The 55,588-nt window shown below is 70.8% G+C and carries 58 protein-coding genes and 2 pseudogenes (2 of these 60 cut by a window edge); 24 read left to right on the forward strand and 36 right to left on the reverse strand.

Annotated elements, in window-relative coordinates; translation table 11 throughout:
- A protein-coding gene (locus AB2U05_RS08775; RefSeq protein ID WP_369182946.1) for a quinone oxidoreductase crosses the window boundary here: on the forward strand, positions 1–850 show its 3' portion. The gene continues 161 nt to the left of window position 1, outside the view; only the last 850 of its 1,011 coding nucleotides appear in the window; its start codon lies off the left edge, out of view; its stop codon occupies positions 848–850.
- A 130-nt stretch (positions 851–980) separates the two neighbouring features.
- Here AB2U05_RS08775 and AB2U05_RS08780 read toward each other — a convergent pair whose 3' ends face one another.
- The 9 genes from AB2U05_RS08780 to AB2U05_RS08820 all read right to left on the reverse strand — a co-directional run bounded on the left by AB2U05_RS08780 (position 981) and on the right by AB2U05_RS08820 (position 8,567).
- Entirely contained in the window at positions 981–1,640 is a 660-nt protein-coding gene (locus AB2U05_RS08780; RefSeq protein WP_369182947.1) for a Uma2 family endonuclease, read from the reverse strand.
- A gap of 124 nt (positions 1,641–1,764) precedes the next feature.
- A complete protein-coding gene (locus tag AB2U05_RS08785; RefSeq protein WP_279616855.1) occupies positions 1,765–2,157 on the reverse strand; it encodes a metal-sulfur cluster assembly factor in 393 nt (130 codons plus the stop codon).
- A 22-nt stretch (positions 2,158–2,179) separates the two neighbouring features.
- Positions 2,180–2,632: a Fe-S cluster assembly sulfur transfer protein SufU gene (sufU, locus tag AB2U05_RS08790; protein WP_045702886.1), complete on the reverse strand. Its 453-nt coding sequence runs from the start codon at positions 2,630–2,632 to the stop codon at positions 2,180–2,182.
- Positions 2,633–2,651: 19 nt separating this feature from the next.
- The gene (locus tag AB2U05_RS08795) at positions 2,652–3,920 is read right to left on the reverse strand and encodes a cysteine desulfurase (RefSeq protein WP_045702888.1); all 1,269 of its coding nucleotides are present in this window, start codon (positions 3,918–3,920) and stop codon (positions 2,652–2,654) included.
- Positions 3,917–4,681, reverse strand: coding sequence for a Fe-S cluster assembly ATPase SufC (gene sufC / locus AB2U05_RS08800; protein ID WP_045702891.1), 765 nt, complete (start codon positions 4,679–4,681; stop codon positions 3,917–3,919). The genes AB2U05_RS08795 and sufC overlap by 4 nt, the downstream gene beginning before the upstream one ends.
- Positions 4,682–4,687: 6 nt before the next feature.
- Entirely contained in the window at positions 4,688–5,005 is a 318-nt protein-coding gene (locus tag AB2U05_RS08805) for a non-heme iron oxygenase ferredoxin subunit (RefSeq protein ID WP_045702893.1), read from the reverse strand.
- 3 nt (positions 5,006–5,008) lie between these two features.
- Positions 5,009–6,241, reverse strand: a complete 1,233-nt coding sequence (gene sufD / locus AB2U05_RS08810) for a Fe-S cluster assembly protein SufD (protein WP_045702895.1) — start codon at positions 6,239–6,241, stop codon at positions 5,009–5,011.
- 58 nt (positions 6,242–6,299) lie between these two features.
- On the reverse strand, positions 6,300–7,715 hold the full coding sequence (gene sufB, locus AB2U05_RS08815) for a Fe-S cluster assembly protein SufB (protein ID WP_045702897.1): 1,416 nt from the start codon (positions 7,713–7,715) through the stop codon (positions 6,300–6,302).
- A gap of 9 nt (positions 7,716–7,724) precedes the next feature.
- Positions 7,725–8,567, reverse strand: a complete 843-nt coding sequence (locus tag AB2U05_RS08820; RefSeq protein WP_369182948.1) for a helix-turn-helix transcriptional regulator — start codon at positions 8,565–8,567, stop codon at positions 7,725–7,727.
- 164 nt (positions 8,568–8,731) lie between these two features.
- Here AB2U05_RS08820 and AB2U05_RS08825 point away from each other — a divergent pair, with 164 nt between their 5' ends.
- Together AB2U05_RS08825 and AB2U05_RS08830 are read left to right on the forward strand one after the other, a co-directional pair.
- Positions 8,732–9,658 (forward strand): ABC transporter ATP-binding protein, encoded by a 927-nt coding sequence (locus tag AB2U05_RS08825; RefSeq protein WP_045702899.1) that lies wholly within the window; start codon positions 8,732–8,734, stop codon positions 9,656–9,658.
- A gap of 50 nt (positions 9,659–9,708) precedes the next feature.
- Positions 9,709–10,428, forward strand: coding sequence for an ABC transporter permease (locus AB2U05_RS08830; RefSeq protein ID WP_045711336.1), 720 nt, complete (start codon positions 9,709–9,711; stop codon positions 10,426–10,428).
- A 72-nt stretch (positions 10,429–10,500) separates the two neighbouring features.
- On the opposite strand, the gene AB2U05_RS08835 is transcribed toward AB2U05_RS08830, so the two are convergent.
- A complete protein-coding gene (locus AB2U05_RS08835) occupies positions 10,501–11,178 on the reverse strand; it encodes an LAETG motif-containing sortase-dependent surface protein (protein ID WP_045711333.1) in 678 nt (225 codons plus the stop codon).
- Between the two features lie 306 nt (positions 11,179–11,484).
- Positions 11,485–12,771 carry a choice-of-anchor A family protein gene (locus AB2U05_RS08840; RefSeq protein WP_369182949.1) on the reverse strand — a complete coding sequence of 429 codons (1,287 nt, stop codon included), beginning with the start codon at positions 12,769–12,771 and terminating at the stop codon, positions 11,485–11,487.
- A gap of 187 nt (positions 12,772–12,958) precedes the next feature.
- Between AB2U05_RS08840 and AB2U05_RS08845 the strand changes: the two genes are divergently transcribed.
- The gene (locus AB2U05_RS08845) at positions 12,959–13,942 is read left to right on the forward strand and encodes a heme A synthase (RefSeq protein ID WP_369182950.1); all 984 of its coding nucleotides are present in this window, start codon (positions 12,959–12,961) and stop codon (positions 13,940–13,942) included.
- 6 nt (positions 13,943–13,948) lie between these two features.
- Here the strand turns inward: AB2U05_RS08845 and AB2U05_RS08850 are convergent, their stop codons facing one another.
- The 4 genes from AB2U05_RS08850 to AB2U05_RS08865 are packed head-to-tail and all read right to left on the reverse strand — an operon-like array spanning position 13,949 to position 15,660.
- Positions 13,949–14,215, reverse strand: a complete 267-nt coding sequence (locus tag AB2U05_RS08850; protein WP_369182951.1) for a GNAT family N-acetyltransferase — start codon at positions 14,213–14,215, stop codon at positions 13,949–13,951.
- Positions 14,143–14,406 carry a hypothetical protein gene (locus tag AB2U05_RS08855; RefSeq protein ID WP_369186067.1) on the reverse strand — a complete coding sequence of 88 codons (264 nt, stop codon included), beginning with the start codon at positions 14,404–14,406 and terminating at the stop codon, positions 14,143–14,145. The genes AB2U05_RS08850 and AB2U05_RS08855 overlap by 73 nt, the downstream gene beginning before the upstream one ends.
- 29 nt (positions 14,407–14,435) lie before the next feature.
- A complete protein-coding gene (locus AB2U05_RS08860) occupies positions 14,436–14,903 on the reverse strand; it encodes an NUDIX domain-containing protein (protein WP_369182952.1) in 468 nt (155 codons plus the stop codon).
- Positions 14,890–15,660, reverse strand: a complete 771-nt coding sequence (locus tag AB2U05_RS08865; protein ID WP_369182953.1) for an XRE family transcriptional regulator — start codon at positions 15,658–15,660, stop codon at positions 14,890–14,892. Before AB2U05_RS08865 ends, AB2U05_RS08860 begins: the two co-directional genes overlap by 14 nt.
- 157 nt (positions 15,661–15,817) lie before the next feature.
- Between AB2U05_RS08865 and AB2U05_RS08870 the strand changes: the two genes are divergently transcribed.
- The 5 genes and pseudogenes from AB2U05_RS08870 to tgmC all read left to right on the forward strand — a co-directional run bounded on the left by AB2U05_RS08870 (position 15,818) and on the right by tgmC (position 19,260).
- Positions 15,818–16,252 carry an ATP-binding protein gene (locus AB2U05_RS08870; protein ID WP_369182954.1) on the forward strand — a complete coding sequence of 145 codons (435 nt, stop codon included), beginning with the start codon at positions 15,818–15,820 and terminating at the stop codon, positions 16,250–16,252.
- Between the two features lie 14 nt (positions 16,253–16,266).
- Positions 16,267–16,827 carry a hypothetical protein gene (locus AB2U05_RS08875; RefSeq protein ID WP_369182955.1) on the forward strand — a complete coding sequence of 187 codons (561 nt, stop codon included), beginning with the start codon at positions 16,267–16,269 and terminating at the stop codon, positions 16,825–16,827.
- Positions 16,828–16,884: 57 nt separating this feature from the next.
- Positions 16,885–17,157, forward strand: a complete 273-nt coding sequence (tgmA, locus tag AB2U05_RS08880; protein WP_045709450.1) for a putative ATP-grasp-modified RiPP — start codon at positions 16,885–16,887, stop codon at positions 17,155–17,157.
- Positions 17,157–18,121: pseudogene (gene tgmB, locus AB2U05_RS08885) on the forward strand (ATP-grasp ribosomal peptide maturase). Before tgmA ends, tgmB begins: the two are co-directional and overlap by 1 nt.
- Positions 18,118–19,260 carry an ATP-grasp peptide maturase system methyltransferase gene (gene tgmC, locus AB2U05_RS08890; protein WP_369182956.1) on the forward strand — a complete coding sequence of 381 codons (1,143 nt, stop codon included), beginning with the start codon at positions 18,118–18,120 and terminating at the stop codon, positions 19,258–19,260. Before tgmB ends, tgmC begins: the two are co-directional and overlap by 4 nt.
- Before the next feature lie 80 nt (positions 19,261–19,340).
- Here the strand turns inward: tgmC and AB2U05_RS08895 are convergent, their stop codons facing one another.
- Positions 19,341–19,667, reverse strand: coding sequence for a hypothetical protein (locus AB2U05_RS08895; RefSeq protein ID WP_045702792.1), 327 nt, complete (start codon positions 19,665–19,667; stop codon positions 19,341–19,343).
- 72 nt (positions 19,668–19,739) lie between these two features.
- Between AB2U05_RS08895 and AB2U05_RS08900 the strand changes: the two genes are divergently transcribed.
- Positions 19,740–20,381, forward strand: coding sequence for a DUF2461 domain-containing protein (locus AB2U05_RS08900; protein ID WP_369182957.1), 642 nt, complete (start codon positions 19,740–19,742; stop codon positions 20,379–20,381).
- Between the two features lie 81 nt (positions 20,382–20,462).
- Here the strand turns inward: AB2U05_RS08900 and AB2U05_RS08905 are convergent, their stop codons facing one another.
- On the reverse strand, positions 20,463–21,413 hold the full coding sequence (locus tag AB2U05_RS08905; protein WP_045702788.1) for a heme o synthase: 951 nt from the start codon (positions 21,411–21,413) through the stop codon (positions 20,463–20,465).
- 470 nt (positions 21,414–21,883) lie between these two features.
- On the opposite strand from AB2U05_RS08905, the gene tkt reads away from it, so the two are divergent.
- From tkt to pgl, 5 genes are all read left to right on the forward strand, one after another.
- A complete protein-coding gene (gene tkt / locus AB2U05_RS08910; protein ID WP_369182958.1) occupies positions 21,884–23,986 on the forward strand; it encodes a transketolase in 2,103 nt (700 codons plus the stop codon).
- Positions 23,987–24,078: 92 nt separating this feature from the next.
- Positions 24,079–25,221 (forward strand): transaldolase, encoded by a 1,143-nt coding sequence (gene tal / locus AB2U05_RS08915; RefSeq protein ID WP_045702784.1) that lies wholly within the window; start codon positions 24,079–24,081, stop codon positions 25,219–25,221.
- Positions 25,222–25,291: 70 nt separating this feature from the next.
- Positions 25,292–26,839: a glucose-6-phosphate dehydrogenase gene (zwf, locus tag AB2U05_RS08920; RefSeq protein WP_045702782.1), complete on the forward strand. Its 1,548-nt coding sequence runs from the start codon at positions 25,292–25,294 to the stop codon at positions 26,837–26,839.
- Complete coding sequence (gene opcA, locus AB2U05_RS08925) at positions 26,836–27,930, forward strand: glucose-6-phosphate dehydrogenase assembly protein OpcA (protein WP_369182959.1); 1,095 nt, start codon at positions 26,836–26,838, stop codon at positions 27,928–27,930. The genes zwf and opcA overlap by 4 nt, the downstream gene beginning before the upstream one ends.
- Positions 27,927–28,715, forward strand: coding sequence for a 6-phosphogluconolactonase (gene pgl / locus AB2U05_RS08930; RefSeq protein WP_045702778.1), 789 nt, complete (start codon positions 27,927–27,929; stop codon positions 28,713–28,715). Before opcA ends, pgl begins: the two co-directional genes overlap by 4 nt.
- A 107-nt stretch (positions 28,716–28,822) precedes the next feature.
- Here pgl and AB2U05_RS08935 read toward each other — a convergent pair whose 3' ends face one another.
- The 11 genes from AB2U05_RS08935 to uvrA form a co-directional block, all read right to left on the reverse strand.
- Entirely contained in the window at positions 28,823–29,110 is a 288-nt protein-coding gene (locus tag AB2U05_RS08935) for an RNA polymerase-binding protein RbpA (RefSeq protein WP_030308030.1), read from the reverse strand.
- Positions 29,111–29,315: 205 nt separating this feature from the next.
- A complete protein-coding gene (gene secG / locus AB2U05_RS08940; protein WP_045702776.1) occupies positions 29,316–29,552 on the reverse strand; it encodes a preprotein translocase subunit SecG in 237 nt (78 codons plus the stop codon).
- Between the two features lie 87 nt (positions 29,553–29,639).
- Positions 29,640–30,425 (reverse strand): triose-phosphate isomerase, encoded by a 786-nt coding sequence (tpiA, locus tag AB2U05_RS08945; protein WP_045702774.1) that lies wholly within the window; start codon positions 30,423–30,425, stop codon positions 29,640–29,642.
- A 4-nt stretch (positions 30,426–30,429) separates the two neighbouring features.
- Entirely contained in the window at positions 30,430–31,641 is a 1,212-nt protein-coding gene (pgk, locus tag AB2U05_RS08950; protein WP_045702772.1) for a phosphoglycerate kinase, read from the reverse strand.
- 152 nt (positions 31,642–31,793) lie between these two features.
- Positions 31,794–32,798, reverse strand: a complete 1,005-nt coding sequence (gene gap, locus AB2U05_RS08955) for a type I glyceraldehyde-3-phosphate dehydrogenase (RefSeq protein WP_369182960.1) — start codon at positions 32,796–32,798, stop codon at positions 31,794–31,796.
- A gap of 300 nt (positions 32,799–33,098) precedes the next feature.
- Positions 33,099–34,079, reverse strand: a complete 981-nt coding sequence (whiA, locus tag AB2U05_RS08960; protein ID WP_045702768.1) for a DNA-binding protein WhiA — start codon at positions 34,077–34,079, stop codon at positions 33,099–33,101.
- A complete protein-coding gene (gene yvcK, locus AB2U05_RS08965) occupies positions 34,070–35,167 on the reverse strand; it encodes a uridine diphosphate-N-acetylglucosamine-binding protein YvcK (protein WP_063773584.1) in 1,098 nt (365 codons plus the stop codon). Before yvcK ends, whiA begins: the two co-directional genes overlap by 10 nt.
- A gap of 71 nt (positions 35,168–35,238) precedes the next feature.
- Entirely contained in the window at positions 35,239–36,123 is an 885-nt protein-coding gene (rapZ, locus tag AB2U05_RS08970) for an RNase adapter RapZ (protein WP_244179003.1), read from the reverse strand.
- Positions 36,124–36,241: 118 nt separating this feature from the next.
- On the reverse strand, positions 36,242–38,281 hold the full coding sequence (uvrC, locus tag AB2U05_RS08975) for an excinuclease ABC subunit UvrC (protein ID WP_369182961.1): 2,040 nt from the start codon (positions 38,279–38,281) through the stop codon (positions 36,242–36,244).
- A 66-nt stretch (positions 38,282–38,347) separates the two neighbouring features.
- Positions 38,348–38,791 (reverse strand): Rieske (2Fe-2S) protein, encoded by a 444-nt coding sequence (locus AB2U05_RS08980; RefSeq protein ID WP_369182962.1) that lies wholly within the window; start codon positions 38,789–38,791, stop codon positions 38,348–38,350.
- Positions 38,792–38,906: 115 nt separating this feature from the next.
- Positions 38,907–41,819, reverse strand: a complete 2,913-nt coding sequence (gene uvrA, locus AB2U05_RS08985) for an excinuclease ABC subunit UvrA (protein WP_045702761.1) — start codon at positions 41,817–41,819, stop codon at positions 38,907–38,909.
- A 268-nt stretch (positions 41,820–42,087) separates the two neighbouring features.
- On the opposite strand from uvrA, the gene AB2U05_RS08990 reads away from it, so the two are divergent.
- Together AB2U05_RS08990 and AB2U05_RS08995 are read left to right on the forward strand one after the other, a co-directional pair.
- Positions 42,088–42,819, forward strand: coding sequence for a maleylpyruvate isomerase family mycothiol-dependent enzyme (locus tag AB2U05_RS08990; RefSeq protein ID WP_045702760.1), 732 nt, complete (start codon positions 42,088–42,090; stop codon positions 42,817–42,819).
- 48 nt (positions 42,820–42,867) lie between these two features.
- Positions 42,868–43,521 carry an MBL fold metallo-hydrolase gene (locus AB2U05_RS08995; RefSeq protein WP_045702758.1) on the forward strand — a complete coding sequence of 218 codons (654 nt, stop codon included), beginning with the start codon at positions 42,868–42,870 and terminating at the stop codon, positions 43,519–43,521.
- A 50-nt stretch (positions 43,522–43,571) separates the two neighbouring features.
- Here the strand turns inward: AB2U05_RS08995 and AB2U05_RS09000 are convergent, their stop codons facing one another.
- From AB2U05_RS09000 to zapE, 6 genes are all read right to left on the reverse strand, one after another.
- Positions 43,572–43,982, reverse strand: a complete 411-nt coding sequence (locus AB2U05_RS09000; RefSeq protein ID WP_045702756.1) for a type II toxin-antitoxin system VapC family toxin — start codon at positions 43,980–43,982, stop codon at positions 43,572–43,574.
- On the reverse strand, positions 43,979–44,209 hold the full coding sequence (locus AB2U05_RS09005; RefSeq protein ID WP_045702754.1) for an antitoxin: 231 nt from the start codon (positions 44,207–44,209) through the stop codon (positions 43,979–43,981). Before AB2U05_RS09005 ends, AB2U05_RS09000 begins: the two co-directional genes overlap by 4 nt.
- A gap of 90 nt (positions 44,210–44,299) precedes the next feature.
- Positions 44,300–45,280: a TerC family protein gene (locus tag AB2U05_RS09010; protein ID WP_369182963.1), complete on the reverse strand. Its 981-nt coding sequence runs from the start codon at positions 45,278–45,280 to the stop codon at positions 44,300–44,302.
- A 192-nt stretch (positions 45,281–45,472) separates the two neighbouring features.
- Complete coding sequence (locus AB2U05_RS09015) at positions 45,473–46,051, reverse strand: TerD family protein (RefSeq protein WP_045702750.1); 579 nt, start codon at positions 46,049–46,051, stop codon at positions 45,473–45,475.
- Positions 46,052–46,314: 263 nt separating this feature from the next.
- On the reverse strand, positions 46,315–48,405 hold the full coding sequence (uvrB, locus tag AB2U05_RS09020; RefSeq protein ID WP_045702748.1) for an excinuclease ABC subunit UvrB: 2,091 nt from the start codon (positions 48,403–48,405) through the stop codon (positions 46,315–46,317).
- A 36-nt stretch (positions 48,406–48,441) separates the two neighbouring features.
- The gene (gene zapE, locus AB2U05_RS09025) at positions 48,442–49,497 is read right to left on the reverse strand and encodes a cell division protein ZapE (RefSeq protein WP_244179005.1); all 1,056 of its coding nucleotides are present in this window, start codon (positions 49,495–49,497) and stop codon (positions 48,442–48,444) included.
- A gap of 146 nt (positions 49,498–49,643) precedes the next feature.
- Here zapE and AB2U05_RS09030 point away from each other — a divergent pair, with 146 nt between their 5' ends.
- From AB2U05_RS09030 to AB2U05_RS09050, 5 genes are all read left to right on the forward strand, one after another.
- On the forward strand, positions 49,644–50,429 hold the full coding sequence (locus AB2U05_RS09030) for a pyrimidine reductase family protein (protein ID WP_369182964.1): 786 nt from the start codon (positions 49,644–49,646) through the stop codon (positions 50,427–50,429).
- Positions 50,430–50,486: 57 nt separating this feature from the next.
- Positions 50,487–50,948, forward strand: a complete 462-nt coding sequence (locus AB2U05_RS09035) for an indole-3-glycerol phosphate synthase (protein WP_107073142.1) — start codon at positions 50,487–50,489, stop codon at positions 50,946–50,948.
- 128 nt (positions 50,949–51,076) lie between these two features.
- Positions 51,077–52,459, forward strand: a complete 1,383-nt coding sequence (gene murC, locus AB2U05_RS09040) for a UDP-N-acetylmuramate--L-alanine ligase (RefSeq protein ID WP_107073143.1) — start codon at positions 51,077–51,079, stop codon at positions 52,457–52,459.
- Between the two features lie 30 nt (positions 52,460–52,489).
- Positions 52,490–52,894, forward strand: a complete 405-nt coding sequence (msrB, locus tag AB2U05_RS09045) for a peptide-methionine (R)-S-oxide reductase MsrB (protein WP_045702740.1) — start codon at positions 52,490–52,492, stop codon at positions 52,892–52,894.
- Positions 52,895–52,998: 104 nt separating this feature from the next.
- Complete coding sequence (locus AB2U05_RS09050) at positions 52,999–53,631, forward strand: HAD family phosphatase (protein ID WP_045702739.1); 633 nt, start codon at positions 52,999–53,001, stop codon at positions 53,629–53,631.
- Here AB2U05_RS09050 and AB2U05_RS09055 read toward each other — a convergent pair.
- Together AB2U05_RS09055 and AB2U05_RS09060 are read right to left on the reverse strand one after the other, a co-directional pair.
- On the reverse strand, positions 53,608–54,516 hold the full coding sequence (locus AB2U05_RS09055) for a hypothetical protein (protein WP_244179002.1): 909 nt from the start codon (positions 54,514–54,516) through the stop codon (positions 53,608–53,610). The genes AB2U05_RS09050 and AB2U05_RS09055 overlap by 24 nt on opposite strands.
- A gap of 210 nt (positions 54,517–54,726) precedes the next feature.
- A pseudogene (locus tag AB2U05_RS09060) lies at positions 54,727–54,945 on the reverse strand (helix-turn-helix domain-containing protein); the annotation flags it as partial.
- 179 nt (positions 54,946–55,124) lie between these two features.
- Here AB2U05_RS09060 and AB2U05_RS09065 point away from each other — a divergent pair.
- On the forward strand, positions 55,125–55,541 hold the full coding sequence (locus AB2U05_RS09065) for an ATP-binding protein (protein ID WP_045702735.1): 417 nt from the start codon (positions 55,125–55,127) through the stop codon (positions 55,539–55,541).
- 16 nt (positions 55,542–55,557) lie between these two features.
- Positions 55,558–55,588, forward strand: partial view of a hypothetical protein gene (locus AB2U05_RS09070; RefSeq protein ID WP_369182965.1) — the 5' portion only. It continues 530 nt past the right edge of the window; the window shows 31 of its 561 coding nt (coding positions 1–31); it begins with the start codon at positions 55,558–55,560; its stop codon lies off the right edge, out of view.

Raw genomic sequence — 55,588 nt, forward strand, 5'->3', positions numbered from 1 at the left:
GCTGCCCTTCACCCCGGGCTCCGAGGGCGCCGGCACGGTCGTCGAGGTCGGACCCGGCGTCACTGACGTCGCCGTCGGGGACCGGGTCGGTTGGGTCGAGATTCCCGGCAGTTACGCCGAGCAGGCCGTCGTGGACTCCTCCCGGCTGGTGCCGCTGCCCGACGACATCGACTTCGAGACAGCCGCCGCCGTGCTCCTCCAAGGCATGACCGCGCACTATCTCGTCAAGGACGCCTACCCGGTTCAGGGGGGCGACACGGTGCTCGTGCATGCGGCCGCCGGTGGCATGGGGCTGCTGCTGACCCAGCTCATCACCCATCTCGGCGGCAGGGTGATCGGCACGACGTCGACCACGGCGAAGGCCGAACTGGCGAAGCGTGCCGGAGCCGCCGAGGTGATCCTCTCCTCCGCGGTCGACGATCTCGCAGCCGAGGTGAGGCGGCTCAACGGCGGTCAGGGACTGCCGGTTGTCTTCGACGGCGTCGGCGCACACACCTTCGATGCGAGCCTCGCCAGCCTGCGAAGCCGCGGCCATCTCGTGCTCTTCGGCGCGGCAAGCGGTGCCGTGCCGCCGTTCGATCCGATCCGGCTCGCCCACGGCGGTTCGCTGACCCTGATCCGGCCCAGCCTCGGGGACTTCATCGCCGATCGGTCCGAACTGCTCCGACGGGCCGCCGATGTGTTCGAGTGGGTGCGCTCCAAGGCACTTGAGGTCACCGTAACGGGCCGCTACGCGTTGTCCGAGGCCGCCCGGGCCCACAGCGATCTGGAGGCTCGGCGCACCACCGGCAAGCTGCTCGTCGTACCCGATGCGGCCGCTGCTGGACGCCGCGAGGAGACGCGGAGCTGATCGCGGGTGACGAGGTCGGGGATCTTGGAGACCGAGATGTCGAGGGCATGACCGACCGTCATCGCCAAGATCCCCGACAGCGTCCGGCACTCAGCAGGCCAGGATCAGGCAGCGGCGTTCCGGTCTGGAGCTACGCGTTCCAGGGCTTCCAGGCGTCGGTCCCGATCTCCACGTCGAACGGCGTCGGCAGTCGGACGGACTCCCCGAACTTCCACTCGCCCAGTACCTCGTAGGTCGCCTCGCCCTTGTTCGGCTCCCCGAACAAGGTCACGCCGGGCTGCCGTGGATCACGGTCCACGAGCAGGTAGAACGGCACCCCGGTGCGCGCGTACCCGCTCCACTTCGTTGGCTTGACCTGACGGCCGAACATGGGCCGACGATCATGGCGCGCATTGGACGAGGAAGTCACCTCGACCACCAGCTCGAGGTCGTGCGGGTGCAAGCGCAGAACATCGTCCGCACGCTTCTCCGCATCGGTGTCCTTGTGCACCACTACCATGTCGGGGATGTAACCGTCCCCGATCTCGACAAGATCCAGGTTGATGGTCTGAACAACTCGCCACGGAAACCCGTTGTTCAGAAACCAGGAACGCTCGAAGCCCCGCTGGATGTCCGAGAGGATCCCACCATGGGCGTACACGGGTGCCGGTGACACGACGATTTCCCCTCCGATCACCTCGACCCGCGTGCCGTCGTCCGGGAGCCGGAGGTACTCCCCCAGTTCCCCCCGGACCCACATGGCGTACGGCGAGTCAGGCAGAAGCAACTGCGCGAACGCAACTACCGACATGACTTCGCTCCCTCCGAGGTCGCGGCACCAGCCTGGCCGCCCGGTCGCAGATATACCACTGCCGCGCAAACCTTTCCCTCGAAGGGGAGGTTTGCGCGGCAGCAGGTTGACGAACGGGCCGACGTCAGACGTTGAAGCCCAGCGCACGCAGCTGGTCGCGGCCGTCGTCGGTGATCTTGTCGGGGCCCCACGGCGGCATCCAGACCCAGTTGATGCGCAGGTCCTGGACGAGCCCGTCGGTGGCCGTCTTGGCCTGGTCCTCGATGACGTCGGTGAGCGGGCAGGCCGCCGAGGTGAGCGTCATGTCGATGGTGGCCACGTCGGACTCGTCGATGTGGATGCCGTAGATCAGGCCCAGGTTGACGACGTCGATGCCCAGTTCGGGGTCGACGACGTCCATCAGGGCCTCGGTCAGGTCCTCGACGGAGACGGTGCCGGCGGTGGTGCCGACGATGATGCCGTTCGGCTGCTCCGCCACAGCGGAGGCCTCGGCGCCGGTGGTGATGTCGTCGCTCATGGTTCTGTCCTCCTCTGCGGGGTCAGTCGTTGACGGCGGGGTGCTGGGCGAGGGCCTGGGCGGTGGCGTCCTTCCAGGCCATCCAGCTGAGCAGGGCGCACTTGACCCGGGCCGGGTACTTGGAGACGCCGGCGAACGCGATCGCGTCCTCCAGCACCTCCTCGTCGCCCTCGCCCTGGCCCTTGCTCTGCATCAGCTCCAGGAAGGCCTCCTGGACGACCTGCGCCTCGCCCACGGTCTTGCCGACCACCAGGTCGTTCAGCACCGAGGCGCTGGCCTGGCTGATCGAGCAGCCCTGGGACTCGTACGAGACGTCGGCGACCGTGGCGCCGTCGAGCTTCACCCGCAGGGTGATCTCGTCGCCGCACGTCGGGTTGACGTGGTGCACCTCGGCGTCGCCGTCCCGCAGCCCCTTGCCGTGGGGGTGGCGGTAGTGGTCCAGGATGATGTCCTGGTACATCGAGTCGAGCTTCATGTCGTCCTGCCCAGTCCCGTCAGCCGAAGAAGTTCCGGACGTGGTGCAGGCCGTCGATCAGCGCGTCGACCTCGCCCGGCGTCGAGTACAGGTAGAACGACGCCCGCGTGGTCGCCGGAATTCCGTACCGCAGGCACACCGGCCGCGCACAGTGGTGGCCGACGCGCACGGCGATGCCCTGCTCGTCCAGCACCTGGCCCACGTCGTGCGGGTGGATGTCGCCCAGCGTGAAGGAGATCGCCGCAGCGCGGTCGACGGCCGTGCGCGGGCCGATGATCCGCAGGTCGGGGACCTCCAGCAGCCGCTCGACGGCGTACTCGGTAATCGCGTGCTCGTGCGCCGCGATCTTGTCCATGCCGATGCCGGACAGGTAGTCGATGGCCGCGCCGAGCCCGACCGCCTGGGCGATCGGCGGGGTGCCGGCCTCGAACTTGTGCGGCGCCGGGGCGTAGGTGGACGAGCCCATGGTGACGGTCTCGATCATCTCGCCGCCACCGAGGAACGGCGGGAGGTCCTCCAGCAGCTCCTGGCGGCCCCACAGCACGCCGATGCCGGTCGGGGCCAGCATCTTGTGGCCGGTGAAGGCGACGAAGTCGGCCTCCAGCGCCTGCACGTCCAGCACCATGTGCGGCGCGGCCTGCGACGCGTCGATGACGACGAGCGCGCCGACCGACTGGGCCTTGCGCACGATCGTCTCGACCGGGTTGACGGTGCCGAGCAGGTTGGAGACCAGGGTGAAGGAGACCACCTTGGTCTTCTCGGTGATCAGCTCGTCGATGTTCGAGAGGTCCAGCCGGCCCTCGTCGGTGAGCCCGAACCACTTCAGCTTCGCACCGGTGCGCTGCGACAGCAGCTGCCACGGGACGATGTTGGAGTGGTGCTCCATCTCCGTGATGACGATCTCGGAGTCACCGTCGACCCGGTACGGCTCGTCGGCCCAACCGAGCATGTTGGCAACGAGGTTGAGCGACTCCGAGGCGTTCTTGGTGAAGATCACCTCGTTGCGGCTCGGCGCGTTGACGAAGGCGGCGACCTTGTCGCGGGCGCCCTCGTACATCGCCGTGGCCTCCTCGGCGAGCACGTGCACGCCGCGGTGGACGTTGGCGTTGTGCCGCTCGTAGTAGGCGTTCAGCGCCTCCAGCACCTGGCGCGGCTTCTGCGAGGTGGCCGCGTTGTCCAGGTAGACCAGCGGCTTCTCGTCGTGCAGCACGCGCTGCAGGACGGGGAAGTCCTTGCGGATCGCGTCGGTGTCGAGCAGAGCGCTGTGGCCGGTAAACGGATGCGTCACTCGGATGCGCCGCCCTTCACATACGACTCGTAGCCCTCTTCCTCCAGCTTGTCGGCCAGCTCGGCGCCGCCGGACTCGACGATGCGGCCGCCCGCGAAGACGTGGACGTGGTCGGGCTTGATGTACCGCAGGATGCGGGTGTAGTGGGTGACCAGCAGGGTGCCGACCTCGCCGGTCGAGCGGACCCGGTTGATGCCCTCGGAGACGATCCGCAGCGCGTCGACGTCCAGGCCGGAGTCGGTCTCGTCGAGGATCGCGATCTTCGGCTTGAGGAGCTCCAGCTGCAGGATCTCGTGGCGCTTCTTCTCACCGCCGGAGAAGCCCTCGTTGACGTTGCGCTCGGCGAAGGCCGGGTCCATCTGCAGGGCGGCCATCGCCTCCTTGACCTCCTTGACCCACAGCCGCAGCTTCGGGGCCTCGCCGCGGACGGCGGTGGCGGCGGTGCGCAGGAAGTTGCTGACCGAGACGCCGGGCACCTCGACCGGGTACTGCATGGCCAGGAAGACGCCGGCCTTGGCGCGCTCGTCGACGGACATCTCCAGGACGTCCTCGCCGTCCAGCAGCACGGTGCCGCCGGTGACGGTGTACTTCGGGTGACCGGCCAGCGAGTAGGCCAGGGTGGACTTGCCGGAGCCGTTCGGGCCCATGATGGCGTGGGTCTCGCCCTGCTTGACGGTCAGGTCGACGCCCTTCAGGATCTCGCGCGGGCCGTTCTCGGCTTCGACGGAGACGTGCAGGTCGCGGATTTCAAGGGTTGCCATGTGTACTCAGGACTCCTGGTTGACGGAGACGAGCACATCGTCCCCTTCGATCTTTACGGGGTAGACGGCGACCGGCTTGGTGGCGGGCAGGCCGGAGGGCTTGCCGGAGCGCAGGTCGAAGCTGGAGCCGTGCAGCCAGCACTCGATCATGCAGTCCTCGACCTCGCCCTCGGAGAGCGAGACGTTCGCGTGCGAGCAGATGTCGTTGATCGCGAACACCCCCTCGTCGGTGCGGACGAGTGCGACCGGCACGCCGTTCAGCTCGACGCGCTTGGGCACGTCCTCCTGGAGGTCGCCCAGTGCGCAGGCACGGAGGAAGCTCATCGGTCAGACCGCCGCTTCGAGCTCGGCGTCGATCTTGACCATCAGCTGCTCCTGGACCTCGGCCACGCCGATCTGCTGCAGCAGCTCGGCGAAGAAGCCGCGCACCACCAGGCGGCGGGCCTCGTCGGCCGGGATGCCGCGGGCCATCAGGTAGAACAGCTGCTCGTCGTCGAAGCGGCCGGTCGCGGAGGCGTGGCCGGCGCCGACGATCTCGCCGGTCTCGATCTCCAGGTTCGGGATCGAGTCGACCCGGGCACCGTCCGTGAGCACCAGGTTCCGGTTGAGCTCGTAGGTGTCGGTGCCCAGCGCGGCGGCGCGGATCAGCACGTCGCCGACCCAGACGGCGTGCGCGTCCTGGCCCTGCAGCGCGCCCTTGTAGGCGACGTTGGAGCGGCAGTGCGGGGTGTCGTGGTCGATGACCAGACGGTGCTCCAGGTGCTGGCCGGCGTCGGCGAAGTACAGGCCGAACAGCTCGGCCTCGCCGCCGGGGCCCGCGTAGTTGACGCGCGGGTGCAGGCGGACGAGGTCGCCGCCGAAGGTGACGACGACGGACTTGTACGAGGCGTCGCGGCCGACCAGCGCGTTGTGCTGGGCGACGTGCACGGCGTCGCGGTCCCAGTCCTGGACGGAGACGAAGGTGAGCTTCGCGCCGTCGCCGACCAGCAGCTCCACGTTGGCGGCCCGGGTGCCGGCGCCCTCGTGGTTGAGCACCACGACGGCCTCGGCGAACGGCTTGACGTCGATCACCACGTGGGCGAAGCGGACGCCGCCCTCGCCGCGCACGTCGATCTTCACCGGCTCGGTGAGCACCGCGTCCTTGGGGACGGTGACCACGAGCGCCTGGTCGAATGCGCTGAACGCCTGCGCGGCGACCCGGTCGACGGGCGTGCCGGCCTTGCCGAGGCGGGCGTCGTCGCGGCCCACGGTCTCGGCGGTGACGCCGTCCGGCAGGGTGAACTCGACCTTGTCCTCGCCGCGCGGACCGGCGGCGGCGGTGCCGTCGTGCAGCCCGCCGAGGCGGTGCAGCGGCGTGAACCGCCAGTCCTCCTCGCGGCCGGTCGGCACCGGGAAGTCGTTCACGTCGAAGGACGGCTTGACCGCGACGCGCGCGTCGATCGGCTGCTTGACCGTGGTCCGGCCGGTGCCGGGGCCGGCGAGCTGCGCGCCCGCGCCGGCGGTGCCGACCTCGATCGAACCGGCGGTGGTGGAGCCGGAGGTGTTCTGAACGTCAGCCATGGCTGTTCGTAGTGCTCTCTTCCTCAAAAAGTCGGGCGGGGTCGCGTACGGCTGGGCGTCAGCCGACCGCGCCCTCCATCTGCAGCTCGATCAGCCGGTTGAGCTCCAGCGCGTACTCCATCGGCAGCTCCCGCGCGATCGGCTCGACGAAGCCGCGCACGATCATCGCCATGGCCTCGGTCTCGGTCAGACCGCGGCTCATCAGGTAGAACAGCTGGTCCTCGCTGACCTTGGAGACGGTCGCCTCGTGGCCCATGGACACGTCGTCCTCGCGGACGTCCACGTACGGGTAGGTGTCCGAGCGGGAGATGGTGTCGACCAGCAGCGCGTCGCACAGCACGTTGGACTTGGCGCCGTGCGAGCCCTCGCCGATCTCGATCAGGCCGCGGTAGGAGGTGCGGCCGCCGCCGCGCGCCACCGACTTGGAGACGATGTGCGAGGAGGTGTTCGGGGCCATGTGCACCATCTTGGCGCCGGCGTCCTGGTGCTGTCCCTCGCCCGCGAAGGCGATCGACAGGGTCTCGCCCTTGGCGTGCTCGCCCATCAGGTAGACGGCCGGGTACTTCATGGTGACCTTGGAGCCGATGTTGCCGTCGATCCACTCCATGGTCGCGCCCTCGTACGCCACGGCGCGCTTGGTGACCAGGTTGTAGACGTTGTTCGACCAGTTCTGGATGGTCGTGTAGCGGCAGCGGCCGCCCTTCTTGACGATGATCTCCACGACCGCCGAGTGCAGCGAGTCGGAGGAGTAGATCGGCGCGGTGCAGCCCTCGACGTAGTGGACGTAGGCGTCCTCGTCGACGATGATCAGCGTCCGCTCGAACTGGCCCATGTTCTCGGTGTTGATCCGGAAGTAGGCCTGCAGCGGGATGTCGACGTGCACGCCCTTCGGCACGTAGATGAACGATCCGCCGGACCACACCGCGGTGTTCAGCGCGGCGAACTTGTTGTCGCCGGCCGGGATGACGGTGCCGAAGTACTCCTTGAAGATCTCCGGGTGCTCGCGCAGCGCGGTGTCGGTGTCCAGGAAGATGACGCCCTGCTCCTCCAGGTCCTCGCGGATCTGGTGGTAGACGACCTCGGACTCGTACTGGGCGGCGACACCGGCGACCAGGCGCTGCTTCTCCGCCTCCGGGATGCCCAGCTTGTCGTAGGTGGCCTTGATGTCCGCGGGCAGGTCCTCCCAGGACTCGGCCTGCTTCTCGGTCGAGCGGACGAAGTACTTGATGTTGTCGAAGTCGATGCCGGACAGGTCGGAACCCCAGGTCGGCATGGGCTTCTTGCCGAAGAGCTTCAGGCCCTTGAGACGCAGGTTCAGCATCCACTCGGACTCGCTCTTCTTCGCGGAGATGTCGCGCACGACGTCTTCGCTGAGCCCGCGCTTGGCCACGGAGCCGGCGGCGTCCGGGTCGGCCCAGCCGTACTCGTAATTGCCGAGGCCTTCGAGCTCGGGGTGCGAAACGGTGTCAGTCATGCGAGCTTCCTAACGCGCGGACGCTGAATCTTCGGTGGACGTACCGGCAGTCGGCGCTGCATCGGAGCCGCGGCCCGCCGGGGGCTGGACAGGCGACGATGCGGCACCGGGTGCCGGCACATAGGTGGTGCAGACCCCGTCGCCGTGGGCGATGGTGGCCAGCCGTTGCACATGGGTGCCCAGGAGCTGGGAGAAGACCTCGGTCTCCGCCTCGCAGAGCTGCGGGAACTGCTCGGCGATGTGCGCGACCGGGCAGTGGTGCTGGCAGAGCTGGGCGCCCGCCGGGGCCTTGGCCGCGGCCGACGGGACACGCCGCACCGTGGCAGCGTACCCGTCCGCGCTCAGCGCCTGGGCCAGGGCCTCCGGGCGCTCCAGCGCCCCGGCCTGCCGCAGGCTCTCCCGGTACTTCTCGCCCTGCCGGCCGAACCGGGCACGGGCGAAGGCGGCGACGGCCTCCTCGCCCGCCTTGCCGCCGCCCACCGCGTCCGAGATCCAGCGCAGCGCGTCGGCCGCGAGCTGGTCGTACGCCTGGTAGAAGGCGTCCCGGCCGGCGTCGGTGAGCGCGAAGACCTTGGCCGGGCGGCCCCGGCCGCGGCTGCCGTAGACCCGCTGTTCGCGGGCGTCGACCAGGCCGCTGGCGGCCAGCGAGTCGAGGTGGCGGCGGACGGCCGCGGCCGTCAGGCCGAGCCGGTTCGCGAGGTCGGCGGCGGAGGACGGGCCGTGGTCCAGGATCGACCGGGCGACCCGGTCGCGGGTGGCGCGGTGGCCCTCCAGCAGCACCTCGGCCGCCGTCGCGGGCACGTCGCAACCGGGGGCCGACTCGGCCTCCTGCTGCGTGGCGTGCTCGCGCATGTTTTTCACAACACCAGTGTTGCGTAATTACTTCCGGCAGGACAAGCCGTGATCCAGGCCTCACCCGTGTCATCTGTCACGCAGGTAAGGCTTACCTTTCCAGCGGAAACGATCACCAAGGCCGGTGTCCGGCCTGGTCGTTCGGCCCTCTTAGACTCGCCGGTATGCATTCCGAACCCGCGGTCCAGATCGCCGGGCTGGTCAAACGCTACGGTGACAAACCTGCGGTGGACGGCCTAAACCTCACCATCGCGTCCGGCGCGATCACCGCCGTCCTCGGGCCCAACGGCGCCGGCAAGACCACCACCATCGAGACCTGCGAGGGCTACCGCCGCCCCGACGCCGGCACCGTCCGCGTCCTCGGCCTCGACCCGGTCGCCCAGAGCGCCGCCCTGCGGCCGCGGATCGGCGTGATGCTGCAGTCCGGCGGCGTGTACGCGGGCGCGCGCGCCGTCGAGATGCTGCGGCACACCGCCAAGCTGCACGCCCACCCGCTGGACGTCGACACCCTGGTCGAGCGCCTGGGCCTCGGCTCCTGCGGCCGCACCACCTACCGCCGCCTGTCCGGCGGCCAGCAGCAGCGGCTCGCCCTGGCCATGGCCGTGGTCGGCCGCCCCGAGCTGGTCTTCCTGGACGAGCCCACCGCCGGCCTCGACCCGCAGGCCCGCCGCGCCACCTGGGAGCTGGTCCGCGACCTGCGCCGGGACGGCGTCACCGTGGTCGTCACCACCCACCACATGGACGAGGCCGAGCAGCTGGCCGACCACGTCGCCATCGTCGACCGCGGCCGGGTGATCACCACCGGCACCCCCGAGGAGCTGTGCCGCGGCGGCGCCGAGAACGCGCTGCGCTTCGACGGCCCGCCCGGGCTCGACCTCGCCGCGCTGCTCAAGGAGCTGCCCGCCGGCGCCGCCGCCGTCGAGACCGCCCCCGGCAGCTACCGCGTCGAGGCGCCCGTCGACCCGCAGCTGCTGGCCGCCGTCACCGGCTGGTGCGCGGCCAACGGCGTCCTGCCGGAGCGGTTGTCGGTGCAGCGCCGCAGCCTCGAAGACGTCTTCCTCGACCTGACCGGACGGGAGCTCCGCTCGTGACCACGACGACCGACTACTCCCCCAGGCCGGGGGCCGCGCCGGTCGGCCGGATGCTGCTGGCGCAGACCGCGTTCGAGACCCGGATGCTGCTGCGCAACGGTGAGCAGCTGCTGCTCACCGTGGTCATCCCGACCGTGCTGCTGGTGCTGTTCTCCGCCGTCGACATCGTCACGGTGGAGGGCCCGGGCAAGCGGGTCGACTTCCTGGCGCCCGGCCTGCTCGCCCTCGCCGTGATGTCCACCGCCTTCACCGGGCAGGCCATCGCCACCGGCTTCGAGCGCCGCTACGGCGTGCTGAAGCGGCTCGGCGCCAGCCCGCTGCCGCGCTGGACCCTGCTGACCGCCAAGACCGGCTGCGTGCTGGTGACGGAGATCCTGCAGGTCGCCCTGCTGTCGGTGATCGCCCTCGCCCTCGGCTGGTCCCCCCACGGCAACCCGATGGCCGTCGCCGCGCTGCTGGTACTGGGCACCGCCGCCTTCTCCGGCCTGGGCCTGCTGATGGCCGGCACCCTCAAGGCCGAGGCCACGCTGGCCGCCGCCAACCTGGTGTTCATCCTGCTGCTGCTCGCCGGCGGGGTGATCGTGCCGCTGGGCAAGTTCCCGGACGCCGTGCGCGGCGTGCTGGAGCTGCTGCCGATCTCGGCGCTCTCGGACGGCCTGCGCTCGGTGCTGCAGCACGGCGCCGGGGTGCCGTGGTCGGACCTCGGCATCCTGGCCGGCTGGTCGGTGCTCGGGCTGGCCGCGGCGGCCCGGTTCTTCCGCTGGGAGTGAGCCGCTGTTGACGAACGACGCCCCCCGGCCTGCTGAGGCCGGGGGGCGTCGGGCGGTTCAGCGGGCTGTGGGTCAGCCCTCGCTGCCGCTGCGGCGCTTGCGGGCGAGCAGCACGAGCGCGCCGCCGACCAGCAGCACACCACCGCCGGCGGCCGCGATCATCGGGGTGGCGTCGCTGCTACCGGTCTGGGCCAGCGCCGGGGCCGGCGTGGTGGCCGCGGGCGACGGGGTCCTGGTCGGGGTCGCGGTGGCAGGCGGGGTCGTCGGGGCCGCCGTGGTGGGGGTCGGCGTCGGCGTCGACGTCTTGGTGGGCGTCGGCGTCGGGGTGGGGGTCTGGGTGGGGGTCTGCGTCGGGGTCGGGGTGGGCGTCGGCGTGTGGCACGGCGCGATGGTCTTGGTCTCGTCGATGTTCCAGCCCTTCTCGTTCGGGTTCTCCGAGGTGGAGACCACGAGGTGGGCCTGGACCGGGGCGTTGTGGTCCTTCACCGGGAAGGACTTGTGGAACTCCTTGGGGAAGGCCTGGTTGTCCAGGACCTTCTCGCCGTCGATGGTCAGGCTGACGGTGTTCTTCACGTCCGCCTTGTCGCTGTAATTGATCAGGTCGATCACGACCTTGTCGCAGGTCACCGACCAAGTCGGCACGTGCGCCGAGGCGTTGGTGGCCAGCGCCAGGGGCAGAACGATTCCGGCCGTCGCCGTGCCGACGAGAGCCGCCGCGCCGATCCTGAAGTGTCGCTGCTGTCGCGCCATACCTTGTTCCCCTCCGAACGGTCATGCGCAGCAGGCGTGTTGAGTGGTTCGCGGTGGCCCACTACGACTGTCCGGGGGACTCTACCGGCACCTCCGCACCTCGCTACACCCCGCCGCTCGACCGGATATCGTCTGTCGGTCCACTCTCGGATGTGTATGACCAGCCCATCACAGCCGCCACCTCGCAGAACGCGGTTTCGGCAAACTTGAATGAACTTCGTCACCTTCAGGACAGAACGACGCCCTCGGTGATCAGGTTCAATCACCGAGGGCGCCTTGTCGATCAGTCGACGAACTCGCCTCTGGTCAGGCCTTCTTGGCCGCACGACGCCGGCTGGCCACCACCATCGCGCCACCGGCCGCGGCGATCACCGCACCGCCGATCGCCAGCGGCACCACCGGGCCGGAGCCGGTGTGCGCGAGGTTGCCGCCGCCGTTCGCCGAGGCGGAGGGGCTGGCCGAGACCACGGGAGCGGCCGTCGAGGCGGACGGGCTCGGCGACCCGCTCGTACTTGCACTCGCACTCGGCTTGCCGGTCGCGGGGACGCTCGGGGTACCGGACGGGCTGGTCGAGGAACTCGGCGTCGCCGGAACGGTCGGCGTACTGGTCGGCGTGCCGGTCGGGGTCGGCACGACCGTGCCCGGCAGGCAGCCGGTGAACGGGTAGTGGTGCGTCTCCGCGCCGCCCTTGCCGGTCAGCGAGGCGGCGATCACCGAGCCGTTGACCGGGCCGCCGCTGCCGAGGTCGAAGGCGGCGTTCGGGGCGAGCACGGTGCCGGCCCAGGCGGCGGCGCTGTTCTTGACCACCTTGGTCGCGGTCGGGAAGTTCCAGAGCAGCTTGGCGCGGATCGCGCCGCCGGCGGCGCTCTGCAGCTTGTCGTCCAGGAGGAAGGCGGACTTGCCCTCGTCCCAGATGCTGAACCCGGTCGTTCCGGCCGCCGCCATGTCGTACGAGCCGCCGGTCACGTTGATGACGGTCACCGACCCGGCCGGCACCTTGAGGAAGACGTCCTTGGCGCCCTGCAGCTTGGCCGCGTCGACGGTGAAGCTGTTGTACTTCGCGTCGCCGCCGGTGAACGTCAGCTTGGCACCGTCCGCCTGGACGCTGGCACCGGCCGTCGGCGGCACGGCGGCCAGCGCGGTCGAGGCGGCGCGCAACTTGGCGAACTCGGCCTTGAAGTCGATCGGCGAGGCGCCCTGGGCGACGCTGCCCGCGTGGGCCTGGACGACGGCGGCGTCGGCCTTGCTGCCGTAGACGCCGTTGCCCTTCATCACCTGGGTGTTGTTGCCGGTGATCTTGCCGGCGACGACGAGCGCGTTCTTGCCGGGCAGCGCGTCGACCTCGGCGGGGGTCAGCTCCTGGCCGACCGAAAAGCCACCGGTGAAGTCGGCATTGCCGCCCACGGCGACGGCACCCTCGGCGTCCGGCGTGTGGGTGTCATCGCCCTCGATGAATTCACCGTACAGATTGGCGACCCCGAGGCTGCGGCACTCCTGGCCGGGGTCGGCGGCCTGGGCGGCGGGGGCGACCAGGCCGGCCAGGACGAAGGAGCCGCCCACGGCGAGCGCGGCGGCTGAGGTGGATATGCGCATGTGCAGGATCTCCGCTTGCGTGCGGGAGGAGTGGGAGCGGCCCGAAAAAGGTATGGACCAATCTGCACTCTTCCGGTCAAGCGGGCAATTGGTCAAGACCATTGCCCGGCATGTCCGAGAGATCCACTTTGCGGTCCTGTCGCGCTGCCCGCGCCCCAGCCCAAGATCGCCTGTAAGGCCGCCTACGATGGAGCGCGTGCTGAACCCCTTCTCCCTGCTCGCCGAGCGCTGGCAGCCCTCCGCCGCGATGGTCCGGCGCGCCACGTTCGCCGCGCTGGTGATGAGCGTGGTCATCGTCGTCACCGGCGGCGCCGTCCGGCTCACCGCCTCCGGCCTCGGCTGTACGACCTGGCCCCAATGCACCGACGACAGCCTGACGCCGACCGCCGAGATGGGCTTCCACGGCGTCGTCGAGTTCACCAACCGCATGCTCACCTACGTGCTGAGCGCAGCGATCGGCTGGGCGATCCTGGCCGCTCGTTGCCACCGCCCGTGGCGGCGCAGCCTGACGAAGCTCGGCTGGGCGCAGTTCTGGCTGGTGATGAGCAACGCCGTCCTCGGCGGCATCACCGTGCTCACGGGCCTGAACCCGTACACCGTCGCGCTGCACATGATCGCGGCGATGGCCCTGGTCTGGGTGGCGCTGCTGATGTGGGAGCGCAGCAAGGAGGGCGACGGCCCGGCGAAGCTCGCCGTGGCCCGCCCCATCCACCAGCTCTCCTATGTCCTGGTCACCGTGATCGGCCTGCTGGTTGCGGCCGGCACCCTGGTCACCGGCGCCGGCCACCACCCGGGCACCCCCCAGGACAACAAGATCGTCCCCCGCATCCCGATCGACTACGACAGGTTGGCCCAGTTCCACGCCGACTTCGCCATGATCTCGGTCGGCCTGGCCATCGCCGTACTCTTCGTCTTCGCGGCGGTAAAGGCCCCCCAGCCCGCCAAGGCCCGCGCGAAGGAACTGCTCGCCGTCCTGCTGCTCCAGGGCGTCCTCGGCTTCATCCAGTACTTCACGGACGCCCCCGAGCTCATGGTCGGCCTCCACATGCTCCTCGCCGCGATCACCTGGATCGCCGCCCTCCGCATCCCCCTCGCCCTGCGCGCACGCGAGGTGGAGGAGACCCCGGTCGACACCCCGGCCCCCCGTACGCCCGAGACCGCCACGGTCTGAGCGATATCAGTTGAAGGCCCCCATCGCGCGATGGGGGCCTTCGACATCTACCGGAGGTCGCGGACCATGCACCGGTACACCGTCCCAGGACGGCGTCATGTCGCCCACGTCCCGGTATCCCAAGGCCTCGTACATCCTCACGGCCGCCTCGGCTTCCGGGCGAACTGCCAGGGTGATCCGATCGACCTCGGCACCTTCAATCACCGCCGCGTGCAGCCCCCGCCCGAGCCCGCGCCGACGGCACTCCGGTGCGACCGCGAGCTCCCGGACCACGAACGTGCGATGCCCGTTCTCCCTCGTGAAAACCGGAACTTGGCGTAGCCCTCCAGAAAGTCGGCCAGGTCCCGCGGCCCCTCGAAGTAGGGCGGCTCCGCGAACACATGCTCGTAGAGCGGCGCTATCCCGTCCAGCACCCGGGCCGCGTTCACGGCGTCGGCCACGGTCTCGAAGACGGGCTTGTCCACGGCGCTCCTTCTACGTGATCAAAAGGTGGCTAGCGCACCACGGGAATCCTTCCGGAACGCCAATCGGCCAGCCGCTTGCGAATGTTCGACACCATCGGCAGCCCGTCCGTCTCGGCCGGGGTGAACCACGCCACCTCGTGGGACTCGTCGGACACCCGCAGCTCCCCACCGAGCGGGCGTCCGAGGAGGCAGATGGAGAACTCCTGACGGACCTCGCCGTCGTCGTAGGCGAACACGTGGCGAGGGTCGGTGTAGGTGCCGACGATCCCGGTGATCTCGATGTCGATGCCGGTCTCCTCGCGCGTCTCGCGGACACCGCAACCGGCGAGCGATTCACCGATGTCCATCTTGCCGCCGGGCAGGGCCCACATCCCGTTGTCGGTACGCCGCTGGAGGAGCACACGGCCCGCATCGTCGACCACGACGACGGACGCGGCCGGGACCAGCGAGTTCGCCTCGGGAGCATTGGGATCGTCCTCGTAGTCACGCCTGGGCATGGCCCACCACCTCCGCTGCCGGGATCGTCCATACGTCCCGCCCCTTCGCCCACAAGTCCTCGACGTGACCCACGAAGCGATCGAACACACCGTCGTCCTGGGCCCGCCTCAAGTGCATCATCGGAGCGTCATGCCCGACCCTACCCGGGAGCAGCGGCGTGACGATCATGTCGTCGTCGAAGCGGAAGACGCTGAGTGAGACGTGTGCCGTCTCGTATCGTGCCTCGATCGACGTGTCCCGTAGCTTGGCCAGCTCGGAGAGGGTGACCTCGATCCGGGTCGAAAGGCTCAACGGTACGTCCTCCTCCAGCTCCCGCTGACGGGTGACCGGATGCCCGGGCTCACCGAGGATGAAGCGGACCTGGACGCCGGCTGCCGCTTTCTGTCGCAGCAGGCTGCCGAAGTTCGCATGCTCCAGCCATAGGAAGTAGTTGGTGTAGCCAGCGAACGTCAGCTCCCGGGTTGCCCCCTTTATCAGCTGACGCCACAGCGAAGCCGGCGCCGCCGACCGGTACGGGTACATCTGCACCAGCTCCCGATCCGGCCCCGACTTCACCAGTTGCTGCGCAGATGGCCAGAGCACGGTTTCCTCCTCACCGAGGGCCTGGCTAGCAGCCGAGCGGTGTCTCGCATGGGGCTCGCGCGCGGGGTTCGCGAGCCATCGGTCGACGGTCTTGGGATCGACTCCGCACACACGCGCAAGCCTGGACGAGGTCATGTTGGCACGGGCCATTGCGTCACGAAGCGGGCTGTTCACCGACCGACCTTCCACGTTAGGGACGTTTCAAGGTCTAGCAGCCAGACGTCCCAAACGTCCCGAAAACGCGGTATGACGTCTCGTCAGACTGCCCGACGATTCGAGCGTGACAGATGCGGCGGCCTTCCAGCCGCCTCCTCTCCCATTCGAGGACCTCATGCTCAAAACCTGCTGCAGCCCCCGCCCGCACGCGTTCGTCGCGCGGCTCGACTCCTGCATCGAATCGACTCGCCTCGCGCGGCAGTTGCTCCGGGCGTACCTCTGCGCCCTGCCCTCCGGCGAGTGCTACGGCGACGTCGCCGAGCTCCTCCTCGGGGAGCTGTTCGCCAACGCCGTCCAGCACTCCGACGCCCCGGACGACCGCCGCATCGAGATCCGCTTCTCCCTCACCAACGGGCTCCTGCGCATCGAGGTCCACGACGCGGGCGGCGGCCGGCCGTCCCTGCGCTCGGCCTCCCTCTGTGACGAGCGCGGGCGCGGGCTGTTCCTCGTCAACGAGCTCTCTGCGCGCTGGGGTTGCTGCCCGCGCGCGGGCGGGATCGGCAAGTTCGTCTGGGCCCTGATCGCCCCCACCACCGCGCTCGCGGCCTGAGAGAGGAAGCCCCCATGCGACTCGCCCTCACCGCCCGCCACCTGCTCGACACCGGCCACACCCCCGCCCAGGCCTATGCCACCCTCGCCCGCCGCACCCGCGAACCCCTGCGCTCGGCCCGCGCCGTCTGCACCGCCCTCGCCATCCCCGCCGCCGAAACCGACCGCCGCCTCGACGACTGCTACAACGCCCTCCTCGCCAACCCCCGACCCAACTCCGAGGCCGACACCGGCGAACTCCTCGAAGCCCTCGGCGTCTTCGACATCCCCAAGACCCTCACCCCCCACGAACTCGCCGTCGTCGGCCTCTTCCTCACCGCCATCGACGCCCTCGGCGGCATCCGCGCCGGCCACCAGCACGGCCTCACCCGCTGGTTCACCACCGGCAACCTCACCGCCGCCTACCTCTCCCTCGCCGCCGCCACCCCCCGCTCAGCCACCGGCAACCCCACCCGCTACTGGGCCACCCTCATCCAGGCCGGCGAACTCCTCACCACCACCCTCAACCCCGACATCCGCCTCCGCAACGCCCTCACCCGCTGCCGAGACCACCTCACCCGCACCACCACCCCCTGAGCGCAGGAAGTCGGCCCTACCGACTTCCTGCGCACCACCAAACCCCTAGGAGGATCCATGACACACACGCCCGCGCCGTGGGGCACCAGCAGGATGGGGCCCTACGCGGCCACCGTCACGCTCCCGGCGTTCACGCCCGTGATCGACCCCGAGACGCAGATCGCCGTCATCGTGGACGAGCACGGCCGAACGGTCGAACTGGGGAGCCACGGCACCAGCACCAGCGGTGTCACGCCCACCCAGACGACCCCCGGTGACGGGGCCGCGCCGGGCGGGGCCACCGACAGCGACGTCACCGAGTCCTACGACCAGGACCAGAGCTCCGGCTGATGAACAACCGAAGCGGGTCGGTGCTGGTACTGACCAATTCCTCCGACGTGACAGCGGATGCGGTACTGCGAGTACTCGCCGAGCGCCGGGTTCCGGTGGTCCGTCTCGATCCCGGCACCGACCTGCACACCGGCGCCTCGCTGGCCGCCACGTACCGCACGGGCAGCCAGCTGGGCACCCTCCGCACGTCGAGCCGCGAACTCGACCTCACGGACATCCGGTCCGTCTGGGTCCGCAGGCCCTCGCCCTACGAAGGCCGCCCGGCCTCGACGGCCAGGACCGCCGGTTCGCCGCCGCACAGGCGTTCTGGGGAGCGGGCGGCATCCTGGCTTCGCTCCCCGAGGCCCACTACGTGAACCACCCTTGGCACAACCGCGCGGCCGAATACAAGCCGGCTCAACTCGCCGCCGCACAGCGCTGCGGATTCCACGTGCCCCACACGCTGATCACCAACGACGCCCAAGAAGCCCGGGAGTTCACCGCCCACCAAGTCGCCGGCACGGTCTACAAGTCCCTGTGGGACACCCCGTACACGGTCGACGGTCAGGCCCGGGCCGTATGGGTCCGCGAAGTCCGCAGCGGGGAGATCACCGAGGCTGTAGCGGCGTGTCCGCACATGTTCCAAGCCAAGGTCCCCAAGCTCTTCGACACCCGGCTGACCGCAGTCGGAGACCGACTGTTCGCCGCCCGCATCGACAGCCCGGATCTCGACTGGCGACACCGACAGGACCGGATGCGCTGCACCCGGATCGACGTCCCCGAACCAGTCGCCAAAGCCATCACCCGCTACCTCACCACCTTCCAACTAACATTCGGTGCCTTCGATTTCGCTGTCACCGCAGACGCCACGTGGTACTTCCTGGAGTGCAACCCCAACGGACAATGGGCGTGGCAGCCGGCCGAGATCGCGGACCGCATCGCACACGCGATCGCCGACCAACTGGAAAGAGGCCACACCACGTGACCACATCCGACACCCTGCGCGCCGCCCTGGTCGATCAACTCACCGACAGCGGCACGCTCACCGACCCCGCCTGGGCCGAGGCCGCCACCGCCGTACCGCGCGAACTGTTCGTCGGCAGCTACTTCGTCCCGATCGAGGGAAGCAACCCCACCACCTACCGAACCGTGCACCACGGCGACCCCGGCTGGCTGGAGGGGATCTACGCCGATCAGACCCTCATCACCCAACTCGACGGCCACACAAGGCCGGAGGACGTCGAAAAGCACCCGGCCACCGGAGCACCCTCCTCGTCCTCCACGCTGCCCTCGCTCGTGCTCCGCATGTGGCAACAGCTCGGCGCCGAAGCCGGTCACCAGGTCCTCGAAGTCGGCACCGGAACCGGCTACTCGACCGCCCTCGGCGCCCACCGCCTCGGCGACGCGAACCTCACCAGCATCGAGTACGACCCCCAAGTAGCCGAACGCGCCGCCGCCGCCCTCCAGGCCGCCGGCCACACCCCCCGACTCCTCGTCGGCGACGGTCTCGGCGGGGACCCGGACGGCGGCGCCTTCGACCGGCTCATCGCGACCTGCTCGGTCCGCTACCTCCCGATGGCCTGGCTCCACCAGGTGAAGCCCGGCGGCCGCATCCTGGCCACCCTGTCCGGGTGGCACTACGCCAACGCCCTGGCGCTGCTCGACGTCACCGGCCCCGGCGAAGCCACCGGCCGCTTCCTGCCCGGCTGCACCAGCTTCATGATCGCCCGTCCCCACGACCGGCCGCCCCGCCCCACCCTGGCCCTGCTTCCCGGAGCGGAGCGCCCGAGCCGGATCGACCCGGCGAAGCTCGACACCTGGACCGGCAGTTGGCTCGCCCAGCTCGCCGCGCCCTCCGCCGAACGGATGGGAGCCGGCGGCCACCAGATCCTCTCCGACGTCGCCACCGGCTCCCAGGCCCGGACCACGCCCCACCCCGAAGGCGGCTGGACCGTCGTCCAACGCGGCCCGCTCCGCCTCTGGGACCAAGTGGAAACCGCCATCGAGACCTGGCAGCACGCCGGCGAGCCGCATCAGGACGCCTTCGGCATCACGGTCTCACCGGCGCGGCAACGCGTCTGGCTCGGCACCGAGGACGGCCCGGGCTGGGACCTGCCCATCTGATCCGCCGGACCAACACCCTCCCGCGTACGGCGAAGGCCCGGTTCCCCCACATGGGGAGCCGGGCCTTCGCCGCAAGAAGGTCAGATCTGGATGCCGGCCATGCGCTTCCACTCGTACGGGCCGGTCTTGACCTTGAGGCCCAGCTCGCCCTCGAAGTCGTCGTGCAGGGTCAGCCCGGCGAGTTCGGCGGCGCGGCGGCCCACGGCGTAGCTGGGGGCGACCTGGTCGCCCCAGGCGCCGTCCGCGCCGACCACGACGATGCGGGTGGCCACGGAGCCGACGTACTCGACGACGGCGTCGCCGCCCCCGTGCTCCCGGGCGAAGCTGGTGAGGTTCTTGGCGATGCGCTTGGCACGGCGCTCGGTGCGGGCGTCCGGCGCGGCGGCGGTGGCGGTCTCTGCGCTCATGCCCGCATGCTACCCACCGGTAGACGCCCTGGCGACGGGGGCACCCTGTGCACCGGGCCACATACTGGAGGCGTGACGTTCAAAGGCTGGCCGGCCGAGGCGCTCGAGTTCTACGAGCACCTCGAAGCCGACAACTCGAAGACCTTCTGGCAGGCCCACAAGGACCAGTACGACGCCGCCGTGCGGGCCCCGGCCGAAGAGCTGCTCGCCGAGCTGGAGCCCGAGTTCGGGCCGGGGAAGATCTTCCGCCCCAACCGCGACGTCCGGTTCAGCGCCGACAAGTCCCCGTACAAGACGCACATCGGCGCGCACCTGGAGGCCGGCGGCTACATCCAGCTCTCCGCGGACGGGCTGGCCTGCGGCAACGGCATGTACCAGCTCGCCCCGGACCAGCTGGAGCGCTACCGCGCCGCCGTCGCCGAGGACGTCAGCGGGGCCGAACTGGAGCGGGTGATCGCCGCGGTGGAGGCGGACGGCCCCAAGGTCTTCGGCCGGGACTCCCTCAAGTCCGCGCCGCGCGGCTTCGCCAAGGACCACCCGCGGATCGAGCTGCTGCGCCACAAGGGCCTGGTGGCCTGGCAGGAGTGGGCGCCCGCGAAGTGGCTGGGCACCCGCGCCGCGTACACCCGGATCACCGACTTCCTGCGCGCCTCCCAGCCGCTGAAGGACTGGCTGGACGACCACGTCGGCCCGTCCGAACTCCCCTCCCGCTGAGAAGGCGCGCTGAGCAAGCACGCTGAGAAAGCGAAGGAGCCCCGGTCCGCATCCGGACCGGGGCTCCTTCCACAACAGGCCTCACTTCACGAACGGGTCGATCGCGCAGACCACGAAGAGCAGCGACAGGTAGGTGATCGACCAGTGGAACAGTCGCATCTCCTTGAGCTTGGCGCCCACCACACCGGCCTTGGCCCGCCCGTACAGCGCGTGCGCCTCGCGCAGCCAGGCCGCGCCCAGCAGCACCGCGACGACCGGGTACAGCCAGCTCATGTGCCCCAGCGGCCAGACCGCCAGCGAGGTCGCGACCATCACCCAGGAGTAGGCGACGACCTGCTTGCCGACCGCGACGTTGCCCTTGATCACCGGCAGCATCGGGACGCCCGCCCGCAGGTAGTCGTCGCGGACCTTCATCGACAGCACCCAGGTGTGCGGCGGCGTCCAGAAGAAGACCACCAGGAACAGCGCCACCGCCGCCCACGACACCGAGTTGGTGACCGAGGACCAGCCGATCAGCACCGGCATGCAGCCGGCGATGCCGCCCCAGACGATGTTCTGCGAGGTGCGCCGCTTGAGCCCCAGCGTGTAGACGAACACGTAGAACAGCAGGGCGCCGAGCGCGAGCCCGGCGGAGAGCCAGTTGACGCCGTAGCCGAGCAGCAGGGTCGAGACGACGCCGAGCGTGATGCCGAACACCAGCGCCTCGCGCGGCGAGACCATCCCGGTGACGATCGGCCGCCGCTCGGTGCGGGACATCAGCGCGTCGATGTCCCGGTCGATGTACATGTTGAGGGCGTTGGCGCCGCCCGCCGAGAGGTAGCCGCCGACCACGACCTTGAGCACCAGCAGCATGTCCGGGACACCCTGCTGGGCCAGGAACATCACCGGCACCGTGCTCATCAGCAGCAGCTCGATGATCCGGGGCTTGGTCAGTGCGACGAAGGCGCCGACACGGGCCCCGATCGGCCGGTGATGCGCAGGTGTCGCCCCGGTGACCCCGGCGGGACGGGTTTCGACGGCGGTCACTAACACCCCAACTGAAGATGAATCCTCGCAGGCGTCCACAGGAACGATGGGTCCCGAATCGTCCGCTCTGCGCGTACCACGCCACCTTAGACGCTCCATATATCCCAACCGGCTCCGGGGTCCCCGGCGAGGCGCGACGATCACCCCCCGGTGAACCGTCCGGGTGACGGCGTTCCCGGAGCTCCGGAGAGCCCCGGCGCGTCCGCGCAACCCGTCCTGACCACCGGGGCGGCGAGCCCCGGCGAAACAGGAGAGCCTGGGGCAAAGCGGTCAGATCGCCCACGTGGGAATATCGCACGGCAATACCGGTTGTCTCAGCACGGAGGGTGAGCCCCGGCCTGGACGGTAGGCTCCCGGGAGAAGCGGGATCTACCCTCCGTGACCGGCACCACCCAACGTCGGGACCACAGCGTCGTGGCCGACCCGGTCCCCATTCACGGGGTCACTCTTCACAATGGAAGGAGCCCTGAGACAGGGTGAGCACCACTGCGCCGACGAACGCATTCGAGTGGACCGACCTGGACGAGCGCACGGTTGACACCGCGCGCGTCCTGGCCATGGACGCCGTCCAGAAGGTTGGCAACGGACACCCGGGGACGGCCATGTCGCTGGCCCCCGCCGCCTACCTGATCTTCCAGCGCTTCCTGCGCCACGACCCGACCGACCCGGCCTGGGTCGGCCGCGACCGCTTCGTCCTCTCCCCCGGGCACACCAGCCTGACGCTGTACACCCAGCTGTACTTCTCGGGTTACGGCCTGGAACTGGACGACCTCAAGGCCTTCCGCGTGGCCGGCAGCCGCACCCCCGGCCACCCCGAGCACGGCCACACCGCCGGCGTCGAGACCACCACCGGCCCGCTCGGCCAGGGCATCGCCAACGCGGTCGGCATGGCGATGGCCGCCCGCTACGAGCGCGGCCTCTTCGACCCGCAGGCCCCGGCCGGCGAGTCCCCCTTCGACCACACCATCTGGGCCATCGTCTCCGACGGCGACCTGGAGGAGGGCATCTCCGCCGAGGCCTCCTCGCTGGCCGGCCACCAGAAGCTGGGCAACCTGGTCGCCGTCTACGACGACAACCACATCTCGATCGAGGGCGACACCGAGACCGCCTTCTCCGAGGACGTCCTCAAGCGCTACGAGGCGTACGGCTGGCACGTCCAGCGGGTCACCCCGAAGGCCAACGGCGACATCGACGTGGCAGCCCTGGCCGAGGCCCTGGCCGCCGCCAAGGCCGAGACCTCCCGCCCGTCGCTGATCGCGATGCGCACGATCATCGCCTGGCCGGCCCCGGACGCCCAGAACACCGCCAAGGCGCACGGCTCCGCGCTCGGCGCCGCCGAGATCGCCGCCACCAAGAAGGTCCTCGGCTTCGACCCGGAGAAGACCTTCGAGGTCAGCGACGAGGTCATCGAGCACGCCCGCCAGGTCATCAAGCGCGGCAAGGCCGCCCGCGACCAGTGGCAGCAGGGCTTCGACGCCTGGCGCGCCGCCGACGCGCAGCGCGCCGCCGAGTTCGACCGCATCCAGGCCGGCGAGCTGCCCGAGGGCTGGAAGAAGGCCGTCCCGACCTTCCCGGCCGGCAAGGACGTCGCCACCCGCAAGGCCTCCGGCGAGACGCTGAAGGCGCTCGGCGCGGTGATCCCGGAGCTGTGGGGCGGCTCGGCCGACCTCGCGGAGTCCAACCTCACCACCATCGACGAGGAGAGCTCCTTCCTCCCCGAGGGCAACCCGCTGAAGTCGGCCAGCCCGTACGGCCGGACGATCCACTTCGGCATCCGCGAGCACGCCATGGGCTCGACCATGAACGGCATCGCCCTGCACGGGAAGACCCGCGTGTACGGCGGCACCTTCCTGGTCTTCGCCGACTACATGCGCCCGGCCGTGCGCCTGGCCGCGCTGATGAAGCTGCCGGTCACCTACGTGTGGACGCACGACTCGATCGGCCTCGGCGAGGACGGCCCGACCCACCAGCCGGTCGAGCACCTGGCCTCGCTGCGCGCCATCCCGGGCCTGGCCATGGTCCGCCCGGCCGACGCCAACGAGACCGCCGTCGCCTGGCGCACCATCATCGAGCGCCAGACCACCCACCCGGGCCCGGTCGGCCTGGCGCTCACCCGCCAGAACGTCCCGACCTTCGACCGCTCGTCCTTCGGCAACGCGGAGCTCACCGCGAAGGGCGGCTACGTCCTGGCCGAGGCCTCCACCGGCGACCCGCAGGTGATCCTGCTGGGCACCGGCTCCGAGGTCCAGCTGGCCGTCCAGGCCCGCGAGGTGCTGGAGGCCGAGGGCATCGCCACCCGCGTGGTCTCGGTCCCGTCCTTCGAGTGGTTCCAGGAGCAGGACCAGGCCTACCGCGACAGCGTGCTGCCGCCGTCGGTCAAGGCCCGCGTCTCGGTCGAGGCCGGCATCGCCCAGGGCTGGCGCGAGCTGGTCGGCGACCACGGCCGGATCGTCTCGCTGGAGCACTTCGGCGCCTCCGCCGACTACAAGGTGCTGTTCGAGGAGTTCGGCATCACCGCCGAGCGCGTGGTGGCCGAGGCCCACAACGCCCTGCGCTCGCTGGAAGCCGTCAACCGCTAGCAGTACCCCGGGCCGCGTGCCCGCCCGCACGCGGGCACGCGGCCCCGCTGACCACACCACGACGTACGAAGAAGCAGAAGGACTGAAGCACCATGACTGACGCACTGAAGCGCCTCAGCGACGAAGGCGTGGCGATCTGGCTGGACGACCTCAGCCGCAAGCGGCTGAACACCGGCAACCTGGCCGAGCTGGTGCAGAACAAGCACGTGGTGGGCGTGACCACCAACCCGACCATCTTCCAGAAGGCCATCGCCGGCAGCGGCGACAGCTCCTACGACGGCCAGCTGCGCGACCTCGCCGTCCGCAAGGTCACCACCGACGAGGCGATCCGCATGATCACCACCTCGGACGTGCGCGACGCCGCCGACGTGCTGCGCCCGGTCTACGACGCCTCCAACGGCCGTGACGGCCGCGTCTCGATCGAGGTCGACCCGCGCCTGGCGCACGAGACCGCCCCCACCGTGGCCGAGGCCAAGCAGCTGTGGTGGCTGGTCGACCGCCCGAACGTCTTCATCAAGATCCCCGCCACCAAGGCCGGTCTGCCCGCGATCAGCGAGGTCATCGGCCTCGGCATCAGCGTCAACGTCACGCTGATCTTCTCGCTGGAGCGCTACAAGGCCGTCATGGACGCCTACCTGACCGGCCTGGAGGCCGCCAAGGCCAAGGGCCTGGACCTCTCCCAGATCGAGTCCGTCGCTTCCTTCTTCGTCTCCCGCGTGGACACCGAGATCGACAAGCGCCTGGACGCGATCGGCGGCGACGCCAAGGAGCTGCGCTCCAAGGCCGCGCTGGCCAACGCCCGCCTCGCCTACCAGGCGTACGAGGAGGTCTTCGGCAGCGTCGACGGCAAGACCGCGGGCAGCGCCCGCTGGGCCGCCCTGGAGGCCGCCGGCGCCAAGCCGCAGCGCCCGCTGTGGGCCTCGACCGGCGTCAAGGACCCGGCCCTGCCGGACACCCTGTACGTCACCGAGCTCGTCGCTCCGGGCACCGTCAACACCATGCCCGAGGCCACCCTGGACGCCACCGGCGACCACGGCGTGGTGACCGGCAACACCATCGTCCCCAACTACGCCGACGCGAAGGCCGTCCTGGACGCCATCGCCGCCGCCGGCGTCGACTACGACGACGTGGTGCAGGTCCTGGAGGACGAGGGCGTGCAGAAGTTCGAGCAGTCCTGGCAGGAGCTGCTCGACACCGTCACCGCCTCGCTCGCCGCCTTCGCCGACGAGAAGTGACCCCTGCTCACAGCCAGCGCACGAAAGCGGAGCCCATCAAGTGAGCACTGATTTCCCCGAGTTGACGCCGGTGTCGGACGCGGACGATCTCCCGCCGGCCCCCGTCAACCCGCTTCGTGACCCCACCGACCGGCGGCTCCCGCGCATCGCGGGGCCGTCCGGCCTGGTCATCTTCGGGGTTACCGGCGACCTGTCCCGCAAGAAGCTGATGCCGGCCATCTACGACCTGGCCAACCGCGGCCTGCTGCCGCCGGGCTTCTCCCTGGTCGGCTTCGCCCGCCGCGAGTGGGAGGACGAGGACTTCGCCAAGGAGGTCCACGACGCGGTCAAGGAGCACGCCCGGACGCCGTTCCGGGAGGAGGTCTGGCAGCAGCTCGCCAAGGGCATGCGCTTCGTCCAGGGCACCTTCGACGACGACGACGCCTTCGACAAGCTCCGCCAGACCATCGAGGAGCTGGACAAGGCGCAGGGCACCGGCGGCAACTTCGCCTTCTACCTGTCCGTCCCGCCGAAGTTCTTCCCGACGGTCGTCCAGCAGCTCAAGAAGCACGGCCTGGCCGACCCGCCGAAGGGCTCCTGGCGCCGCGCCGTCATCGAGAAGCCCTTCGGCCACGACCTGGAGAGCGCGCAGGAGCTCAACAAGGTCGTCCACGAGGTCTTCCCGCGCGACGAGGTCTTCCGGATCGACCACTACCTGGGCAAGGAGACGGTCCAGAACATCCTGGCGCTGCGCTTCGCCAACCAGATGTTCGAGCCGATCTGGAACCGCTCGTACGTCGACCACGTGCAGATCACCATGGCCGAGGACATCGGCATCGGCGGCCGGGCCGGCTACTACGACGGCATCGGCTCCGCCCGTGACGTGATCCAGAACCACCTGCTCCAGCTGATGGCGCTCACCGCCATCGAGGAGCCGGCGTCCTTCCACCCGAAGGCGCTGGTCGCCGAGAAGCTCAAGGTGCTCAGCGCCGTCAAGCTCCCGGCCGACCTGGGCAGGCACACCGTGCGCGGTCAGTACGCGGCCGGCTGGCAGGGCGGCGAGGAGGTGCCCGGCTACCTGGACGAGGACGGCATCGACCCCGAGTCCAAGACCGACACCTACGCGGCCATCAAGCTGGAGATCAACAACCGCCGCTGGGCGGGCGTCCCGTTCTACCTGCGCACCGGCAAGCGGCTGGGCCGCCGGGTCACCGAGATCGCGGTGGTCTTCCAGCGCGCGCCGTACCTGCCGTTCGACTCCTACGCGACCGAGGAGCTGGGGCAGAACGCCCTGGTCATCCGGGTCCAGCCGGACGAGGGCGTGACGGTGCGGTTCGGCTCCAAGGTGCCGGGCACCTCCTTCGAGGTCCGGGACGTCACGATGGACTTCGCCTACGGCGAGTCCTTCACCGAGTCCAGCCCGGAGGCGTACGAGCGGCTCATCCTCGACGTGCTGCTCGGCGACGCCAACCTGTTCCCGCGCCACCAGGAGGTCGAGCTCTCCTGGCAGATCCTCGACCCGATCGAGAAGTACTGGGACTCCCACGGCAAGCCCGCCCAGTACGCGGCGGGGACCTGGGGCCCGGTCGAGGCGGACGAGATGCTCGCACGAGACGGCAGGAGCTGGCGCCGGCCATGAAGATCGACCTCACCGACACGACCTCCAGCAAGATCAACGCCGCGCTGATGGAGGCGCGCCGGGCCAGCGGCTCCACCGCCGCCGGCATGGTGCTCACCCTCGTGATCGTGACCGACGAGGGCAGCGCCTACGACGCCCTCAAGGCCGCCAACGAGGCCTCCCGCGAGCACCCGATGCGCACCCTCGCGGTGATCAAGCGCGCCGGGCGCTCGCCCCGGGCCCGCGCCGAGACCCGCCTGGACGCGGAGATCCTGGTCGGCACGGACGCCGGCTCCGGCGAAACGGTCATCCTGCGCATGCACGGCGAACTCGTCGCGCACGCCCAGTCCGTGGTCCTGCCGCTGCTGCTGCCGGACGCCCCGACCGTGGTGTGGTGGCCGGAGAACGCTCCGCTGCACCCCGCGCAGGACCCGCTGGGCGCGCTCGCCCAGCGCCGGATCACCGACGCGGTCACCGCCGAGTCCCCGGTCGGCCAGCTCGCCCAGCGGGCCCAGAGCTACACTCCGGGCGACACCGACCTGGCCTGGACCCGGATCACCGGCTGGCGTTCGATGCTGGCCGCCGCGCTGGACCAGCGGCCGTCCCACATCACCGCCGCGGTGGTCGAGGGCGAGTCCTACAACCCCAGCGTCGAGCTGCTCGGCCTCTGGCTCACCAACCGGCTGCACGTGCCGGTCGAGCGGGTCGTCACCGGCGGCCCGGGCATCACCGCGGTGCACCTGCGCACCAAGGACGGGGACATCACCCTGGACCGCCCGGACGGCCTGCTGGGCACGCTCTCCATGCCCGGCTCGCCGGACCGCCAGGTGGCGCTCAAGCGGCGCGACACCTCGGAGCTGATCGCCGAGGAGCTGCGCCGGCTCGACCCGGACGACATCTACGCGACGGCCGTGCGCACGCCCGTCGAGCGGCTGCGCGAGCCGGCCGGCACCGAGGCCGCGACGGCCGAGGGCACCGCCCAGGCCGTCGCCGAGGCCACGGCGGCCGCCACGGCCGACCCGGCCCCGGCGGCCGCGGACGGCGCGGACGGCGCGGACAGGGCGCCCGCGAAGAAGGCCGCGGGCAAGCGCGCCGCCAAGGGGAGCGCATGACCGCCGCCACCCCGCAGCTGGTCGTCCACCGGGACAAGGAGCTGATGGCCCAGGCGGCCGCGGCCCGCCTGATCACCCGGATCGTGGACGCCCAGGCCGCCCGCGGCACCGCCTCGGTGGTGCTCACCGGCGGCCGCAACGGCAACGCCCTGCTGGCCGCGATCGCCGCCTCCCCGGCGCGCGACGCGGTCGACTGGGGCCGGCTGGACCTGTGGTGGGGCGACGAGCGCTTCGTGCCCGCCGCCGACCCGGACCGCAACGCCGTCCAGGCCCGCGCCGAGCTGCTGGACGCCGTCCCGCTCGACCCGGCGCGGGTGCACGAGATGCCCGCCTCGGACGGGGTGGACGGCTCGGACGTGGAGGCGGCCGCCGCCCGCTACGCCGAGGAGCTGGCCAAGGCGGCCGGGCCGGGCGACCGGCTCGGCGTCCCGGCCTTCGACGTGCTGCTGCTCGGTGTCGGCCCGGACACCCACGTCGCCTCGCTCTTCCCCGAGCACCCGGGCGTGCGGGAGACCGAGCTGACCGTGGTCGGCGTGCGCGGGGCCCCCAAGCCCCCGCCGACCCGGGTCTCGCTCACCCTCCCGGCCATCCGCGCGGCCCGCGAGGTCTGGCTGCTGGCCGCCGGCGAGGACAAGGCGGGCGCCGTCGCGCTGGCCCTGTCCGGCCCCGGCGAGCTGCAGGCACCCGCCTCCGGCGCGTACGGGCGCAGCCGCACCCTGTGGCTGCTGGACCGCGCCGCGGCGGAGCGGATCCCGCCGCAGCTCTACCCGCCGGCCTCGGCGTAACGGAGCAGGCAACGCCGAAGGGCGCCACCCGTCGTCATGACGGTGGCGCCCTTCAGTGCTTCGATGCCGCTCGGCTCGCCTCAGCTCGGAGATCGCTCGCGCAGCTCTCAGATCTCGCCGCGCAGCTTGGCCAGCGCCTCGGCGAGGATCGCCTCGCCGTCCGCGTCGGTGCGCCGCTCGCGGACGTACGCGAGGTGGGTCTTGTAGGGCTCGTTGCGGGACGGCGCCGGCGGGTTGTGCTCGTCCTGCCCGGCCGGGAAGCCGCAGCGCGGGCAGTCCCAGGTGTCCGGGATGACGGCCTCGGCGGCGAAGCTGGGCCGGGTCTCGTGCTTGTTGGCACACCAGAAGCTGATCCGGTTGCGCGGGGCGGACTCGCCGCGCTCCGCCTCGCCCATCGGGCCGGCTCCGACCCTGCTGCCACGGATGGCGTTGCCACTTGCCACGGTCTGACTCCCTGCGTGCTGGTGCGCCGACCCGCCGCGATGCGCGTCGGTGGCGAAAGTCGTCCTAGTGTAAGCAGGGGCTAAGCATCCGCCAGCATCGCCCACGGCCCCGACCGTCCCAGGATAGGCGCTCGGACGACGGGGCGTCAGGCCTGCGTCAGCTCTTGTACTTGAGCACCAGGCTGAGCACCACGATGCAGGCGAACCAGCCCAGGCCGACCACGATGGTGATGCGGTCCAGGTTGCGCTCGGCCACCGCCGAGCCGCCACCGGTGGACATGGCGCCACCGCCGAACATGTCGGACAGGCCGCCGCCCTTCCCCTTGTGCAGCAGCACCAGCAGGATCATCAGTGCGCTGAAAATGATCAGGGCAATCGAGAACCCGAGAACCACGACGGGACCAACTCTCTCGTATCTTCGGCGAAGGGGCCGGGCCGCGTACGGCGGTCCGGCCCCAAAGCCTACGTTGCTGCGGCGGCGTTAGCCTACTGCCTGCTCACGGTAACGCACGATCTTGACGAACTCGTCGGCGTCCAGCGAGGCACCGCCGATCAGGCCGCCGTCGATGTCGGGCTTGGCCATCAGGCCGGCCGCGCTCGACGACTTGACCGAACCGCCGTAGAGCACGCGGACCTTGCCGGCCAGCTCGGCGTCGTACAGCTCGGCGATCCGCCCGCGGATGGCGGCGCAGACCTCCTGCGCGTCCTCCGGGGTGGCCACCTCGCCGGTGCCGATCGCCCAGACCGGCTCGTACGCGACCACGATGGACTCGGCCTGGTGCGCCGGGACGCCCTCCAGGGCGCCGTCCAGCTGGGCCAGGGTGTACTCGACGTGGGTGCCGGCCTTGCGGATCTCCAGCGGCTCGCCGATGCACAGGATCGGGGTGACCCCGGCCCGGTAGGCGGCCTTGACCTTGGCGTTGACGATCTCCTCGTCCTCGCCGTGGTACTGGCGGCGCTCCGAGTGGCCGATCACCGCGTAGGTGCACTGCAGCTTGGCCAGCATCGGGCCGGAGACCTCGCCGGTGTAGGCACCGGAGTCGTGCTGCGAGATGTCCTGCGAGCCGTACTTGATCTTCAGCTTGTCGCCGAAGACCAGGGTCTGCACCGACCGCAGGTCGGTGAACGGCACCAGGACGGCGACCTCGACGGCCTCGTAGTCCTTGTCGGCCAGCGCGAACGCCAGCTTCTGGGTGTGCTGGATGGCCTCGAGGTGGTTGAGGTTCATCTTCCAGTTGCCCGCCATCAGCGGGAGACGCTCAGTCATGCTGTCAGCCTTCCAGGGCGGCGAGACCGGGAAGGGACTTGCCCTCCAGGTACTCGAGGCTCGCGCCACCGCCGGTCGAGATGTGTCCAAAGGCGTTCTCGTCGAAGCCCAGGATGCGGACGGCCGCGGCGGAGTCGCCGCCACCGACCACGGTGAACGCGTCGCTGTCGAGCAGGCCCTGCGCGACGGCCTTGGTGCCGTTCGCGTAGTCGGGGTGCTCGAAGACGCCCATCGGGCCGTTCCAGAACACGGTGCCCGCGTCGGCCAGCTTCGCCGCGTACAGCTCGCGGGTCTTCGGGCCGATGTCCAGGCCCTCCTTGTCCGCGGGGATGCCGTCCGAGGCGACGGTGTCGTAGGTCGCCGGGGTCTTGCCCTTGAGGTCGGGGAACTCGGCGGAGACCAGGACGTCGACCGGCAGGACGAACTCGACGCCCCGCTTCTCGGCCTCGGCCAGGTAGTTCAGGCAGACCGGGATCTGGTCCTCCTGCAGCAGCGAGATGCCGACCTCGTGGCCCTTGGCCTTGAGGAAGGTGTACGCCATGCCGCCGCCGATCAGGATCCGGTCGGCCTTCTTCAGCAGGTTGTCGATCACGCCGAGCTTGTCCGACACCTTGGCGCCGCCGAGCACGACGACGTACGGGCGCTTGACGTCCTCGGTGAGCTTCTTCAGCACGCCGACCTCGGTGGCGATCAGGTCGCCGGCGGCGTGCGGCAGCAGGCCGGGCAGGTCGTAGACCGAGGCGTGCTTGCGGTGCACGGCGCCGAAGCCGTCGCCCACGTACAGGTCGGCCAGGGTGGCGAGCTGCTCGGCGAAGGCCTTGCGCTCGGCGTCGTCCTTGCTGGTCTCGCCGGCGTTGAAGCGCAGGTTCTCCAGCAGCGCGACGTCACCGTCGCCCAGCGCGGCCACGACGGCCTTCGCGCTGTCGCCCACGGTGTCGGCGGCGAAGACGACCTCCCGCCCGAGGATCTCGCCGAGGCGCTTGGCCGCCGGGGCGAGCGAGAACTGCGGGTCCGGCGCGCCCTTGGGCCGGCCGAGGTGCGAGGCGACGACGACCTTCGCGCCGGCCGCGACCAGCTTGGCGATGGTCGGCGCGACGGCGCGGATGCGGCCGTCGTCGGTGATCGTCGCGCCGTCCAGCGGGACGTTCAGGTCGGCGCGCACGAACACGCGCTTGCCTTCGACACCGGCTTCGATGAGCTCTTCGATGGTCTTCACGGGGATTTGGTTCTCCTGGGGAGATGGTTGATGCGCAGGAGGCGGCACGGCGCAGGGGCCGCCTGGGAAGTACTGGAAGCGCGGAACGAGGGCCCGGTCGGCGTGGTCGCCGTCCGGGCCCTCGCCCCTACATCACGTCAGCTCCCGCAAGGTCAGAGCTGCCCGCCGACGAGGGTGGTCAGGTTGACGAGGCGGTTCGAGTAGCCCCACTCGTTGTCGTACCAGCCGAGCACCTTGACCTGGTTGCCCTGGACCATGGTGAGCTGGGAGTCGAAGATGCAGGAGGCCGGGTCGTTGACGATGTCCGAGGACACGATCGGGTCCTCGGTGTAGGACAGGATGCCCTTGAGGGGGCCCTCCGCGGCCTTCTGGAACGCGGCGTTGACCTCGTCCTTGGTGACCTCGCGCTCCAGGGTGACGACCAGGTCCGTGATGGAGCCGGTCGGAACCGGGACGCGCAGCGAGGTGCCGTCCAGCTTGCCCTTCAGCTCCGGCAGGACCAGGGCGGTCGCCTTGGCGGCACCGGTCGAGGTCGGGATGATGTTCTGCGAGGCCGCACGAGCACGGCGCAGGTCCTTGTGCGGGAAGTCCAGGGTGACCTGGTCGTTGGTGAACGCGTGGACGGTGGTCATCAGACCCTTGACGATGCCGAAGCTCTCGTTCAGCACCTTGGCCATCGGCGCCACGCAGTTGGTGGTGCAGGAGGCGTTGGAGATGATGTCGTGCTTGGCGGCGTCGTACTTCTCGTCGTTGACGCCCATCACGATGGTGATGTCCTCGTCGCTCGCGGGCGCCGAGATGAGGACCTTCTTCGCGCCGGCGGCGAGGTGCTTCTTCGCAGCCTCGGCCTTGGTGAAGATGCCGGTGGACTCGACGACGATGTCGGCGCCCAGGGCGGCCCAGGGGAGGTTGGCGGGGTCGCGCTCGGCGGTCACCTTGAAGGTGTGGCCGTCGACGGTGATGCTGTCCTCGGTGTGCGAGACCTGGCCCGGGAAGGTGCCCAGGGTGGTGTCGTACTTGAGCAGGTGGGCCAGGGTCTTGGTGTCGGTGAGGTCGTTGACACCGACGATCTCGATGTCCGCGCCCTGGGCCTTGACAGCGCGGAAGAAGTTGCGGCCGATGCGGCCGAAGCCGTTGATGCCTACCCGGATCGTCACGAACCGATCTCCTCGTTAGGTACGCCGGCGCTAGGCCGACGGGGATGAGATTTGGGAAGTCCCCGACCGCCTACGACCCTACCCCTCCCGCGGCTGGGAGGGCACATCGCGCCACCTCGTGAGACTGGGCGTGGCGCTGTCGAAACCCGCTTTCCGGCCGTCCGTCCCCGCCCGGCCGGGCAGTTGGCCCCGCGGCCAGTGGTCTCTACCAATTCGGGAGGGCGGACCGGCCCCGGAACGGCCCACGGCCGGCGCCCGTCGTGCGGGCACCGGCCGTGGTTTGGTCACGCACCGTGAGCGTCAGTTGAGCGCCATCTCGTCCGTCAGGCTGGCCTCGGTTCCCGGCAGACCCAGCTCCGAGGCGCGCTTGTCGGCCATCGCCAGCAGACGGCGGATCCGGCCGGCCACCGCGTCCTTGGTCAGCGGCGGGTCGGCGAGCGCGCCCAGCTCCTCCAGCGAGGCCTGCTTGTGCTGCATCCGCAGCTGACCGGCCGCGGCCAGGTGCTCGGGCACCTCCTCGCCCAGGATCTCCAGCGCGCGCTGCACCCGGGCGCCGGCCGCCACCGCGGCGCGGGCCGAGCGGCGCAGGTTGGCGTCGTCGAAGTTCGCCAGCCGGTTCGCGGTGGCCCGGACCTCGCGCCGCATCCGGCGCTCCTCCCAGGCGAGCACCGACTCGTGCGCGCCGAGACGGGTCAGCAGCGCGCCGATGGCGTCGCCGTCGCGGATCACCACCCGGTCCACCCCGCGCACCTCGCGGGCCTTGGCCGGAATGCCGAGCCGGCGGGCGGCGCCGACCAACGCCAGGGCGGCCTCGGAGCCGGGGCAGGTGATCTCCAGCGAGGAGGAGCGGCCCGGCTCGGTGAGCGAGCCGTGCGCCAGGAAGGCGCCGCGCCAGGCCGCCTCGGCGTCGCAGGTCGCGCCGGAGACGACCGCCGGGGGCAGGCCCCGGATCGGGCGGCCCCGGCCGTCGACCAGGCCGGTCTGGCGGGCCAGCAGCTCGCCGTCCTTGACCACCCGGACCACGAAGCGGCTGCCGCGCCGCAGCCCGCCGGGGGCCATCACCACGAGGTCGGAGGAGTGCCCGAAGATCTCCAGGAGGTCCTTGCGCAGCCGCCGCGCCGCCGACCCGGTGTCCAGCTCCGCCTCGATCACGATGCGGCCGCTCACGATGTGCAGTCCGCCCGCGAACCGCAGGATCGCCGACACCTCCGCCTTGCGGCAGCAGGCCCGGGTGACCGGGAGCCGGCTGATCTCGTCCTTCACCGCTGGAGTCATCGCCATGGCCCGATCCTTCCATGTGTCCGGAAAATCCGGTCGTACGCGGCCGCCAACAGCTCCGGGTCGTGTCGCGGGCTCCCGTCGGTGCGGGCCACCGTACCGAGCACCAGAGCGGCACCCATCCGTTCGGCGGCCTTCTCCAATCCGGCCAGGTCCGCCTGGCCGAAGGCGCCGCCGGTGACGGCGCGCTCGTCCACCAGGATCGCATCCACGGCGAGGTCCGGGGCGTGGTCGGCGATGACCTCCAGGTGGCGCTGCGGGGTGAAGCCCTCGGTCTCGCCCGGCTGCGGGGCGAGGTTCAGCGTGAGCAGGCGGCGGGCGCGGGTCTCGGTGAGGGCCTTGGCCAGTTCGGGGACCAGCAGGTGCGGCAGCACGCTGGTGAACCAGGAGCCGGGGCCGAGCACCACCCAGTCCGCCTCGCGGACGGCGGTGACCGCCTCCGGGACGGCCGGCGGCTCGGCCGGCAGCAGCCGGATCGACTGCACCGTGCCGGGGGTCGCCGCGACGCTGGCCTGGCCGCGCACGGCGGTGACCGCGCCCGGGCGGGCCGGGTCGAGGCCGCGCACGGTCGCCTCGATGTCCAGCGGCACCGCCGACATCGGCAGCACCCGGCCCTGGACGTTCAGCAGCCGGCCGACCCAGTCCAGCGCGGACACCGGATCGCCCAGCTTCTCCCAGAGGGCCACGATCAGCAGGTTGCCGACCGCGTGGCCGCCGAGCTCGCCGGTGCCGGTGAAGCGCTGCTGGATCACCTCGGACCAGGTGCGGCCCCAGTCGTCGTCCCCGCACAGCGCGGCCAGCGCCTTGCGCAGGTCGCCCGGCGGCAGCACGCCCAGCTCCTCGCGCAGCCGGCCGCTGGAGCCGCCGTCGTCGGCGACGGTGACCACGGCCGTCAGGTCGGTGGTCAGCCGGCGCAGCGCGGACAGCGAGGCGGACAGGCCCTGGCCGCCGCCGAGGGCGGCGATCCGGGGGGCGGGGTTGGTCCGGGCGGGACTGCTGCGCGGCCGGCTCGGAGCCGGGGGCCGGGCCGGGCTGCCCGCCCGGTCACCGGCCCTGCCCTGCGGCTGCCGCCCGGGCCCGTATCCCGCCACTCCCGCCACGAATCACCTCGCGTTCCTCGCCCCGCCACCGGCTCCGCCGGGGCCCGGCAGGAGGGCGGCGGTCACTCCCGGCCCATGTCACGGTGGACGAGCACCGTCTCCACACCGTCCGCGATGAGACGCTTGGTCAGCCGCTCGGACATGGCGACGCTCCGGTGCTTGCCACCGGTGCAGCCTACGGCAAGCGTCATGTAGCGCTTCCCCTCCCGGCGGTAGCCCTCGGTAACGATCCGGAGTAGCTCGGCGTAGCCGTCCAGGAACTCGTTGGCACCGGGCTGCTGGAACACGTAGTCGGCGACGTCCGCATCGGTGCCGGTGCGGGCGCGCAGCTCGGGCACCCAGTGCGGGTTGGGCAGGAAGCGGCAGTCCACCACCAGGTCGGCGTCGACCGGCAGGCCGTACTTGAAGCCGAAGGACATCACGGTGGCGCGCAGCTCGGGCTCGTCGTGGTCGGCGAACTGGGCGTCCAGCTTGGCGCGCAGCTGGTGCACGTTGAGGTTGGAGGTGTCGATCACCAGGTCGGCCTCGCCGCGCAGGTCGCGCAGCAGGTCGCGCTCCTGGGCGATGCCGTCGACGATCCGGCCGTCCGCCTGCAGCGGGTGCGGGCGGCGCACGCTCTCGAAGCGGCGCACCAGGGCCTCGTCGGAGGAGTCGAGGAAGACCACCTGGAGGCGGACACCGCGCTTCTCCAGCTCGTCCAGCGAGGTCAGCAGGTCGTCGAAGAACTGCCGGCCGCGGACGTCCACGACCACGCCGATCCGGGCCACGTTCCCCTGGGAGCGGGCGCCGAGGTCGACCATGGTCGGGATCAGGGCCGGCGGCAGGTTGTCGACCACGAACCAGCCGAGGTCCTCCAGGCACTTGGCCGCGGTGGAGCGGCCGGCTCCGGACATGCCGGAGATGATCACCAGCTCCGGCGCGTTCTCGGCCACGTCTGACACGGTCACTTCGGTTCCCCGTTCTCGGTCTTTCTGCTGGGGAGAACACCCACGGCGCGGCCGTCCTTCCCCGGCCCGGACGGGCGCGCGGGGGCGGGGCGGGCCTGCTGACGGGCGGCGTCGGCCGTCATGGCGTCTCCTGGGATGGTGCGGTCCGGGGCACTGCGGTCACGACCTCGTCAGCCCCGTCCTCGATGATCTCGCCGGTCGCGGTGTTGACCGCGGGTGCGGCGGGTGTACGGGACGACAACACCGCCGCAACGGTCTCCGCCGTGCGGCGTCCGATGCCGGGTACGGCGCAGAGTTCGTCGACGGTGGCCGCCCGGAGCTTCTTCAGCGAGCCGAAGTGCTTGAGCAGCGCCCGGCGGCGAGTCTCGCCGAGGCCCGGGACGGAGTCCAGCTCCCCGGCGGTGAGTCGCTTGGAACGCTTGGCGCGCTGGTAGGTGATCGCGAAGCGGTGGGCCTCGTCGCGGACGCGCTGCAGCAGGTAGAGGCCCTCGCTGGAGCGCGGCAGCACCACCGGGTCGTCCTCGCCGGGCAGCCAGACCTCCTCCAGGCGCTTGGCCAGGCCGCACAGCGCGACGTCGTCGATACCGAGTTCGTCCAGGGCGCGCTTGGCGGCCGCGACCTGCGGCTGGCCGCCGTCGACCACCAGCAGCTGCGGCGGGTAGGCGAAGCGGCGCGGGCGGCCGTCCTCGGTGCGCGGGCCCTCCCCCTCGTCGTCCGCTTCGGGGACGGCCCACTCGCCGGTCTGCTCGCGCTCCTGGAGGTAGCGGCGGAAGCGCCGGCCGATCACCTCGTGCATCGAGCGGACGTCGTCCTGGCCGGCGAAGCCCTTGATCTGGAAGCGCCGGTACTCGCCCTTGCGCGCCAGGCCGTCCTCGAAGACGACCATCGAGGCGACCACGTCCTCGCCCTGGAGGTGGGAGATGTCGAAGCACTCGATGCGCAGCGGGACGGAGTCCAGCTCCAGCGCGTCGGCGATCTCCTGCAGGGCGCGGCTGCGGGTGGTGAGGTCGGAGGCGCGCTTGGTCTTGTGCAGCGCGAGGGCCTGCTGGGCGTTGCGCTGCACGGTGGCCATCAGGTCCTTCTTGTCGCCGCGCTGCGGGATGCGCAGGTCGACCTGGCTGCCGCGCAGTTCGCTCAGCCAGTCCCGTATCGGCCCGACCGGGTCGGGCAGCGCGGGCACCAGCACCTCGCGGGGGACGGACTCGTTCCGCTCGTCCGCGGCGGCGGCGCCGTACAGCTGCTGCAGGGCGTGCTCGACCAGGCCGGCCGTGTCGACGTCCTCGACCTTGTCGGTGACCCAGCCGCGCTGGCCGCGCACCCGGCCGCCGCGGACGTGGAAGATCTGCACGGCGGCTTCGAGTTCGTCCTCGGCGACGGCCAGCAGGTCGGCGTCGGTGGCGTCGGCGAGCACGATGGCGTTCTTCTCCATCGCGCGCTTGAGGGCGCCGATGTCGTCCCGCAGCCGGGCCGCCTTCTCGTACTCCAGTTCCTCGGCGGCCTCCTGCATCTGCGCCTCCAGCCGACGCAGGTAGTTGCCCGTGCGCCCGGCCATGAAGTCGCAGAAGTCCTCGGCCAGCGCCCGGTGTTCGTCCGCCGTCACCTTGCCGACGCAGGGCGCGGCGCACTTGCCGATGTAGCCGAGCAGGCAGGGCCGGCCGACCTGCCGGGCGCGCTTGAACACGCCGTTGGAGCAGGTACGGACGGGGAAGACGCGCAGCAGCAGGTCGACCGTCTCGCGGATCGCCCAGGCGTGCCCGTACGGGCCGAAGTAGCGCACGCCCTTCTTGTGCGCCCCGCGCATCACCTGGACCCGCGGGTACTCCTCGTTCAGCGTGACGGCGAGCTCCGGATAGCTCTTGTCGTCGCGGTACTTGACGTTGAACCGGGGGTCGAACTCCTTGATCCAGGAGTACTCCAGCTGCAGCGCCTCGACCTCGGTGGCGACCACCGTCCACTCCACCGAGGCGGCGGTGGTCACCATCGTCGCGGTGCGGGGGTGCAGCCCGGCCAGGTCCTGGAAGTACGAGGACAGGCGCGGGCGCAGGCTCTTGGCCTTGCCGACGTAGATGACCCGGCCGTGGGCGTCGCGGAACTTGTAGACGCCCGGGGAGATCGGGATCGCTCCCGGCGCCGGGCGGTAGGTGCTCGGGTCAGCCATGGGTCCACCGTACCGATCGGGGCCGGTGTCGTGGGGGCAAGATCACGGGGACGGGGCTCGCCTGCTTCAGCTCGGGGTCACCTTGAGGTTCCCGCCCTCGACCGTGACGGCGAAGGCGGGCAGCGGGGTGGGGGCCGGGCCGTCCTGCACCGAGCCGTCTGCGATGGCGAACCGGCTGCCGTGGCACGGGCACTGGATCTGCTGCTTCTTCACCTGGTCCACCACGCAGCCGGCGTGGGTGCACTTGGCGCTGAAGGCCTTGAACTGGCCCTCGGCGGGCTGGGTCACGACGATCTTCTGCTCGCGGAAGACCTTGCCGCCGCCGACCGGGACGTCGGTGGCCGGGCCGAGGTCCACCGGGCCCTTGGGGGCGCTGCTCTTGGCGGAGGAGTCGCCGGAGGAGCCGCAGCCGGCGAGCGTCACGGTGCCGCCGGCCGCCAGGACGGCCGCGGCGCCGCAGAGCAGGGTGCGGCGGGAGGTGGCGGGGCTGGACTCGGTGGCCTCGGACATCGGTGCTCTCCTGCGGTTCGACTGCTGCGGTTCGACTGCTCGTGGGACCACGGAAGTCTATGCGGCACGCGCCCCGCCGCCCCCGGGCATCCGGGGAACGGCGGGGCGGGGCCGACTACTTCTTCGCCGCGACGGCCCGCTTGCGCGGCGCCCGCTTGGCGGGGGCGGCGACCGGGGCGTCCGCGAAGTCGCCCGGCAGGATGTCCCGGAGGAACTTGCCGGTGTGGCTCTCCGAGACGGCCGCGATCTGCTCCGGGGTGCCCTCGGCGACCACCGTGCCGCCGCCGGAACCGCCCTCGGGGCCCATGTCGACGACCCAGTCGGCGGTCTTGATCACGTCGAGGTTGTGCTCGATCACGATCACCGTGTTGCCCTTGTCGACCAGCCCGCTGAGCACCTTGATCAGCTTGCTGATGTCCTCGAAGTGCAGACCGGTGGTGGGCTCGTCCAGCACGTAGACCGTCCGCCCGGTGGAGCGCTTCTGCAGCTCCGAGGCGAGCTTGACGCGCTGCGCCTCGCCGCCGGACAGCGTCGGCGCGGACTGGCCGAGGCGGACGTAGCCGAGGCCGACGTCGTTGAGCGTCCGCAGGTGGCGGGCGATCGCCGGGACGGCCTCGAAGAACGCCAGCGCCTCCTCGATCGGCATGTCCAGCACCTCGGCGATGGACTTGCCCTTGTAGTGCACCTCCAGCGTCTCCCGGTTGTACCGGGCGCCGTGGCACACCTCGCACGGCACGTAGACGTCCGGCAGGAAGTTCATCTCGATCTTGATGGTGCCGTCACCGGTGCAGTTCTCGCAGCGGCCGCCCTTCACGTTGAACGAGAACCGGCCGGGCAGGTAGCCGCGGACCTTGGCCTCCTGCGTCTCCGCGAACAGCCGGCGCACGTGGTCGAACACCCCGGTGTAGGTGGCCGGGTTGGAGCGCGGGGTGCGGCCGATCGGCGACTGGTCGACGTGCACCACCTTGTCCACCAGGTCCGTGCCGGTGATCCGGGTGTGCCGGCCGGGCACGCTGCGGGCGCCGTTCAGCTCCCGGGCGAGGTGGGTGTAGAGGATGTCGTTGACCAGCGTCGACTTGCCGGAGCCGGAGACGCCGGTGATCGCCGTGAAGGTGCCGAGCGGGAAGCCGACCGTGACGTCCTTGAGGTTGTGCTCGCGGGCGCCGTGGACCGTCAACTGCCGCTTCTTGTCCCGCTCGCGGCGCGCGGCCGGGACCGGGATGAACCTCTTGCCGGACAGGTACTGGCCGGTCAGCGACTCCTTGTTGGTGAGCAGCTGCTTCAGCGAACCGGAGTGCACCACCTTGCCGCCGTGCTCGCCGGCGCCCGGGCCGATGTCCACCACCCAGTCCGCGGTCTTGATGGTGTCCTCGTCGTGCTCGACCACGATCAGGGTGTTGCCGATGTCGCGCAGCCGCACCAGCGTCTCGATCAGCCGGTGGTTGTCCCGCTGGTGCAGGCCGATCGACGGCTCGTCCAGCACGTACAGCACGCCGACCAGGCCGGAGCCGATCTGGGTGGCCAGCCGGATGCGCTGCGCCTCGCCGCCGGACAGGGTGCCGGCCGCGCGGTCCAGCGAGAGGTAGTCCAGGCCGACGTCGACCAGGAAGCGCAGCCGCTCGTTGACCTCCTTCAGGACGCGCTCGGCGATCTGCTTGTCCCGGTCGTTGAGCTTCATCGCGCCCAGGAACTCGGCGCAGTCGCTGATCGACATCGACGAGACGTCGGCGATCGACTTCTCCTCGACGGTGACCGCCAGCACCACCGGCTTGAGCCGGGTGCCCTGGCAGGTCGGGCAGGGCACCTCGCGCATGTAGCCCTCGAAGCGCTCGCGGCTGCTGTCGCTCTCCGCCTCGGTGTGCCGGCGCTGGATGAACGGCACCGCGCCCTCGAAGCCGGTGCTGTACGAGCGCTCGCGGCCGAAGCGGTTGCGGTAGCGGACCTGCACCTGGTGCTTGTGCCCGTACAGCAGCGCCTTCTTGGCGCGGGCCGGCAGCCCGGCCCAGGGGATGTCGGTGCGGAAGCCCAGCTCCTCGGCCAGCGCGTCGATCAGGCGCTGGAAGTACTCCTTGGCGTGCCCGGCCGACCAGGGGTGGATCGCGCCCTCGTCCAGCGAGCGCTCCGGGTCCGGCACGACGAGCTCCGGGTCGACCTCCATCCGGTTGCCCAGGCCCGAGCAGTCCGGGCAGGCGCCGAACGGCGAGTTGAAGGAGAACGAGCGCGGCTCCAGCTCCTCGAACGACACGTCGTCGTACGGGCAGTACAGGTGCTCGGAGTACATCCGCTCGCGCTCCGGGTCGTCCTCCGGGAGGTCGACGAAGTCGAGCACGACCATGCCGCCGGACAGCCGCAGGGCCGTCTCCACCGAGTCGGTGAGCCGCCGCTTGGCGCTCTCCTTGACGGTCAGGCGGTCGACGACCACCTCGACGGTGTGCTTCTCCTGCTTCTTCAGCTTCGGCGGCTCGGCGAGCTGGATCGTCTCGCCGTCGACGCGGGCGCGGGAGTAGCCCTTGGACTGGAGGTCGGCGAACAGGTCGACGAACTCGCCCTTGCGCTCGCGCACCACCGGGCTGAGCACCTGGAAGCGGGTGCCCTCGGAGAGCTCCAGGACCTTGTCGACGATCGCCTGCGGCGACTGCTTGGCGATCGGGCGGCCGCAGTGCGGGCAGTGCGGCTTGCCGATCCGGGCGAACAGCAGGCGCAGGTAGTCGTACACCTCGGTGATGGTGCCGACGGTCGAGCGGGGGTTGCGGTTGGTGGACTTCTGGTCGATCGAGACGGCCGGGGAGAGGCCTTCGATGAAGTCCACGTCGGGCTTGTCCATCTGGCCCAGGAACTGGCGGGCGTAGGAGGACAGCGACTCGACGTAGCGGCGCTGGCCCTCGGCGAAGATCGTGTCGAAGGCGAGCGAGGACTTGCCGGAGCCGGAGAGGCCCGTGAAGACGATGAGGGAGTCGCGGGGCAGGTCGAGCGAGACGTTCTTCAGGTTGTGCTCGCGTGCACCGCGGACGACGAGGCGGTCGGCCACAGCTTCTGGCGCCTTTCTCCGGTACGAGACGGCCTTGGAGGTGAGCGGGTTCTTCTTCCAGGATGCGGCAGCCAGCCTATAGCTCAGACGTTCGAATATCGACTCTGTCCAGTGGAGACCACCCGAACGAGTGAGGACCGCTTCCGGGCCGTCCGTACCCGGACCGAAAAACCCCCTGCTCAGGGCCCGGATGCGGCGATAGCGTCGACTGGTCAACGAGCGAGGCCCGGCCCGGGCAACGCCCTGTTCCGTACGGAAGGCAGATTCGATGACCGATGCACAAGCCGCCGCGTCCTGGCTGAGCCGGGTCGAGGAGAGCACCCGGCGCCTGCTGACCACCGTCGCCGCGATGGAGCCCGACGCCGTCGCCGAGCCCTCCGCCCTCCCCGGCTGGACCCGCGGCCACGTGCTCGCCCACCTCGCCCGCAACGCCGACTCCCTGGTCAACCTGCTCGACGGCGCCCGCACCGGCACCGACATCCCGCAGTACGCCAGCAACGAGGTCCGCGACCAGGACATCGAACGCGACGCGCCCCGCCCGCTGGACGTCCACCTCGCCGACCTGCGCGACGCGCACGCCCGCTTCGCCGAGGCCGCCGCGCTGCTCGGCCCGGAGGCCTGGGCGGTGGGCGTCAAGCACCGCTCCGGCTACGTCTTCCCGGCCCACGAGATCCCGCTCAAGCGCCTGCTGGAGCTGGAGTACCACCACGTCGACCTGGACGCCGGCTACACCCCCGCGCAGTGGTCGGAGTCCTTCGCGGTGGCCCAGTTCCGCCGCCTCGCCACCACCCTGGACGGCGACGACGACCTCCCCGCCGTCCGGCTGATCGCCGACGACACCGAGGACCGCGCCCTGATCGGCGCCCCCTCGGCCGGCACCGGCCCGACCGTCGAAGGCCCGGTCCGCGCCCTCGCCGCCTGGCTCTCCGGCCGCTCGGACGGCGCCGACCTGCGCCGCACCCCCGACACCGGGCTCCCCGAGCTTCCCCCCATGGGCTGATGGCGGGACGATGATCCTGAACCCTGTTGCCGGACGAGGAGCGGACGGATGACGTACCACGGAGCGGTCAAGGTCGGCGGGCCGCCGGACGTGCGCGAGCTGGCGCACCTGATCATCACCAAGGTGGCCGTGGGCCCGTACGACAACAACGCCTACCTGCTGCGCTGCCGGGCCACCGACGAACAGCTGCTGATCGACGCGGCCGCCGACGCACCGGTGCTGCTGGAGACGGTCGGCGACGAGCTGGAGACCGTGGTCACCACCCACCGGCACCACGACCACTGGGGCGCGCTCGCCGAGGTGGTCGCCACCACCGGCGCCCGCACCGCCGCGGGCGAGCACGACGCCGAGGGCATCGACGTCCCCACCGAGCTGCTGCTCGCGGACGGCGACCGGCTGCGCGTCGGCGACGTCGAACTCACCGTCCGCCACCTGGTCGGCCACACCCCGGGCGCGATCGTGCTGATCTACGACGACCCGCAGGGCCACCCGCACGTCTTCACCGGCGACTGCCTCTTCCCGGGCGGCGTCGGCAACACCTGGGGCGACCCGGAGGCCTTCCGCACCCTCTACCGGGACGTCACCGAGAAGATCTTCGACGCCCTCCCCGACGAGGCCTGGGTCTACCCCGGCCACGGCAACGACACCACCCTCGGCACCGAACGCCCCCACCTGGCGGAATGGCACGACCGGGGTTGGTAGCACCCCTCGGTTGGTCGGCTCCCACGGGGGCCGACCACCGGGAAACATCATCAGTTCGAGCCGAAGACCTCGATGCGGCACTTCGCGGCACCGCTTCGCTCGATCCTCGCATCACTGGTGATCAGCGTCGCGGCGAGAGCCTCGGCCAGGGCGACGTACTGGGCGTCATAGGCGCTCAGGTTCGCGTGGAGAGCCTGGACGCGGCTCCAGAGGTGGAGCGTCTCGTGTCGGGCGACCGGAAGCAGCCGATAGGCCTCGACGGCCCTGTCGACCTCCCGTTCCGTGAGTTTGCCCGCCCGCCGCATACCCAGCAGGGCCGACTGGATCTCGTAGTCGATCAGCGTGGGCACGGCCACGGTGTCCGCGGAACCCACCCGGGTCCGGACGGCGAGGCCGAGGGCGTCTCGGTTGACGAGGAAGTGCACCAGTGCGGAACAGTCGACGACGACCGTCCCGCTCACCGCCCAGCCCGTCCCTCGTCGATCGCGGCCAGGACATCGCCCGCGCTGACACTGGCGGTGGTCTCACGGTTGAGGCGCGCCACCATCTCCTCCAAGGTGGGCTTGGACGTCTCGCGCGCGATGAGATCGAGGAAGTAGGCCTGAAGAGACTTGCCGGCCTGGGCGGCACGAACCTTCAGGGTCTGGATCTGGTCATCCGGGACGTCCCGGATCGTCAGAGCAGTCATGCCTGCAGCATAGTGCCATTGCCTGCATAATGCAGATAGCCCCGCCGCCGGATCGATCCGGCGGCGGGGCTCTCATGCGTTCGACTCCGGTCAGGCGTCGAGCTTCTGCGGCTCGCGCTCGGCCTCGGCGGCCTTCTTCGAGGCCCGCAGGCTGGTGAAGGTGGTGACGGCCAGCACCACCACGATGAAGGCCAGCGAGAGCGGGATGCCGATCTCCGGGACATTGGCGCCCGCCTCGTGGGCGGCATGGAGGACCAGCTTCACGCCGATGAAGCCGAGGATCACCGACAGGCCGTAGCTGAGGTGGACCAGCTTCTTCAGCAGGCCGCCGATCAGGAAGTAGAGCTGGCGCAGGCCCATCAGGGCGAAGGCGTTCGCCGTGAAGACGATGTACGGGTCCTGGGTGAGGCCGAAGATGGCCGGGATCGAGTCCAGGGCGAACAGGACGTCCGTGGTGCCGATCGCGAGCATGACGATCAGCATCGGGGTGATCAGCCGGCGGCCGTGCTCGCGGACGAGCAGCTTGGTGCCGCGGTAGTCCTCGGTGGCGGGGAAGCGCCGGGTGATCGACTTGAGCAGGCGGTTCTCCTCGAACTCCTCGTCCCCCTCGTCGGCCCGGGCCTCCTTGATCAGCTTCCAGGCCGTCCAGATCAGGAAGGCGCCGAAGACGAAGAACACCCAGGAGAACTCGGAGACCAGGGCCGCGCCGCCGGCGATGAACGCCGCGCGCAGCACCAGGGCGATGATCACGCCGAACATCAGCACGCGCTGCTGGTAGATCCTGGGCACCGCGAACTTGCCCATGATCAGGATGAACACGAAGAGGTTGTCGACGCTGAGCGACTTCTCGGTGATGTACCCGGCGAAGAACTCGCCGGCCGGCTGGGCGCCGGAGTGCCACCAGAGGAAGCCGCCGAAGATCAGCGCGAGCACGACCCAGACGGCCGTCCAGATGCCGGCCTCCTTGATCGAGACCTCGTGCGGCTTGCGCCCTCCGATGAAGAAGTCCGCCACGACGAGTGCGATCAGCACACCGATCGTGGTGGCCCACATGGTTACGGAAACGTCCATTTACTGCTCCTCCGGCAGCTGGGCGAGACGGGTCGTCACTGCCGGAGGTCTCTTCCGCCCATCGGGCCAGCGCCCCGGGGTGCCGCGACGGGCACCCGTGATGACGGGGTCGGCTGTCGAGGAATACTCCCCTCCGCTACCGTCGAGGGTAACAGGAGCGGCAAGGGAAGGTAAAGAAGGTAAAGGGGCGGGCTAGAGGAACGGCTCGATGGCCGGCAGCAGGTCCTGGAAGGTCCGCCCCTTGGCCGGTGCGCCGATCGCCTGCATCTCCCAGCCGCCCTCGCCGTCCCGGTACACCTTGGCCATGATCTGCCCGGTGTGCGGCCCGCCGCCCGCCAGCTCGTACCGGGCGAGCTCCAGGCCCGTCGTCTCGTCCACCAGCCGGCAGTGCGCCAGGCGCACCTCGGCGAAGGTCTGCCCGGTGTACGAGCTGACGGTGAACACCACCTGGGTGATGTGCGCCGGCACGTGCAGCAGGTCGACCAGGATCGCCTCGTCGTCCTCGGCGCCGGAGCCGCCCTCCAGGTTGTCCCCGGTGTGCCGGACGGAGCCGTCCGTCGACTCCAGGTGCTGGAAGAACACCACGTCGGACGGCGTCTTCTCGGCGTACAGCAACGCCGAGGCGTCCAGGTCGACCTTCCGGGCGCGGCTGCCGAACAGGCCCCGCTTGGGCGCGGCCTGCCAGCCGAGGCCCATCCGGACCACGGTCAGGGAGCCGCCCGGCCCCTTCCGGAGGCTGACCCGTTGGCCCTTGGCCAGGTTCACCGACACGGCGTTGTCCTCTCTGCACGGCCGCGCGGTCGAGCCCGCCCGGCGCCACGATGGAACACCCCGTTGCCGTCCCCCGGCTGAGGCCCCCGCTACCACGGCTCGCCGCTCCGTCCCGAGAGCGTGATGCCGCAGGCCAGCCTAGGGCCTGCGGCCCCGTCTCCTCCTCTGCGTTTCCCCGTTTGTGGCAAGGCTGAGACACCGCCGGGCTTGACCGGTGCCATTCCGGCCAAGCCCCGCGGTGCCCCGCCGCCGCTCGGCGGCCGCTACGCCACCCCGGCCTCGCGCATCTGGCGCAGCTCCTTCTTCAGCTCCTTCACCTCGTCGCGCAGCCGCGCCGCGACCTCGAACTGCAGGTCGGCGGCGGCCGTGTGCATCCGGTCGGTCATCTCCTGGATGAGCTCGGCCAGTTCGGCGGCCGGCAGCGACTTGGCCGGCTTGCGCTCCGCGCCGAGCATCGGCACCGGGGCCTTGGCCTTGCCGGAGCCGCGGTAGCCGGTGGAGAGCAGTTCGTCGGTGTCCACGTCCTCGCGGGCGAGGGTGTCCAGGATGTCGCCGATCTTCTTCCGCAGCGGCTGCGGGTCGATCCCGTGCTCCTTGTTGTAGGCCTGCTGCACGGCCCGGCGGCGGTTGGTCTCGTCGATCGCCTTCTCCATCGACGGGGTGATCCGGTCCGCGTACATGTGCACCTGGCCGGAGACGTTGCGGGCCGCGCGGCCGATCGTCTGGATGAGGGACGTGCCGGAGCGCAGGAAGCCCTCCTTGTCCGCGTCCAGGATCGCCACCAGCGACACCTCGGGCAGGTCCAGGCCCTCGCGCAGCAGGTTGATGCCGACCAGCACGTCGAACCGGCCCGCGCGCAGCTCGCGCAGCAGCTCGACGCGGCGCAGGGTGTCCACGTCGCTGTGCAGGTACCGGACCCGGATGTCCAGGCCGAGCATGTAGTCGGTGAGGTCCTCGGCCATCTTCTTGGTCAGCGTGGTGACCAGCACGCGCTCGTCCCGCTCGACCCGCTTGCGGACCTCGTGCACCAGGTCGTCGATCTGGCCCTCGGTCGGCTTGACGATCACCTCGGGGTCGATCAGGCCGGTCGGGCGGATGATCTGCTCGACCTGGCCGTCGCCGCGCGACAGCTCGTACGGGCCCGGCGTCGCGGACAGGTACACCGTCTGGCCGATCCGCCCCAGGAACTCCTCCCACTTCAGCGGGCGGTTGTCCATCGCGGACGGCAGCCGGAAGCCGTGCTCGACCAGCGTGCGCTTGCGCGAGGCGTCGCCCTCGTACATCGCGCCGATCTGCGGGACGGTGACGTGCGACTCGTCGATGACCAGGAGGAAGTCCTCCGGGAAGTAGTCGAGCAGCGTGTTCGGCGGGGAGCCGGGCTCGCGGCCGTCGAAGTGCATCGAGTAGTTCTCGACGCCCGAGCAGGTGCCGATCTGGCGCAGCATCTCGATGTCGTAGGTGGTGCGCATGCGCAGCCGCTGGGCCTCCAGCAGCTTGCCCTGCTTCTCCAGCTTGGCGAGCGTCTGCTCCAGCTCCTGCTCGATGCCGGTGATCGCGCGCTCCATGCGCTCGGGGCCGGCCACGTAGTGCGAGGCGGGGAAGACGTAGATCTGCTCGTCCTGGCTGATGATCTCGCCGGTGAGCGGATGCAGGGTGTACAGCGCCTCGATCTCGTCGCCGAACATCTCGATCCGGACGGCGAGCTCCTCGTACACCGGGAAGATCTCGATGGTGTCGCCGCGCACCCGGAAGGTGCCGCGGCTGAAGGCCACGTCGTTGCGCGCGTACTGGATGTCGACGAAGCGGCGCAGCAGCACGTCGCGGTCGATCTCCTGGCCGACCTTCAGCGGGACCATCCGGTCCACGTACTCCTGCGGGGTGCCGAGGCCGTAGATGCAGGAGACGGACGCGACCACGACCACGTCGCGGCGGGTGAGCAGCGAGTTGGTGGCCGAGTGCCGCAGCCGCTCGACCTCCTCGTTGATCGAGGAGTCCTTCTCGATGTAGGTGTCCGTCTGCGGGACGTACGCCTCGGGCTGGTAGTAGTCGTAGTACGAGACGAAGTACTCGACCGCGTTGTTCGGCAGCAGCTCGCGGAACTCGTTCGCCAGCTGCGCGGCCAGCGTCTTGTTCGGCGCCATCACCAGGGTGGGCCGCTGCAGCTTCTCGATCATCCAGGCCGTGGTCGCCGACTTGCCGGTACCGGTGGCACCGAGCAGCACGACGTCCTTCTCCCCGCCCCTGACCCGCCGCTCCAGCTCGGCGATCGCCGCCGGCTGGTCGCCGTTCGGCTGGAAGGGGCTGACGACCTCGAAAGGCGCCACGGACCGCTCAATACTCGTGATGGGACGCACGAGTCCACCGTACGACCCACCACTGACAGACGTGGCCTACTTCGCGCTGTCCCGGGCCAGGGCGACCAGGCGGGAGATGGCGCGGAGGTACTTCTTGCGGTAGCCGCCGCGGAGCATCTCCTCGGGGAAGACCTGGTCGAAGGGGAGGCCGGAGGCGGTGATGGGGAGTTCGCGGTCGTACATGCGGTCGGCGAGGACGACCAGGCGCAGGGCGGTGGACTGGTCGTCGACCTGGCGGACGCCGCGCAGGCAGACGGCGGTGACGTCGTCCAGCAGCGCGCCGTAGCGGCTGGGGTGGACGGCGGAGAGGTGGGCGAGCAGGGCGTCGAAGTCGTCCAGGGAGGCGCCCGGGGTGCGGCCGGCGACGGCCTCGACGGTGTCGTCGGGGTACGGCGGCGGGGCGTCGGGCAGGCCGCGGTGGCGGTAGTCCTGGCCGTCGATGCGCATCGGGCGGAAGTGGGCGGACAGGCCCTGGATCTCGCGCAGGAAGTCGGCGGCGGCGAAGCGGCCCTCGCCGAGCTTCTCCGGGAGCGTGTTGGAGGTGGCGCAGAGCTTGACGCCGTTGTCGACCAGGCGGCCGAGCAGGGTGGAGACCAGGACGGTGTCGCCCGGGTCGTCGAGCTCGAACTCGTCGATGCAGAGCAGGGTGTGCCCGGAGAGGGTCTGGACGGCCTGCTGGAAGCCGAGCGCGCCGACCAGGTTGGTCAGCTCGACGAAGGTGCCGAAGGCCTTCGGGCCGGGGGCGGCGTGCCAGAGCGAGGCGAGCAGGTGGGTCTTGCCGACGCCGTAGCCGCCGTCGAGGTAGACGCCGGCCGGGCCGGTGGGCGCGGGGGCGCTGCGGCGGAACCAGCTGCGCTTGGGCGCAGAACCGTTTCCTCCCCCATTTCCTCGTCCGAGCGTGGTCGCGAACTGCTCCAGGACCTGGACGGCCTCGTACTGGCTGGGCTGGCTCTGGTCCGGGAGGTACGTCCCGAAGCTGACCTGGGAGAAGCGCGGCGGCGGGACCATCTCGGCGACCAGGCGCTCGGCGGGCACCACCGGGCGGCGGGAGGCGAGCGCGATCGGGGCGCCGGCCTGGCCGGGAACGGCTATGGTCTCGGTCGCGGTGGCGGGGCGGGGAGCTGCGGACACATCAGTAGAGGGTACGCCTGGTCCCCCCGCCCTCCGAACGGCCTCCGGACTCCCCTCGAACGGCCCACGAACGACCCCCGAACGGCCCACGGTGGAAGACTGAGGACATGCACCTGCTGATCAACCCGCTCGACGGGCCCGTCGCCGATCCGTCCTCCCTGGAGGCGCTGGCCGCCCTCTACGCGTACCCCGACCAGGTGAATCGGGGCCGCCCCTGGCTGCGCGCCAACATGGTGACCGGGCTGGACGGCGCGGCGAAGCTCGACGGCGTGTCCGAGGGCCTGTCCGGCGACGCCGACAAGCGGATCTTCGGCGTGCTGCGCGCGCTCTCGGACGTGGTGCTGGTGGGCGCCGAGACGGTCCGGGTCGAGGGCTACCGGCCGGCCCGGGCGCGGGCCGAGTTCGCGGCGGCGCGGGCCGCGGCCGGGCAGGCCCCGGCCCCGGCGATCGCGATCGTGACCCGGTCGCTGGACCTCGACCTGGGCGCGCCGCTGTTCACGGAGCCGCTGGTCAGGACGGTGGTCATCACCACCGAGGACGCCCCCGAGGAGCGCCGCCGGGCCGTCGCCGAGGTCGCGGACCTGGTGCTCGCCGGCCTCGGCTCGGTGGACCTGCGGACGGGCGTGGCGGCGCTCGCGGAGCGCGGCTGGACGCGGCTGCTGTGCGAGGGCGGTCCGCGGCTGCTGGGGCAGCTGGCGACGATGGACCTGCTGGACGAGCTGTGCCTGTCGCTGGCCCCGCTGATCACGGGCGGCGACGCGCCGCGGATCGTCCACCATGCGCAAATGCCTGACGTGCAGCGGATGCGGCTGGTCTCATTGATCGAGCAGAAAGGATTCCTCTTCACCCGCTACCTGCGTCACCTGGGTTCGGATGACCCCGTGACCCCCTGATCGTGATCCCGTTATGCGATGCCGGGGCCCGGGGGCCGGCCACTGGAAGGGACTCACGTGTTCAAGACGGTACTGATGATCGAGAAGGCTCTCTCCGACGCGGACGTGGAGCTGGTCACCACGCTCCACAGCGACGAGAAGGTGTCCTTCGTCGTCCTGATGCAGCCGCGCGGCAAGCAGGACGAGCTGCTGCGGGCGCTCGACGACGTCGCCCTCGGCCACCTGGACAAGGTGGTGCACGAGCACGACGAGTCCGAGACCGGCCCGACCGTGGCCACCGAGTCGCTGGAGCACAGCCTGCGCCACCTGCGCGCGGCCGGGGCCGAGGCGGTCGGCGAGCTGGTGGAGGAGAAGCCGCTGGACCGGCTGCGCGAGGTGGTCCGGCAGCAGGAGGCGGACGAGGTGGTGGTGCTCACCTCACCGCACTTCGTCGAGGAGTTCTTCCACCGCGACTGGGCCTCCCAGGCCCGGCACAAGGTGGGGGTCCCGGTGCTGCGGCTGTTCGCCAGCGACTCCTGACTCCGCGCGCCGGTGGTGCAGAATCGTCCTTGCGGCCGGCCCGCGAGGACGATTCGCGTCCGGCCCGCCCCGCCCCCAGCCAGCCCCCGCCCGTACGGAGCCCCGCCTTGAACGACGCCGCGCACGACCTGCACGCCCCGCACTTCATCGGTATCGGCGGCGCCGGGATGTCCGGCCTGGCGAAGATCCTCGCGGTGCGCGGCGCCAGCGTCTCCGGCAGCGACTCCAAGGAGTCCGAGACCGTCCTCGCGCTGCGGGCGCTGGGCGCCACCGTGCACGTCGGCCACGCCGCCGAGCACGTGCCGGACGGCGCCAGCAGCATCGTCGTCTCCAGCGCGATCCGCACCGACAACCCCGAGCTGGCCGCCGCCCGCGAGCGCGGCATCCCGGTGGTGCACCGCTCCGACGCGCTCGCCGCGCTGATGGGCGGCCGCCGGGCGCTCGCCGTCGCCGGCACCCACGGCAAGACCACCACCACCAGCATGCTCGCCGTCGCCCTCGGCGAGCTGGGCCTGGACCCGTCCTACGCCATCGGCGGCGACCTCGACGCGCCCGGCTCCAACGCCCACCACGGCGCCGGCGAGATCTTCGTCGCCGAGGCCGACGAGAGCGACCGCAGCTTCCACAAGTACGCGCCCGAGGTGGCGATCGTGCTCAACGTGGAACTGGACCACCACGCCAACTACGCCTCGATCGACGAGATCTACGAGTCCTTCGAGACCTTCGTCGGCCGGATCGTCCCCGGCGGCACCCTGGTGGTCTCCGCCGACCACGACGGCGCCCGCGAGCTCACCGCCCGGGTGGCCGGCCGCGAGGGCCTGAACGTGGTGACGGTCGGCGCCGCCGAGGACGCCGACCTGCGCGTCCTGTCGGTGGTCGCCCACGGCATGACCAGCGAGGTCACCGTGCTGCTCGACGGCGCCGAGCTGACCTTCACCGTCTCGGTGCCCGGCCGGCACTACGCCCACAACGCGGTGGCCGCGCTCGCCGCCGGCGTCGCGCTCGGCGTCCCCGCCGCCGACCTCGCCAAGGCGCTCGGCGCCTACACCGGCGTGCGCCGCCGCCTGCAGCTCAAGGGCGAGGCGGGCGGCGTCCAGGTGATCGACTCCTACGCCCACCACCCCACCGAGATGACCGCCGACCTGGAGGCCATCCGCGAGGCCACCGAGGGCCGCGTCCTGGTCGTCTTCCAGCCGCACCTGTTCAGCCGCACCCAGCAGCTCGCCGAGGAGATGGGCGCCGCCCTCGCGCTCGCCGACACCTCGGTGGTGCTCGACATCTACCCGGCCCGCGAGGACCCGATCCCGGGCGTGACCAGCGAGCTGATCATCGACGCCGCCCGCCGGGCCGGCGCCGACGTCACCGCCGAGCACGACTTCGCCGCCGCCCCCGCCCTGCTCGCCGGGCTGGCCCGCCCCGGCGACCTGCTGCTCACCATGGGCGCGGGGGACGTCACCAACCTGGGGCCGGAAATTCTGCGGCACCTGGCCAACGTTGCCTCCAACGTCTGACCTATCGCGCCTATCGCGTCGGGAGCCGTGATGAGCTACGAGATCCAGAAGTCCGAAGCCGAGTGGCGCGCCCAGCTCAGCCCCGAGGAGTACCACGTGCTCCGCGAGGCCGGCACCGAGCGCCCCTTCGTCGGCGAGTACACCGACACCAAGACCGTCGGCGTCTACAGCTGCCGCGCCTGCGGGGCCGAACTGTTCAGCTCCGAGACCAAGTTCGACAGCCACTGCGGCTGGCCGTCCTACTACGCGCCGCTCGCCGAGGACCGCGTCCAGTACATCGAGGACACCTCCCTCGGCATGCGCCGCGTCGAGGTCCGCTGCGCCACCTGCGGCGGCCACCTCGGCCACGTCTTCGAGGGCGAGGGCTACGGCACCCCGACCGACCAGCGCTACTGCATCAACAGCATCTCGCTGACGCTGAAGCCGGCGGAGTAGCACCCCGCATCCTTCGAGGGCGGGGCCGTGGACACCACCACGGCCCCGCCCTCACGCGTGTCGCCGGGTGTCGGCCAACGGTGGGTTCCCCGTACGCTGTGCGGATGGATCGGGCGGCAGCGAGTTCGTTTCGTGCGGTGGTCTTCGACTTCTTCGGCGTCCTGACGTCGAACATGGTGGAGGTCATCACATGGTTCGAGAACCGGGAGCGGATCGCCCCGGGGACGTTCCTGCGCGCCTGGTCGGACCCTCGCGGACAGGACCTGTTCAGGCGCCTTGAACTCGGCCGGATCAGCCAGGAGGACTGGAACGCCGGGTTCGCGGCCCTGATGGGAGTGAAGTCGGACAACCTGCTGGCCAGGTACCTCCACGACGCTTTCCCGGCGTACCCGGTCCTCCAGGTCGCGCGGCAGGCTCGCGCGGCGGGGGTGCGGACTGCGGTGCTGTCCAACAGCCTCGGCCGGCAGCCCTACGACCCGTACGCCGGCTTCGACCTGGACAACACCTTCGACGCGGTGGTGCTGTCGGCGGAACACGGTGTCCGCAAGCCCGAACCAGAGGCATTTCAGGTCGTACTGGACTGCCTGGGCGTCAGCGCCGAGGAGTGCCTGTTCGTGGACGACAGCGAGGACAACCTCGTCGCCGCCCAGCGGCTCGGCTTCACCCCGGTACTCGGGCTGGACGAGGACGTGGTCGTACGGCGGCTGCGCGAGCTACTGCGCCTGCCCGGCCTCTAGGAAGTCGCGGACCCCTGCGTGGGCGGCGTGTGGGGCCAGTTTCTCGCGCAGGCCCCGCAGTTGGGACGCGGAGCGCGCGGAGTCGACCGAGCCGAGGCAGGCTGCCGCGTGTCGGCCGGTGGCCACAGCGGCGTCCAAGTCGTGCAGCGCGAGGTGCGCCTCCGCGGCGCGGGCGAGGTAGATGGCGTGGCTGCGGGGGTACTGCTCGTCACCCGGATACGCCTGCATGCCGGCCTCGAACCGGCGCAGGGCCTCGGTAGGGTCCCCCAGCTCCAGGGCGGAGGAGCCGGCGATCATCTCGATCTCGCCGTAGTCCACCCAGTAAAGGAAGCCGGGGTCGTCCTCACGCCGCCCCTTGTCCAACGCGGCGTGCGCCAGGTGGAGTTGGTGCCTCGCCTCCTCCTTCGCCCCATCCTTCGACCACGCGCGGGCCGCGCGGGCGGCCAGCATCGCCTCCATCCGCGGGGTGCTCCGACCGCGCACTTGGGTCCGGGCCGCGTCCACGAACGACACCGCCCGACCGGCCAGGCCCGGGGAGGAGTAGCACTGGATGGCGGCGAAGGACAGCGTGTAGGCACCCGCGACCACATCGCCGCACTCGGCGGAGGCCCGCAAGGAGGCGTCGAAGTAGGACTGGGCGAGGCCGACGCGGCCCTGGTCGAAGGCCGCCCAGCCGACCTGGCGGGCGGCCTCGGTGGTGATCGCGTACAGGCGCGACAGCTGATCGCCCCTGTAGCGACGGGACTTGATCGCCGCTACCGCCAAGGCGAGGTCACTGCGCGCAGCCGTGAAGACCTCGCCGCTGCCGAGTTCGTCGTCCACGTGGCGCAGGAGTTGGAGCCGGCCCTCCAGACCCTCCAGCAGGGAGGAGTGGTCCACAGGCATGGCCCGTGGCTCCAGGAGGGTGCGCCCGATGGCCGTGACCCAATTGTTCGTTGACGCCGACAGGGCGACGCCGGCAGCGAGGAACCCTCGGCGATCCACTCGTCTTCCCTCCATCAGGCTCGTAAGAACCGCCAGAGTCGCCCCGGCCTGGTTCCAAGAAGCGTCCACAGGCGCGGCATCGGCAAGAGCAGCGGCGAAGCTTCCGCCCGTCTCGAGGACCCTGTCGTAGGCGTTGGCCACCGACTCGGTCACCCGGCGGTTGCCGTTCTCGACGTTGCGCAGGTACGCCACGCCGAACCCGCTCGCACGAGCGAACTCGGCCCAGCCCATGCCGGAAGCACGGCGGGCTTGCCTCATATCGTGGCGCAGTTGATCGGGCATCAAGGCGCTCCTCGGAGATGGGATCGCTTCTGGATCGCGCCACAGCATTGTCGCCAGGGCGCTGGCGGTGTGTGATCGATTCCGTACAGATCGCAGTTGTCGCCGTCTGGTCACCAGGAGCAGGAGCGTTGACCCCGGCGCGCAGCTGCCTGCCCACGCCCGCCTGATTCACGTCAGCGTGAGGCAGGGACAGCCCCCCGTTCCTTCCCCTCCCGAGGTACCTCGCCATGCTCAAAACCTGCTGCCACCCCCGCGCGTTCGTCACCCGCCTCGCGTCCGACACGGACGCGACGCCCCACGCCCGCCGCCTCCTGCGCGCCTACCTCGCCGGCCTGCCCACCGGCTCCCTCTACTCCGAGATCGCCGAACTCCTCCTCGGCGAACTCTTCACCAACGCCGCCCAGCACTCCGACGCCCCTGACGACCGCCTCATCGAGATCCGCTTCGCCGTCACCAACGGCCTCCTCCGTATCGAGGTCCACGACGCCGGAACCGGCCGCCCCACCCTCCGACCGCCCACCCTCACCGACGAGCGCGGACGCGGCCTCCACCTCGTCAATGAGCTCGCCGAACGCTGGGGCTGCTGCCCGCGCGCGGGCGGGATCGGCAAGTTCGTCTGGGCCCTCATCGCCCCCGCCGCCTGAACAGGGCACCCCACCCATGCGACTCGCCCTCGCCGCCCGCCACCTCT

The sequence above is a fragment of the Streptomyces sp. Y1 genome (assembly GCF_041053115.1).
Taxonomy (GTDB): Bacteria; Actinomycetota; Actinomycetes; order Streptomycetales; family Streptomycetaceae; genus Kitasatospora; species Kitasatospora rubellomurina.

Bases quoted from the DNA above. Each gene is read 5' to 3' on its own strand.
- AB2U05_RS08780 (WP_369182947.1), bottom strand. From the start codon at position 1,640: ATGTCGGTAGTTGCGTTCGCGCAGTTGCTTCTGCCTGACTCGCCGTAC.
- AB2U05_RS08860 (WP_369182952.1), bottom strand. From the start codon at position 14,903: ATGCCCAGGCGTGACTACGAGGACGATCCCAATGCTCCCGAGGCGAAC.
- sufD (WP_045702895.1), bottom strand. From the start codon at position 6,241: ATGGCTGACGTTCAGAACACCTCCGGCTCCACCACCGCCGGTTCGATC.
- AB2U05_RS08820 (WP_369182948.1), bottom strand. From the start codon at position 8,567: ATGCGCGAGCACGCCACGCAGCAGGAGGCCGAGTCGGCCCCCGGTTGC.
- AB2U05_RS08835 (WP_045711333.1), bottom strand. From the start codon at position 11,178: ATGGCGCGACAGCAGCGACACTTCAGGATCGGCGCGGCGGCTCTCGTC.
- msrB (WP_045702740.1), top strand. From the start codon at position 52,490: ATGAGCTACGAGATCCAGAAGTCCGAAGCCGAGTGGCGCGCCCAGCTC.
- AB2U05_RS08895 (WP_045702792.1), bottom strand. From the start codon at position 19,667: ATGAGCGCAGAGACCGCCACCGCCGCCGCGCCGGACGCCCGCACCGAG.
- AB2U05_RS08995 (WP_045702758.1), top strand. From the start codon at position 42,868: ATGACGTACCACGGAGCGGTCAAGGTCGGCGGGCCGCCGGACGTGCGC.
- AB2U05_RS09055 (WP_244179002.1), bottom strand. From the start codon at position 54,516: ATGCCTGTGGACCACTCCTCCCTGCTGGAGGGTCTGGAGGGCCGGCTC.
- tal (WP_045702784.1), top strand. From the start codon at position 24,079: ATGACTGACGCACTGAAGCGCCTCAGCGACGAAGGCGTGGCGATCTGG.
- opcA (WP_369182959.1), top strand. From the start codon at position 26,836: ATGAAGATCGACCTCACCGACACGACCTCCAGCAAGATCAACGCCGCG.
- whiA (WP_045702768.1), bottom strand. From the start codon at position 34,079: ATGGCGATGACTCCAGCGGTGAAGGACGAGATCAGCCGGCTCCCGGTC.
- AB2U05_RS08785 (WP_279616855.1), bottom strand. From the start codon at position 2,157: ATGAGCGACGACATCACCACCGGCGCCGAGGCCTCCGCTGTGGCGGAG.
- AB2U05_RS08875 (WP_369182955.1), top strand. From the start codon at position 16,267: ATGCGACTCGCCCTCACCGCCCGCCACCTGCTCGACACCGGCCACACC.
- sufB (WP_045702897.1), bottom strand. From the start codon at position 7,715: ATGACTGACACCGTTTCGCACCCCGAGCTCGAAGGCCTCGGCAATTAC.
- sufC (WP_045702891.1), bottom strand. From the start codon at position 4,681: ATGGCAACCCTTGAAATCCGCGACCTGCACGTCTCCGTCGAAGCCGAG.
- AB2U05_RS08935 (WP_030308030.1), bottom strand. From the start codon at position 29,110: ATGGGCGAGGCGGAGCGCGGCGAGTCCGCCCCGCGCAACCGGATCAGC.
- pgl (WP_045702778.1), top strand. From the start codon at position 27,927: ATGACCGCCGCCACCCCGCAGCTGGTCGTCCACCGGGACAAGGAGCTG.
- AB2U05_RS08845 (WP_369182950.1), top strand. From the start codon at position 12,959: ATGGAGCGCGTGCTGAACCCCTTCTCCCTGCTCGCCGAGCGCTGGCAG.
- tgmA (WP_045709450.1), top strand. From the start codon at position 16,885: ATGACACACACGCCCGCGCCGTGGGGCACCAGCAGGATGGGGCCCTAC.
- uvrC (WP_369182961.1), bottom strand. From the start codon at position 38,281: ATGGCTGACCCGAGCACCTACCGCCCGGCGCCGGGAGCGATCCCGATC.
- AB2U05_RS09065 (WP_045702735.1), top strand. From the start codon at position 55,125: ATGCTCAAAACCTGCTGCCACCCCCGCGCGTTCGTCACCCGCCTCGCG.
- AB2U05_RS08805 (WP_045702893.1), bottom strand. From the start codon at position 5,005: ATGAGCTTCCTCCGTGCCTGCGCACTGGGCGACCTCCAGGAGGACGTG.
- AB2U05_RS08870 (WP_369182954.1), top strand. From the start codon at position 15,818: ATGCTCAAAACCTGCTGCAGCCCCCGCCCGCACGCGTTCGTCGCGCGG.
- AB2U05_RS09010 (WP_369182963.1), bottom strand. From the start codon at position 45,280: ATGGACGTTTCCGTAACCATGTGGGCCACCACGATCGGTGTGCTGATC.
- AB2U05_RS08825 (WP_045702899.1), top strand. From the start codon at position 8,732: ATGCATTCCGAACCCGCGGTCCAGATCGCCGGGCTGGTCAAACGCTAC.
- AB2U05_RS09030 (WP_369182964.1), top strand. From the start codon at position 49,644: ATGCACCTGCTGATCAACCCGCTCGACGGGCCCGTCGCCGATCCGTCC.
- AB2U05_RS08980 (WP_369182962.1), bottom strand. From the start codon at position 38,791: ATGTCCGAGGCCACCGAGTCCAGCCCCGCCACCTCCCGCCGCACCCTG.
- AB2U05_RS09005 (WP_045702754.1), bottom strand. From the start codon at position 44,209: ATGACTGCTCTGACGATCCGGGACGTCCCGGATGACCAGATCCAGACC.
- tpiA (WP_045702774.1), bottom strand. From the start codon at position 30,425: ATGACTGAGCGTCTCCCGCTGATGGCGGGCAACTGGAAGATGAACCTC.
- AB2U05_RS09050 (WP_045702739.1), top strand. From the start codon at position 52,999: ATGGATCGGGCGGCAGCGAGTTCGTTTCGTGCGGTGGTCTTCGACTTC.
- AB2U05_RS08830 (WP_045711336.1), top strand. From the start codon at position 9,709: ATGCTGCTGGCGCAGACCGCGTTCGAGACCCGGATGCTGCTGCGCAAC.
- sufU (WP_045702886.1), bottom strand. From the start codon at position 2,632: ATGAAGCTCGACTCGATGTACCAGGACATCATCCTGGACCACTACCGC.
- AB2U05_RS08840 (WP_369182949.1), bottom strand. From the start codon at position 12,771: ATGCGCATATCCACCTCAGCCGCCGCGCTCGCCGTGGGCGGCTCCTTC.
- AB2U05_RS08990 (WP_045702760.1), top strand. From the start codon at position 42,088: ATGACCGATGCACAAGCCGCCGCGTCCTGGCTGAGCCGGGTCGAGGAG.